Source organism: Streptomyces sp. NPDC031111 (genome assembly GCF_055570675.1).
The window spans coordinates 128122-183656 of record NZ_JBVIGS010000015.1; the positions used below are offsets into that span (position 1 = coordinate 128122).

General features: G+C 73.6%; 52 protein-coding genes, 1 tRNA gene and 2 pseudogenes (1 of these 55 running past the window's edge). 31 read left to right on the forward strand and 24 right to left on the reverse strand.

Annotated elements, in window-relative coordinates:
- Positions 1–1269 (reverse strand): serine/threonine-protein kinase (locus tag ACZ470_RS28150; RefSeq protein ID WP_468431641.1); only part of this gene is annotated, 1269 nt, incomplete at its 3' end.
- A gap of 124 nt (positions 1270–1393) precedes the next feature.
- Entirely contained in the window at positions 1394–1765 is a 372-nt protein-coding gene (locus ACZ470_RS28155) for a four-helix bundle copper-binding protein (RefSeq protein ID WP_468431643.1), read from the reverse strand.
- Positions 1766–1890: 125 nt separating this feature from the next.
- Between ACZ470_RS28155 and ACZ470_RS28160 the strand changes: the two genes are divergently transcribed.
- The 11 genes from ACZ470_RS28160 (at position 1891) to fdh (ending at position 13363) form a co-directional block, all read left to right on the forward strand.
- Positions 1891–2289: a ChaB family protein gene (locus tag ACZ470_RS28160; protein WP_468431645.1), complete on the forward strand. Its 399-nt coding sequence runs from the start codon at positions 1891–1893 to the stop codon at positions 2287–2289.
- Between the two features lie 45 nt (positions 2290–2334).
- On the forward strand, positions 2335–2712 hold the full coding sequence (locus tag ACZ470_RS28165) for a DUF6479 family protein (RefSeq protein WP_468431794.1): 378 nt from the start codon (positions 2335–2337) through the stop codon (positions 2710–2712).
- Between the two features lie 61 nt (positions 2713–2773).
- Positions 2774–3124, forward strand: a complete 351-nt coding sequence (locus ACZ470_RS28170) for a DUF8129 domain-containing protein (protein WP_468431646.1) — start codon at positions 2774–2776, stop codon at positions 3122–3124.
- Positions 3125–3320: 196 nt separating this feature from the next.
- Complete coding sequence (locus ACZ470_RS28175) at positions 3321–3827, forward strand: SigE family RNA polymerase sigma factor (protein WP_468431648.1); 507 nt, start codon at positions 3321–3323, stop codon at positions 3825–3827.
- A gap of 11 nt (positions 3828–3838) precedes the next feature.
- A complete protein-coding gene (locus tag ACZ470_RS28180; RefSeq protein WP_468431650.1) occupies positions 3839–4291 on the forward strand; it encodes a cellulase in 453 nt (150 codons plus the stop codon).
- Between the two features lie 126 nt (positions 4292–4417).
- Positions 4418–5716: a bifunctional glycosyltransferase family 2/GtrA family protein gene (locus ACZ470_RS28185; protein WP_468431652.1), complete on the forward strand. Its 1299-nt coding sequence runs from the start codon at positions 4418–4420 to the stop codon at positions 5714–5716.
- Positions 5713–6987, forward strand: a complete 1275-nt coding sequence (locus ACZ470_RS28190) for a hypothetical protein (protein ID WP_468431653.1) — start codon at positions 5713–5715, stop codon at positions 6985–6987. Before ACZ470_RS28185 ends, ACZ470_RS28190 begins: the two co-directional genes overlap by 4 nt.
- A gap of 15 nt (positions 6988–7002) precedes the next feature.
- The gene (locus ACZ470_RS28195) at positions 7003–8112 is read left to right on the forward strand and encodes a CapA family protein (RefSeq protein ID WP_468431655.1); all 1110 of its coding nucleotides are present in this window, start codon (positions 7003–7005) and stop codon (positions 8110–8112) included.
- Positions 8113–8169: 57 nt separating this feature from the next.
- The gene (locus tag ACZ470_RS28200; RefSeq protein ID WP_468431657.1) at positions 8170–9054 is read left to right on the forward strand and encodes a 4Fe-4S dicluster domain-containing protein; all 885 of its coding nucleotides are present in this window, start codon (positions 8170–8172) and stop codon (positions 9052–9054) included.
- Positions 9055–9104: 50 nt separating this feature from the next.
- Positions 9105–10028: an NrfD/PsrC family molybdoenzyme membrane anchor subunit gene (nrfD, locus tag ACZ470_RS28205; protein ID WP_468431795.1), complete on the forward strand. Its 924-nt coding sequence runs from the start codon at positions 9105–9107 to the stop codon at positions 10026–10028.
- A 74-nt stretch (positions 10029–10102) separates the two neighbouring features.
- Complete coding sequence (fdh, locus tag ACZ470_RS28210) at positions 10103–13363, forward strand: formate dehydrogenase (protein ID WP_468431659.1); 3261 nt, start codon at positions 10103–10105, stop codon at positions 13361–13363.
- A 5-nt stretch (positions 13364–13368) separates the two neighbouring features.
- On the opposite strand, the gene selD is transcribed toward fdh, so the two are convergent.
- Positions 13369–14394 carry a selenide, water dikinase SelD gene (gene selD / locus ACZ470_RS28215; protein ID WP_468431660.1) on the reverse strand — a complete coding sequence of 342 codons (1026 nt, stop codon included), beginning with the start codon at positions 14392–14394 and terminating at the stop codon, positions 13369–13371.
- A gap of 57 nt (positions 14395–14451) precedes the next feature.
- Between selD and ACZ470_RS28220 the strand changes: the two genes are divergently transcribed.
- Positions 14452–14544, forward strand: a tRNA-Sec gene (locus tag ACZ470_RS28220).
- 44 nt (positions 14545–14588) lie between these two features.
- On the opposite strand, the pseudogene ACZ470_RS28225 reads toward ACZ470_RS28220, so the two are convergent.
- The 3 genes and pseudogenes from ACZ470_RS28225 to ACZ470_RS28235 form a co-directional block, all read right to left on the reverse strand.
- Positions 14589–16337 (reverse strand): annotated as a pseudogene (locus tag ACZ470_RS28225) (SelB domain-containing protein); the annotation flags it as partial.
- Complete coding sequence (gene selA / locus ACZ470_RS28230) at positions 16334–17692, reverse strand: L-seryl-tRNA(Sec) selenium transferase (RefSeq protein ID WP_468431662.1); 1359 nt, start codon at positions 17690–17692, stop codon at positions 16334–16336. The pseudogene ACZ470_RS28225 and the gene selA, both read right to left, overlap by 4 nt.
- Positions 17693–17799: 107 nt before the next feature.
- Positions 17800–19629, reverse strand: coding sequence for a thiamine pyrophosphate-requiring protein (locus tag ACZ470_RS28235; RefSeq protein WP_468431664.1), 1830 nt, complete (start codon positions 19627–19629; stop codon positions 17800–17802).
- Positions 19630–19802: 173 nt separating this feature from the next.
- On the opposite strand from ACZ470_RS28235, the gene ACZ470_RS28240 reads away from it, so the two are divergent.
- Positions 19803–20189, forward strand: a complete 387-nt coding sequence (locus ACZ470_RS28240; RefSeq protein WP_468431666.1) for a hypothetical protein — start codon at positions 19803–19805, stop codon at positions 20187–20189.
- A 22-nt stretch (positions 20190–20211) separates the two neighbouring features.
- On the opposite strand, the gene ACZ470_RS28245 is transcribed toward ACZ470_RS28240, so the two are convergent.
- From ACZ470_RS28245 to ACZ470_RS28260, 4 genes are all read right to left on the reverse strand, one after another.
- Positions 20212–21231 carry a hemolysin family protein gene (locus tag ACZ470_RS28245; RefSeq protein ID WP_468431668.1) on the reverse strand — a complete coding sequence of 340 codons (1020 nt, stop codon included), beginning with the start codon at positions 21229–21231 and terminating at the stop codon, positions 20212–20214.
- Positions 21228–22565, reverse strand: a complete 1338-nt coding sequence (locus ACZ470_RS28250; RefSeq protein WP_468431670.1) for a hemolysin family protein — start codon at positions 22563–22565, stop codon at positions 21228–21230. The genes ACZ470_RS28245 and ACZ470_RS28250 overlap by 4 nt, the downstream gene beginning before the upstream one ends.
- Positions 22566–22743: 178 nt before the next feature.
- Positions 22744–23769: a hemolysin family protein gene (locus ACZ470_RS28255; protein WP_468431672.1), complete on the reverse strand. Its 1026-nt coding sequence runs from the start codon at positions 23767–23769 to the stop codon at positions 22744–22746.
- The gene (locus ACZ470_RS28260) at positions 23766–25106 is read right to left on the reverse strand and encodes a hemolysin family protein (protein WP_468431674.1); all 1341 of its coding nucleotides are present in this window, start codon (positions 25104–25106) and stop codon (positions 23766–23768) included. The genes ACZ470_RS28255 and ACZ470_RS28260 overlap by 4 nt, the downstream gene beginning before the upstream one ends.
- 309 nt (positions 25107–25415) lie before the next feature.
- On the opposite strand from ACZ470_RS28260, the gene ACZ470_RS28265 reads away from it, so the two are divergent.
- Positions 25416–25871, forward strand: coding sequence for a tellurite resistance TerB family protein (locus ACZ470_RS28265; protein ID WP_468431675.1), 456 nt, complete (start codon positions 25416–25418; stop codon positions 25869–25871).
- Between the two features lie 48 nt (positions 25872–25919).
- On the opposite strand, the gene ACZ470_RS28270 is transcribed toward ACZ470_RS28265, so the two are convergent.
- A complete protein-coding gene (locus tag ACZ470_RS28270) occupies positions 25920–26852 on the reverse strand; it encodes a M56 family metallopeptidase (RefSeq protein WP_468431676.1) in 933 nt (310 codons plus the stop codon).
- Positions 26853–26857: 5 nt separating this feature from the next.
- Complete coding sequence (locus ACZ470_RS28275; protein WP_468431677.1) at positions 26858–27247, reverse strand: BlaI/MecI/CopY family transcriptional regulator; 390 nt, start codon at positions 27245–27247, stop codon at positions 26858–26860.
- A gap of 142 nt (positions 27248–27389) precedes the next feature.
- On the opposite strand from ACZ470_RS28275, the gene ACZ470_RS28280 reads away from it, so the two are divergent.
- Positions 27390–27659, forward strand: coding sequence for a twin-arginine translocase TatA/TatE family subunit (locus tag ACZ470_RS28280; protein WP_468431679.1), 270 nt, complete (start codon positions 27390–27392; stop codon positions 27657–27659).
- 25 nt (positions 27660–27684) lie between these two features.
- Here ACZ470_RS28280 and ACZ470_RS28285 read toward each other — a convergent pair whose 3' ends face one another.
- Positions 27685–28566, reverse strand: a complete 882-nt coding sequence (locus tag ACZ470_RS28285) for a universal stress protein (protein WP_468431681.1) — start codon at positions 28564–28566, stop codon at positions 27685–27687.
- 410 nt (positions 28567–28976) lie between these two features.
- Here ACZ470_RS28285 and ACZ470_RS28290 point away from each other — a divergent pair, with 410 nt between their 5' ends.
- Positions 28977–29432 carry a Crp/Fnr family transcriptional regulator gene (locus ACZ470_RS28290; protein ID WP_468431682.1) on the forward strand — a complete coding sequence of 152 codons (456 nt, stop codon included), beginning with the start codon at positions 28977–28979 and terminating at the stop codon, positions 29430–29432.
- Positions 29433–30064: 632 nt separating this feature from the next.
- Here ACZ470_RS28290 and ACZ470_RS28295 read toward each other — a convergent pair.
- The 3 genes and pseudogenes from ACZ470_RS28295 to ACZ470_RS28305 all read right to left on the reverse strand — a co-directional run bounded on the left by ACZ470_RS28295 (position 30065) and on the right by ACZ470_RS28305 (position 32029).
- Complete coding sequence (locus ACZ470_RS28295; protein ID WP_468431683.1) at positions 30065–30769, reverse strand: response regulator; 705 nt, start codon at positions 30767–30769, stop codon at positions 30065–30067.
- 141 nt (positions 30770–30910) lie between these two features.
- Positions 30911–31336 (reverse strand): annotated as a pseudogene (locus ACZ470_RS28300) (pyridoxamine 5'-phosphate oxidase family protein); the annotation flags it as partial.
- Positions 31337–31462: 126 nt separating this feature from the next.
- Positions 31463–32029 carry a rhodanese-like domain-containing protein gene (locus ACZ470_RS28305; RefSeq protein WP_468431685.1) on the reverse strand — a complete coding sequence of 189 codons (567 nt, stop codon included), beginning with the start codon at positions 32027–32029 and terminating at the stop codon, positions 31463–31465.
- Between the two features lie 92 nt (positions 32030–32121).
- Here ACZ470_RS28305 and ACZ470_RS28310 point away from each other — a divergent pair, with 92 nt between their 5' ends.
- The gene (locus tag ACZ470_RS28310; RefSeq protein WP_468431687.1) at positions 32122–32400 is read left to right on the forward strand and encodes a metal-sensitive transcriptional regulator; all 279 of its coding nucleotides are present in this window, start codon (positions 32122–32124) and stop codon (positions 32398–32400) included.
- 103 nt (positions 32401–32503) lie between these two features.
- Positions 32504–33706: an MFS transporter gene (locus ACZ470_RS28315; protein ID WP_468431689.1), complete on the forward strand. Its 1203-nt coding sequence runs from the start codon at positions 32504–32506 to the stop codon at positions 33704–33706.
- 70 nt (positions 33707–33776) lie between these two features.
- Here ACZ470_RS28315 and ACZ470_RS28320 read toward each other — a convergent pair whose 3' ends face one another.
- Complete coding sequence (locus ACZ470_RS28320) at positions 33777–35996, reverse strand: MMPL family transporter (protein ID WP_468431691.1); 2220 nt, start codon at positions 35994–35996, stop codon at positions 33777–33779.
- Between the two features lie 487 nt (positions 35997–36483).
- On the opposite strand from ACZ470_RS28320, the gene ACZ470_RS28325 reads away from it, so the two are divergent.
- Complete coding sequence (locus ACZ470_RS28325; protein WP_468431693.1) at positions 36484–36936, forward strand: DUF5707 domain-containing protein; 453 nt, start codon at positions 36484–36486, stop codon at positions 36934–36936.
- 74 nt (positions 36937–37010) lie between these two features.
- On the opposite strand, the gene ACZ470_RS28330 is transcribed toward ACZ470_RS28325, so the two are convergent.
- Positions 37011–37499 carry a GNAT family N-acetyltransferase gene (locus ACZ470_RS28330; RefSeq protein ID WP_468431695.1) on the reverse strand — a complete coding sequence of 163 codons (489 nt, stop codon included), beginning with the start codon at positions 37497–37499 and terminating at the stop codon, positions 37011–37013.
- Positions 37500–37885: 386 nt separating this feature from the next.
- Here ACZ470_RS28330 and dhaK point away from each other — a divergent pair, with 386 nt between their 5' ends.
- From dhaK to ACZ470_RS28345, 3 genes are read left to right on the forward strand one after another with little or no spacing between them, the layout of a single operon-like run.
- A complete protein-coding gene (gene dhaK / locus ACZ470_RS28335) occupies positions 37886–38878 on the forward strand; it encodes a dihydroxyacetone kinase subunit DhaK (RefSeq protein WP_468431696.1) in 993 nt (330 codons plus the stop codon).
- Between the two features lie 49 nt (positions 38879–38927).
- Positions 38928–39545, forward strand: coding sequence for a dihydroxyacetone kinase subunit DhaL (dhaL, locus tag ACZ470_RS28340; RefSeq protein WP_468431698.1), 618 nt, complete (start codon positions 38928–38930; stop codon positions 39543–39545).
- A complete protein-coding gene (locus tag ACZ470_RS28345) occupies positions 39538–39948 on the forward strand; it encodes a PTS-dependent dihydroxyacetone kinase phosphotransferase subunit DhaM (protein WP_468431700.1) in 411 nt (136 codons plus the stop codon). Before dhaL ends, ACZ470_RS28345 begins: the two co-directional genes overlap by 8 nt.
- 50 nt (positions 39949–39998) lie before the next feature.
- On the opposite strand, the gene ACZ470_RS28350 is transcribed toward ACZ470_RS28345, so the two are convergent.
- Positions 39999–40730: a glycoside hydrolase family 75 protein gene (locus ACZ470_RS28350; RefSeq protein WP_468431702.1), complete on the reverse strand. Its 732-nt coding sequence runs from the start codon at positions 40728–40730 to the stop codon at positions 39999–40001.
- A gap of 541 nt (positions 40731–41271) precedes the next feature.
- Here ACZ470_RS28350 and ACZ470_RS28355 point away from each other — a divergent pair.
- Together ACZ470_RS28355 and ACZ470_RS28360 are read left to right on the forward strand one after the other, a co-directional pair.
- On the forward strand, positions 41272–42279 hold the full coding sequence (locus ACZ470_RS28355) for a fibronectin type III domain-containing protein (protein WP_468431704.1): 1008 nt from the start codon (positions 41272–41274) through the stop codon (positions 42277–42279).
- A 167-nt stretch (positions 42280–42446) separates the two neighbouring features.
- The gene (locus tag ACZ470_RS28360; protein ID WP_468431706.1) at positions 42447–42977 is read left to right on the forward strand and encodes a hypothetical protein; all 531 of its coding nucleotides are present in this window, start codon (positions 42447–42449) and stop codon (positions 42975–42977) included.
- 76 nt (positions 42978–43053) lie between these two features.
- Here ACZ470_RS28360 and ACZ470_RS28365 read toward each other — a convergent pair whose 3' ends face one another.
- The 3 genes from ACZ470_RS28365 to ACZ470_RS28375 form a co-directional block, all read right to left on the reverse strand.
- Positions 43054–43629, reverse strand: coding sequence for a PadR family transcriptional regulator (locus ACZ470_RS28365; RefSeq protein WP_468431708.1), 576 nt, complete (start codon positions 43627–43629; stop codon positions 43054–43056).
- Between the two features lie 31 nt (positions 43630–43660).
- On the reverse strand, positions 43661–45676 hold the full coding sequence (locus ACZ470_RS28370; RefSeq protein ID WP_468431710.1) for an FAD-dependent oxidoreductase: 2016 nt from the start codon (positions 45674–45676) through the stop codon (positions 43661–43663).
- Between the two features lie 105 nt (positions 45677–45781).
- Positions 45782–46153, reverse strand: a complete 372-nt coding sequence (locus tag ACZ470_RS28375; protein ID WP_468431712.1) for a hypothetical protein — start codon at positions 46151–46153, stop codon at positions 45782–45784.
- Positions 46154–46393: 240 nt separating this feature from the next.
- Here ACZ470_RS28375 and ACZ470_RS28380 point away from each other — a divergent pair, with 240 nt between their 5' ends.
- Positions 46394–48460 carry a SpoIIE family protein phosphatase gene (locus ACZ470_RS28380; protein ID WP_468431714.1) on the forward strand — a complete coding sequence of 689 codons (2067 nt, stop codon included), beginning with the start codon at positions 46394–46396 and terminating at the stop codon, positions 48458–48460.
- A gap of 693 nt (positions 48461–49153) precedes the next feature.
- Here ACZ470_RS28380 and ACZ470_RS28385 read toward each other — a convergent pair.
- Complete coding sequence (locus ACZ470_RS28385) at positions 49154–49963, reverse strand: putative protein N(5)-glutamine methyltransferase (protein WP_468431716.1); 810 nt, start codon at positions 49961–49963, stop codon at positions 49154–49156.
- Between the two features lie 227 nt (positions 49964–50190).
- On the opposite strand from ACZ470_RS28385, the gene ACZ470_RS28390 reads away from it, so the two are divergent.
- The 6 genes from ACZ470_RS28390 to ACZ470_RS28415 all read left to right on the forward strand — a co-directional run bounded on the left by ACZ470_RS28390 (position 50191) and on the right by ACZ470_RS28415 (position 54873).
- Positions 50191–50640: a MarR family winged helix-turn-helix transcriptional regulator gene (locus tag ACZ470_RS28390; RefSeq protein ID WP_468431718.1), complete on the forward strand. Its 450-nt coding sequence runs from the start codon at positions 50191–50193 to the stop codon at positions 50638–50640.
- A gap of 89 nt (positions 50641–50729) precedes the next feature.
- The gene (locus ACZ470_RS28395) at positions 50730–51335 is read left to right on the forward strand and encodes a sulfite oxidase-like oxidoreductase (RefSeq protein ID WP_468431720.1); all 606 of its coding nucleotides are present in this window, start codon (positions 50730–50732) and stop codon (positions 51333–51335) included.
- Positions 51336–51342: 7 nt separating this feature from the next.
- Positions 51343–52125: a ferredoxin reductase gene (locus ACZ470_RS28400; RefSeq protein ID WP_468431797.1), complete on the forward strand. Its 783-nt coding sequence runs from the start codon at positions 51343–51345 to the stop codon at positions 52123–52125.
- A gap of 181 nt (positions 52126–52306) precedes the next feature.
- A complete protein-coding gene (locus ACZ470_RS28405; protein ID WP_468431722.1) occupies positions 52307–52888 on the forward strand; it encodes an Rv1733c family protein in 582 nt (193 codons plus the stop codon).
- 150 nt (positions 52889–53038) lie between these two features.
- Positions 53039–54007: an acetylxylan esterase gene (locus tag ACZ470_RS28410; protein ID WP_468431724.1), complete on the forward strand. Its 969-nt coding sequence runs from the start codon at positions 53039–53041 to the stop codon at positions 54005–54007.
- A 122-nt stretch (positions 54008–54129) separates the two neighbouring features.
- The gene (locus ACZ470_RS28415; protein ID WP_468431726.1) at positions 54130–54873 is read left to right on the forward strand and encodes a GntR family transcriptional regulator; all 744 of its coding nucleotides are present in this window, start codon (positions 54130–54132) and stop codon (positions 54871–54873) included.
- Here the strand turns inward: ACZ470_RS28415 and ACZ470_RS28420 are convergent.
- Positions 54843–55535, reverse strand: the 3' portion of a protein-coding gene (locus ACZ470_RS28420; RefSeq protein ID WP_468431728.1) for a class I SAM-dependent methyltransferase. It continues 66 nt past the right edge of the window; the window shows 693 of its 759 coding nt (coding positions 67–759); its start codon lies beyond the right edge, outside the window — the gene reads right to left on this strand; the stop codon is at positions 54843–54845. The genes ACZ470_RS28415 and ACZ470_RS28420 overlap by 31 nt on opposite strands.

Sequence of the window (55535 nt, forward strand, 5' to 3'; positions counted from 1 at the left end):
CTCCCCGGCCGACCCCGGCCCCGCACCATCCGCCACCCCGAACGACCCGGCTTCCCCGGACAACTCCGGCCCGACCGCCGACCGCGCACCGCCCGCCACCCCGAACGACTCACGCTCCCCGGCCGACCCCGGCCCCGCACCATCCGCCACCCCGAACGACCCGGCTTCCCCGGACAACTCCGGCCCGACCGCCGACCGCGCACCGCCCGCCACCCCGAACGGCTCGGGTTCCCTGGCGGGTTCCGGACCGACCGCCGACCACCCACGGTCCGCCACCCCGAGCGGCTCGGGTTCCTCGGCCGGCACCGACCACCCACGGGCCGCCACCCCGAAAGGCTCAGGAGCCCCGGGCTCCGAGCCGACCGCGGCCCCGGTCGTGTCGGGTACTCCCACGAGGTGCGCGCGGGCGGGGGCCTGCGTGGACCGCAGGGTGCCGATGCGGTGGGACAGTTCGCGGGCGCTGTCCGGTCGCCCGCCGGGCTCCTTGGCCAGCAGGTCCAGGATGACGCGCTCCAGCGGCTCGGGCAGTTCGGCGCGGTGACGGCGCGGCGGCCGGGGCGGTGTGTCGCGGTGGCCGACGAGGATGGCCCAGGCGTCGTCGAGGTCGAACGGCGGGACGCCGGTGGCGATCTCGTACAGCACGCAGCCGAACGAGTACAGGTCGCTGCGCCGGTCCACCTCCGAGCCGCTGATCTGCTCCGGCGACATGTAGTGCGGGGTGCCCATGGCGACGCCCGTGCCGGTCAGCCGCGAGGTGAAGCCGATGTCGTGGCCGAGCCGGGCGATGCCGAAGTCGCAGATCTTCACCGTGCCGTCGTCCAGCCGCACGATGTTCGCGGGCTTGAGGTCCCGGTGCACGACGCCCTGGTCGTGGGTGTAGGCGAGGGCCGCGGCGACCTGCTCGGCGACCTCCAGCACCTCGTCCACCGGCAGCGGATGCTGCTTGTTGTCCTCCAGCATCTGGCTGAGGTTGCGGCCCCGGAGCAGTTCCATCACCAGGTACAGCACGCCCTCGGACTCCCCGAAGTCGTGCACGACGGTGATCCCCCGGTGCTGGAGCGCCGCGGCCACCCGGGCCTCGCGCCGGAACCGCTCGCGCAGCACGCGGCCGAACTGCTGGTCCTGCTGCGGGCCGACGGGTTTGAGGCACTTCACGGCGACCAGCCGCCCCAGTGACTCGTCCCGTGCCCGCCACACCTCCCCCATGCCGCCGCGCCCGATCCGGTCCAGCAGCCGGTAACGGCCATGGATCAGCCTGGTGTCCCCCATCGCGTCCGCCCGCCCCCGTCGCAGTCCGCCGCCCTCCCCTGGCTCGTCCAGTATGGCGACAACTCGCCCGAGTTTGTACGGTGCCGGACCGGTACGGTCGTGCCGGGCGCGGGACGGCGGCGGGTCAGTTCAGGGTGACGAGGAATTCCGTGCAGGCCCGTGCGCAGGCGCGGCACGCCTGGGCCGTCGCTTCCGCGCCGGTGTGCCCGTCGAAGGCCTGCGCGCTCTCCAGGCACACCTGGCGGCACCACTCCACCTGGATCCGGATGGTCGCCTCGTCCACCTGGTTCTGCTCGGACAGCACCCGGCAGGTCGCGTCACAGACCTCCGCGCACATGATGCCCTTGCGTCGTACGAGTTCCTGGTTGTCGGTGCCGTCCGGGTCCACGAGACTGGCGCGCGTCGCGCAGGCCCGCGCGCATTCGGTGCACGCCTGGGCACAGGCGAAGCGGTCCTCCAGGAACCGGAAGAGCTCCTTCTGCGATGTCGTCGTCACAGGGCGCGGGTAGCCGCCGCGACGGCGGTCAAACCCCGTGCCCCCAAGGGTTCCGCGCGGTTTCCGAGGTGCCGCGCCGGGGACCCGTGCGGCCGGGAACCCGAGCGGTGACGGAGGTGGGGAAGGTGCCCGGACGACAGGAACTCCCCTCGACCCTGGAGCGCTCCTCCGACGAGGCGCGGCGCACCTGGATCAAGGCGCACGACTCGGCCGTGGAGCAGTACGGCGAGGGCGAACGGGCGCACCGGGTGGCCTACGGGGCGCTCAAGCACCAGTACGAGAAGGTCGGCGACCACTGGGAGCGCAAGGAGGGCGGCCGGAAGGGTCCCTCCGACCCGCAGTCCGCCCGGCCCCGCGGGCAGGGCGGCCGCAGCGGCGAGGGCGTGGACGAGCAGGCCTCGAAGGAACATCTCTACGGCGTGGCCAAGCGCCTCGGCGTCGAGGGGCGGTCGCGGATGACGAAGGCGGAACTGCTGGACGCGATCCGCAAGGAGAACCGCGGCCGTACCCGCGCGTCGCGGTGAGGTGAGTCGGTTCGTGAACAGGACCGGGGGTACCCGCGAGCCATGATGAACACCTCATGGATGGAAGCGGCCGACCTCGCGGCGGGCCGCGGCGCCCTCGGTGCCGGACTCGTGGTGGCGGGTCTGGTGGTCCTGGCCCTGCTGATCGGCATGTTCGTCTTCGGCAGCCACCGGGTCAGGCACAGCAGGACGCGCCGGCCCCGCCCCGAGGAGCAGCCGCGCATGCCCGACGGGGGCCCGGTCCAGGAGGTGCGGGAGCGGCGGGAGGCGGACGAGGTGCCCAGAAGCGACGAGCGGCTGACACCGCACGAGCTGAAGGGCCACGGCAACGCCGGCAGCCGCACGAGCGCGTCCCAGGAGCGGCCCCGCTGGGAGGAGGGCGGCAGCGGAGCGTTCGGCAGCGGCGGACCGGGCAGCCACTGACCGCCCGCCCGGCGGTGAACCGCCGGCGCCCCCGCACCGTCGTACACAGGAAGTGAGAACCATGGCAGATCCCGCCCGCAACAGCCTGCCCCTGCCCGACTACGACCATCTGCCCATCGGCGGCCTGGAGAGCCGGATCCGCTCGCTGTCCGCGGGCGAGGTCGAGGAGCTGCTGGCGTACGAGCGCTCGCACGCCGACCGGGTCACGGCGACCGGACTGCTGACGGCCAGGCTGGAGCAGTTGCGCGCGGGCGCCGAGCCGACGTCCGGCGACCCGGACGCGCTGCGCCCCGAGCAGGGCTCCGGGCGGGCCGGGTCCCCGGTCTCGCCCGCCACCTCGCCGCAGCCGTTCGGCCCGCCGCCGCACGGCACCCCGGACCAGCGGGGCAAGCCGAAGGGCGACCGTACGTAGGCAGGGCCGCACACCGCCCGTACGCGACGGGGCGGGTCGTGCGTCCATCGGCCGCCGGAAGGCGGTCATGGACCGCATGACCCGCCCTTTCGCGTACGCGAAGTGAGGTGGATCACACGACTTCGGTGCATCGTTTCGCCGGGTCATGAGTCTTTGTCTCAGGTGCAGGGGGTTGTTCGGACACGGGGCGGTGGGGATGGAGCGGTTTCGGGTGGACGGCTTCGACGAGTTCGTGGCCGCCCGCTGGTCGGCGCTGCTCCATGTCGCGCGGCTGCTCACCGGCGGGGACCGGCAGCGCGCCGAGGACCTCGTGCAGGAGGCCCTGGTGAAGCTGTGGTTCGCCTGGCCGAAGGTCGCCGAGCAGGCCCCGGAGGCGTATGTGCGCCAGATCCTGGTGCGGATGGCGGCCCGTTCGGCCCGGCGGCGCTGGTGGGGGGAGCGTCCGGTGGGGGAACTGCCCGACCGGCCGGGACCCGGTGACGTGTCCTCGGCCGTCGCGGAGCGCTCGCGGCTGGAGGCCGCGCTGGCGCAGCTGACGCCCCGGCAGCGGGCCGCGGTGGTGCTGCGCTACTGCGAGGACCTGCCCGAGGGGCAGGTGGCGGAGGCCCTCGGCTGCCCGGTGGGCACCGCGCGCTCCCACGCGTCGCGCGGTGTGGCACGGCTGCGGCAGATCCTGTCCGAGTCCGTCAGGCCCGTGGGGTGAGGGGAGAAGCGATGGACGACTTCGAGCGTGAACTGACACGCATGATGAGCGACTCCCGGCAGCCGGTCCCGTTCCGGCCCGAGCACCGGCGGCGGCTGTACGAGGGCATCCGGGTGCGCCGCCGGTCCCGGCTGCTGTGGCGGGCCGGCGGCTCGGCCCTCGCGGTGGCCGGGCTGAGTGTCGTTCTCGCCCTGCTGCCCGGCACGGACTCCCGGTCCGCGCCCGCCGACCGGCCGCCCCTGCCCGCGACCGGCCCGACGCCGCCCCCGGTGTCCCCTTCGCCGACGTCCGCCCCGAGCACGTCGGAGCCGCCGACGGGCCCCTCCTTCACCACGAGCGGCGGCACGACGGCACCCGGGTACGGCGGCACGCCGACCGGCACGCCCGGCACCACCCGGCCGGCCACGACGACCCCCCGGGTCTCCGCCCCGCCGCCGACCTCGCCACCGGCCGACAGCGGCTAGCGGCTTGTGCAGTCCCCACCCGTGGACCACCCCGTCCCGGGCCGTTCCCCCGACCATCCCTCGGGCGCGGCGGGCCCGTACCAGGGCCCGAGACGCCGTACGCCGGAAAGAGACCGTGAATCCGTCATGAGAACCGCGAGGCGGTCGGCAGCGACCGACCGCCGCACATCCGCCGCGTCCGCGGCACAGGTGGCGCTGCCGCGCCGGGCGCCGCTGCCGGCCCACCATCCGGAGCCCGTCCTGGACGTGGTCGTGCCCGTGCACAACGAGGAGAACGACCTGGAGCCCTGTGTGCGGCGGCTCCACGCGCACCTCGCGGAGACCTTCCCGTACCCCTTCCGGATCACCGTCGCCGACAACGCCAGCACGGACCGCACCCCGCAGATCGCCGAGCGACTGGCCGGGGAGCTGCCCGGCACGGAGTGGATCCGGCTGGCGGAGAAGGGGCGCGGCCGCGCCCTGCACACCGCCTGGTCCCGGTCCTCCGCCCCGGTGCTCGCCTATCTGGACGTGGACCTGTCCACCGACCTCGCGGCCCTGCTGCCGCTGGTGGCCCCGCTGATCTCCGGACACTCCGACATCGCCATCGGCACCCGGCTGGCCCGGGGCTCCCGGGTGGTGCGCGGACCGAAGCGGGAGATCATCTCCCGCTGCTACAACGGGCTGCTGCGCGGCACCCTCGCCGTGAGGTTCACCGACGCGCAGTGCGGCTTCAAGGCGGTACGGCGGGACGTCGCCGAGCGGCTGCTCCCGCTGGTCGAGGACCAGGAGTGGTTCTTCGACACCGAACTGCTGGTGATAGCCGAACGCGCCGGGCTGCGCATCCACGAGGTGCCCGTGGACTGGGTGGACGACCCCGACAGCCGGGTCGACATCCTCTCCACGGCGCTGGCGGATCTGCGCGGCATGGCCCGGCTGGGGCGGGCGCTGGCCCGCGGCCGGCTGCCCCTGGCGGCGCTGCGCCGGCCCGAGGAACTCGACAAGGCCGCCGGACTGCCGCCCGCCCTGGTGCCCCAGTTGATCCGCTTCGCCGGCGTCGGGGTGGCCAGCACGCTGTTCTACCTGCTGCTCTACAGCCTGCTCCGGTCCGTCGCGGACGCCCAGGCGGCCAACGCGCTCGCCCTGCTGCTGAGCGCCGTGGCCAACACCGCCGCGAACCGGCGGCTCACGTTCGGGGTGCGGGGGCGCGGCGGGGTGCTGCGCCATCAGCTCAAGGGTCTTGCGGCGTTCCTGGTCGGTCTCGCCCTGACCAGCGGTTCGCTGGCCGTCCTGCACCGCACGGCTCCCGGGGCGGCGCCCCGTGTGGAGCTGCTGACGCTGATCGCCGCCAACCTCGCCGCGACACTGCTGCGCTTCCTCCTCCTGCGGGCCTGGGTGTTCCCCGGCCGGCACGCCCGCCGTACGACAGGATCGTCCGCCTCATGACCACCCTTGGGACCAGCGAGACCGGCCCGGCCCCGTCGTCCGTGCCCCGGCCCGACACGGCCCCGCCGGCCTCCCCGGACCCGCGCGAGCGGCTGCGCCGCGCCGCCGTGCACTACGGGCCCGTCCTGGCGGTGTACGGCGCGCTGAAGTTCGCCGGCTTCGCCGTCTTCATGTACCTGCTGGACTCGGCCGGCGACTTCCGGGAGAAGCATCCGCGCTTCGGCGGCGGCGCCCACACCTGGGACGTGCTGGGCACCTGGGACGGCTGGTGGTACCAGCAGATCGCCCTGCACGGCTACGACCCGGCACTGGAGCCGGTACCCGGCGCCACCGGCCTGATCACCCTGAAGGGCAACTCGGCGGCGTTCTTCCCGCTGTACCCGGCGCTGATGCGGATCGTCTCGGAGGTCACGGGACTCGGCCCGTACGGCGCCGGCCTGACCGTGTCGGTCGTCTTCTCGTTCGTCGCGGCGCTCGGCATATACGCCGTGACGGCCCGGCTGGGCGGGCGCCGCGCCGGTCTGATCGCCGTCGGGCTGTGGGCGGTGTGGCCGGGCTCCGGCGCGGAGTGGGCGGTGTACACCGAGTCGGTGTACACGGCGCTGGCCGTCTGGGCCTGTTACGCCGTGATGACCCGTCACTGGCTCACCGCCGGGGTGCTGACCTTCACCGCCGGGCTCGCCCGGCCCACCGCCGTCACCCTGGTCGCCGCCCTCGCCGTCGCCGGCCTGCTCGCGGTGTGGCGCCGCGAGGAGGGCATCCGCCGCCCGCTGATCGCGGTGGCGATCGCCCCGTTGGGCGTGGCCGGCTATCTGGGCTGGGTGGGGTACCGCATGGGCGACTGGGGCGGCTACAACAAGCTCCAGGACGGCGCCTGGGCCCACAAGTTCGACTACGGACGGCACACCCTCGACGTGCTGACCAATGTGCCGGTGGGCCACACGGACTATCTCTTCGCGATGCCGTACCCGGACATCATCGGGGTCGGGGTGGTGCTCCTCGTGCCGGTGCTGACGGTGCTCCTGATGCGGCTGCGCCCGCCGGCCGTGCTCGTCGTCTACACGGTGCTGTCGTATGTGATGGTGATGGCCACCCAGCAGATCTTCGGCAACGTCTCCCGCTATCTGCTCCCGCTGTTCCCGCTGTTCATCCCGCTCGCGCTGGCCATGCGCCGGCTCCGGTGGCCCTCGCTGGCCGCGGTGCTGGGCACGGCGGCCCTGGCCTCCGGGTCGTACGCGGGGTACATCCTGTTCGAACTGGGCGTGCCCTAGACCTACGGTGGAGGCATGGGCGCCGGGACGGTGAGACTGTTCCTGTGCGGTGACGTGATGCTCGGCCGCGGGGTCGACCAGGTCCTTCCGCACCCGGGTGACCCCGCGCTTCGGGAGGAATGGATCCGGGACGCGCGCGGATACGTGGAGCTGGCGGAGGCGGCGAACGGACCGATCCCCCGCCCGGTGCCGTTCCCGTGGCCGTGGGGCCGGGCGCTGGAGGTGCCCGGGGAGGCCGCCCCGGACGTGCGGATCGTCAATCTGGAGACCTCCGTCACGCGGAGCGACGCGTTCGCGCCGGGGAAGGCCGTGCACTACCGGATGAGCCCGGCCAACGTGCCGGCGCTGGCGGTGGCCCGGCCCGACGTGTGCGTCCTGGCCAACAACCATGTACTGGACTTCGGCCGCCCGGGGCTGCGGGAGACGCTGGACACGCTGGCCGCCGCGGGGCTGCGGACGGCGGGCGCGGGACGGCACGCCGACGCGGCGTACGCGCCCGCCGTGGTGCCCGTCGAGGGCGGCGGCCGGGTGCTGGTGTTCGCCCTGGGGATGATGTCGAGCGGCATCCCGCCGAGCTGGGCGGCGACGGCGGAGGGGTCCGGTGTGGCGTTCGTCCCGGAGCCGTCGCCCGCCGCGGCCGAGGCGGTCGTACGGCGGATCGGGCGGACGAAACGCCCGGGGGACATCGTGGTGGTGTCCGTGCACTGGGGCTCGAACTGGGGCTACCACGTCCCGCGGAGCCAGGTCCGCTTCGCCCACGCGCTGGTCGACGGCGGTGCCGACGTCGTCCACGGCCACTCCTCGCACCACCCCCGGCCGGTCGAGACGTACCGCGGCCGGCTGATCCTCCACGGCTGCGGCGACTTCGTCGACGACTACGAGGGCATCACCGGCTACGAGGAGTACCGCGACGACCTGCGGCTCGCCTGGCTCCTGTCGGTCGCCCCCGACACCGGGCGGACGGCCGCGCTGCGCATGGTCCCGCTGAGGGCGCGGCGGATGCGGCTGGAACACGCGGCGCCGGACGAGCGGGCGTGGCTGGGCGAGACGCTCGCCCGGATCAGCGGCGTGGACATCGCCCCGGCCGCCGACGGCACGCTCGCCCTCTCCCCCGTCCCCCGGTGACCGTTTCGGCCGCACCCGCCCGGGGCACCCGTGCCCGGCCGAGGCAGGAGGTCCCGTATGACGGACGACATCGCGCGAGCGGCCGGTCACACCGATCCCCCGCCACGCATGGGCTTCTTCACGGACACCTCGGTGTGCATCGGCTGCAAGGCGTGCGAGGTGGCGTGCAAGGAGTGGAACGCCATCCCCGAGGACGGCCTCGAGCTGACCGGCATGTCGTACGACAACACCCAGGGCCTCGGTGCGAGCACCTGGCGGCACGTGGCGTTCATCGAGCGGAGCACCCCGCCCGCCGGCGCGGAGCCCGGGACCGGCCACGAGGACGTCGACGTCTTCGACGCGGCACGCGGCCTCTCCGCCCCCGACGGGCAGGGGGACATGCGCTGGCTGATGTCGTCCGACGTGTGCAAGCACTGCACGCACGCGGCCTGCCTCGACGTGTGCCCGACCGGCTCGCTGTTCCGCACCGAGTTCGACACGGTCGTCGTGCAGGAGGACATCTGCAACGGCTGCGGCTACTGCGTGCCCGCCTGTCCCTACGGGGTCATCGACCAGCGGCCCGACGACGGGCGCGCCTGGAAGTGCACCCTCTGCTACGACCGGCTCGGCGACGGCATGGAACCGGCCTGCGCCAAGGCCTGCCCGACCGATTCCATCCAGTTCGGCCCCCTGGAGGAGCTGCGGGAACGCGCGGCGGGCCGGGTGGCGCAACTGCACGCGGCCGGCGCCGGGGAGGCACGGCTGTACGGCGAGGACCCGGGGGACGGCGTCGGCGGCGACGGCGCGTTCTTCCTGCTGCTGGACGATCCGGAGGTGTACGGGCTGCCGCCCGACCCGGTCGTCACCACCCGCGATCTGCCCGCCATGTGGCGGCACGCGGCGGCGGCCGCCGCCTCGCTGGCCGCTGTGGCCGTGGTGAGCTTCACCGGGCGGCCCAGGTGAGCGCGAGCGCCGGGCGTCCGCGTCGCCGCCGGGGGCGCGGCGAGCGGGCCATGGTCCCGGACGCCGAGTTCGCCTCGTACTACGGCCGGCCGGTCCTGAAGAGTCCCACCTGGAAGCCGCTGGACGTCGCGGGCTACCTGTTCCTCGGCGGCCTCGCGGGGGCGTCGTCGCTGCTGGCCGCCGGGGCGCAGGCCACCGCACGGCCCGCGCTGGCCCGCACGGCGAAACTGGGCGCGGCGGGGGCGATCTCCCTGTCGCTGGCCGCGCTCGTGCACGACCTGGGCCGCCCGGAGCGGTTCCTCAACATGCTCCGCGTCGTCAAGCCGACGTCCCCGCTGAACCTGGGGTCGTGGCTGCTGGCGGGCTACGCGCCGCTCACGATGGCCGCGGCCGCCGCCGACGTCGCGGGCAGGTACCGGATCGCGGGCACCGCGGCCACGGCGTGCGCCGCCGCCCTCGGCCCGGCCGTGGCGACGTACACCGCCGTGCTGATCTCCGACACGGCCGTGCCGTCGTGGCACGAGGGCCGCCGCGAGATGCCCTTCGTCTTCGCCGGCTCCGGCGCCTGCGCGGCGGCCGGGCTGGCCCTGGCCGCCGCGCCGGTGGACCAGACCGGTCCGGCACGGCGCATGGCCGCCCTGGGCGCGGTGCTCGAACTGGGTGCCTTCCGGCTGATGAAGGAGCGGCTGGGCCTGGTGGCCGAGCCCTACGAGACGGGCGGGCCGCGCACGCTGCTGCGCGCGGCGGAGGTGCTCACGGCCGGCGGCGCCGCGCTCGCGGTCTGCGCGGGCCGGCGCGGGCGGGCGGTCTCCGCCCTCGCCGGTACGGCGCTGCTCGCGGGCTCGGCGGGCCTGCGGCTCGGCGTGTTCCGCGCGGGTGTGGCCTCGGCCGAGGACCCGAAGTACACCGTCGTACCGCAGCGGGAGCGGCTGGAGGCACGGTCGCGGGCCGGTGGGAGCGACGCCGGGCGCTGAGCATCGGGATTGGGCCGGGCACGCGTGGGTACTCCGCCACGGCGATCGGGACTCCGCCGGAAGGGGCAGGCACCATGGGCGTGCGCACATGGATCGATTCCTGGCCGGTCCACCGCCAGCTCACGGGCACCGACCCGCTGGGCCGGGGCGCCGCGGCGAAGAGCGGCGCCACTGGCCGGCTCACGCCCCGCACCGCCACGGCGGACCGGGTGGTGAAGTCGGTCTGCCCCTACTGCGCCGTCGGCTGCGGCCAGAACGTGTACGTCGAGGACGGCCGCGTCACCCAGATCGAGGGTGACCCCGACTCCCCCGTTTCACGCGGCCGGCTGTGCCCCAAGGGCGCGGCCAGCCTCCAGCTGACCACCGGAGGCGCCCGCGAGCACCAGGTGCTGTACCGGCGTCCGCACGGCACCTCGTGGGAACGTCTCGACCTGGACACGGCCATGGACATGATCGCCGACCGGGTGATCGAGGCCCGCAGGGCGGGCTGGCAGTGGGAGGTCGACGAGGCCCGCACCCGGCGCACCCTCGGCATCGCGAGCCTGGGCGGGGCCACGCTGGACAACGAGGAGAACTACCTCATCAAGAAGCTGTTCACCGCGCTGGGCGCCGTCCAGATCGAGAACCAGGCGCGCATTTGACACTCCTCCACCGTTCCCGGTCTGGGAACCTCGTTCGGCCGCGGCGGCGCGACCACCTTCCAGCAGGACCTCCAGAACTCCGACTGCGTCGTCATCCAGGGCTCCAACATGGCCGAGTGCCATCCGGTCGGCTTCCAGTGGGTGATGGAGGCCAAGGCCCGCGGGGCGAAGGTGATCCACATCGACCCGCGGTTCACCCGCACCAGCGCCCTGGCCGACGTGCACGTACCGCTGCGGGCCGGCTCGGACATCGCGTTCCTCGGCGGGATCATCCACCACGTCCTGGAGAACGACGCGTACTTCCGGGACTACGTGGTCGCGTACACCAACGGGCCGGTGATCCTCCGGGACGACTTCCGCGACACCGAGGACCTCGACGGCGTCTTCTCCGGGCTCGACACCGACAGCCGCAGCTACGACCCGAGCACGTGGCAGTACCGGGGCACCCAGGTGCGGGCGGCCTCGGGGCAGCGCGACGAGCGGTTCGAGGAGCCCACCGGGTCCCGTCCGTCCGTCGCGGAGGCCGCACGGGGCGAGACCCACGGCTCCGGCGGGCCCACCCTGCCGAAGGGCGAGCCGGAACGCGACGAAACGATGACCCACCCGCGGTGCGTCCTCCAGGTCCTCAAGCGGCACTACGCCCGCTACACGCCCGAGATGGTCGAGCGGGTCTGTGGTGTCCCCCAGGACCTGTTCCAGCAGGTGTGCGACCTGGTGACCGGGAACTCGGGGAGGGACCGCACCACGGCGTTCGCGTACGCGGTCGGCTGGACCCAGCACACCGTGGGCGTGCAGTACATCCGCGCGGCGTCCGTGCTCCAGAGCCTGCTCGGCAACATCGGCCGGCCCGGCGGCGGCATCCTCGCCCTGCGCGGGCACGCCTCCATCCAGGGGTCGACGGACATCCCCACGCTGTTCAACCTGCTGCCGGGCTACATCCCGATGCCGCACGCCCACCACAAGCAGGACCTGGACGCCTTCGTCCGGGCCGACGCGGCGACCAAGGGCTACTGGAGCAACATGCGCGCGTATCTGGTGAGCCTGCTCAAGGCGTACTGGGGCGACGCGGCGACGGCGGAGAACGACTTCTGCTTCGACCACCTGCCGCGGCTGACCGGCTCCCACTCCACGTACGAGACGGTCATGGCGCAGCTGAACGGCACCTGCAAGGGCTACTTCCTCATGGGCGAGAACCCGGCGGTCGGCTCCGCCAACGCCAAGCTGCAACGGCTGGGCATGGCCAACCTGGACTGGCTCGTCGTCCGGGACTTCTCCCTCATCGAGTCGGCCACCTGGTGGCAGGACGGCCCGGAGATCGAGACGGGCGAGCTGCGCACCGAGGACATCGGTACGGAGGTGTTCTTCCTGCCGGCGGCCGCGCACACCGAGAAGGACGGCAGTTTCACCAACACCCAACGTCTGCTCCAGTGGCACCACCAGGCCGTCGAACCGCCCGGCGAGGCGCGCAGCGACCTCTGGTTCACCTTCCACCTCGGGCGGATCATCCGGGACAAGCTCGCCGCGTCCACCGATCCCATGGACCGGCCGCTGCTCGACCTGACCTGGGACTACCCCACGAAGGGTCCGCTCGCCGAGCCGGACGCCGAAGCGGTCCTGGCCGAGATCAACGGACGCGACGCCGACGGGGTCCCGCTGTCGAGCTACGAGCAGCTCAGGGACGACGGCTCCACCGCGTGCGGCTGCTGGATCTACTGCGGGGTCCACGCCGACGGCGTCAACCAGGCCGACCGCCGCACACCGGGCGACCGGCAGGACTGGGTCGCGAACCAGTGGGGCTGGGCCTGGCCCGCGAACCGGCGGGTGCTGTACAACCGCGCCTCGGCCGACCCGGAGGGCAGGCCGTGGAGCGAGCGCAAGGCACTGGTGTGGTGGGACGCGGAGCGGGGCGAGTGGACCGGGCACGACGTGCCCGACTTCAAGAAGGACAAGGCCCCCGATCACCGGCCCCCGGAGGGCGCGACCGGGCCGGAGGCGCTGTCGGGCACCGACGCGTTCATCATGCAGGACGACGGCAAGGCCTGGCTGTACGCGCCGTCCGGGCTCACCGACGGTCCGCTGCCGGCGCACTACGAGCCGCAGGACTCGCCGTTCCCCAACCTGCTGTACGGCCGTCAGCGCAACCCGGTACGGCATCTGCTGCCGCCGCACCCGGACAACCGCTACCAGCCGAGCGGCGACGACCCGGGCGCCGAGGTGTTCCCGTACGTCGCCACCACCTACCGGCTCACCGAGCACCACACGGCGGGCGGCATGTCCCGCTGGCAGCCCTATCTGGCGGAGCTGCAACCGGAGTTCTTCTGCGAGGTGTCACCGGACCTCGCGGCCGAGCGGGGGCTGGAGCACACCGGCTGGGCGACGATCGTCAGCGCCCGCAACGTGATCGAGGCACGGGTGCTGGTCACCGAGCGCATGGCGTCGCTGACCGTGCACGGCCGCACCCTGCACCAGGTCGGGCTCCCCTACCACTGGGGCCCGAACGGCTACAGCACCGGTGACGCCGCCAACGAGCTGCTGCATCTGTCCCTCGACCCCAACACGCACATCCAGGAGGCGAAGGCGTTCGCCGTCGACATCCGGCCGGGGCGCCGGCCCCGGGGTCCGGCCGCCCGGGAGTTGGTGCGCGGCTACCGGGAGCGGGCGAGCATTGACGAGGACACCGGCAGGGAGGCGTGAGCGGATCACCGCAGGACGACGGAGTGCGTGCCCTTCGGGACGAGTTCGCCGACGACCGGCGCGCCGGGCACCTCGCCCGCGACCAGCAGCCCGCCCGAGGTCTGCGCGTCGGCCAGGAGCAGCAGGGTGTCCTCGTCCGCGGAGCCGCGGTCGGTGAACGGCGTCACCCAGTCCAGGTTCCGCCGGGTGCCGCCGCTGACGTAGCCGTCCCGCACGGCCTCGCGGGCCCCGTCGAGGTAGGGCACGGCGGCGGTGTCGAGCACGGCGGTGACGTCCGAGGCGCGGGCGAGTTTGTGCAGGTGGCCGAGGAGGCCGAAGCCGGTGACGTCGGTGGCGCAGGTCGCCCCGGCGGCCAGGGCGGCGGCCGAGGCGTCCCGGTTGAGCGCCACCATCGTCGCCACCGCCTGTTCGAACCGTTCGCCGGTGGCCTTGTGCCGGTTGTTCAGCACTCCCACGCCGAGGGGTTTGGTCAGCGACAGCGGCATGCCGGGCCGGCCGGTGTCGTTGCGCAGCAGCCGGTCCGGGTCGGCCAGGCCGGTGACGGCCATCCCGTACTTGGGTTCCGGGTCGTCCACGCTGTGTCCGCCGCCCACGTGGCAGCCCGCCGCGGCGGCGATGTCCAGCCCGCCGCGCAGCACCTCGCGCGCCAGCTCGAAGGGCAGCACGTCGCGCGGCCAGGCGAGGAGATTGACGGCGACGACCGGCCGTCCGCCCATCGCGTACACGTCGGACAGGGCGTTGGCGGCGGCGATCCGCCCCCAGTCGTAGGGGTCGTCGACGACGGGGGTGAAGAAGTCCGCGGTGCAGACCACGGCCCCGGACGCGGACCCGCCCGGCGTCGGCAGGGTGACGACGGCAGCGTCGTCCCCGGTGGCCGGTCCGACCAGGAGCGGAGTGTCCCCCGTTACCGGCACCGGTGCGGTGAGGCCGGCGAGCATGTCCTCCAGTTCCCCGGGCGGGATCTTGCAGGCGCAGCCGCCGCCGTGCGCGAACTGTGTGAGGCGTACGGGTGTCCGCGTCGGGGAGTGCATCCGCCTGGCTCCTTGTCGGGGTTCGGGTGGGGTGAGCCGGTAGCCTGGGCGGGCGGTGGAGGCGTGTGGGTGCCTGGTGGCCCTCCCGGTCTTCAAAACCGAGGTGCCCGAGGATCTCGGGCAGGCGGGTTCGATTCCCGTCCGCCTCCGCTCTCCGCGCCGTCGGGCCGGCAGCGCCGGCTTCGGTCGTCCACGCGTTCGGTGAGGCCCCGCTCGTCCAGAAACTCCAGCAGCGGTACGGCCACCCGGCGCGTGGTGTCCAGGGCCCGGCGGGCCTCGCTCAGGGTGAACGGCTGGGGCAGGCCGCGCAGTACGGCGGCGGCGCGGGCGTCGGCTCCGGGCAGCAGGACGATGCCGTCGGTGATCCGCAGCAGCGCGCCCGCCGTGACCGCGGCGGCCAGTTCCCTGCGGCCGAGGCCGAGTTCGGCCAGCCGGCCGGCCTCCGGGGCGTGGAACGGCGACCGCCGGAGCTCCTCCCGGAGGGCGTCGACGGCGGCCCGGACCGGCGGCGGCAGGGCGGGTCCGTCCGCTCCGGGGCCGTGCAGCCGCCCGTGCCTCCTGCGCAGCGGCACCGTGCCCGGCGCGTCGGCGAGCGCGTCGACCAGGGTCCGGTCCGGCAGGTCCAGCAGCCGGCGGGCCGCCTCGGTGGGCAGTCCGGGGTCCAGGGGGTGCCGTGCCGCGTGCCGTGCCACCTCGGCGCCCAACCGGTCCCGCAGCGCCGCCCAGTGCCCCGGGTCGGCCAGCCAGTCCCCGGCGACGGGCGGCGCGGGGGCGTCCGCGCCCATCGCCTCGAGTTCGGTGCGGCGGACGAGCCGGCGCCGTCCCAGTTCCGACGCGCCGTCCGGGCGGCCGGTGAGCCGCGCCAGTTCGGCGGCTCTGGCCCGGGCGGCGCCGCGCCGGGTCAGCCGGGGCGGCCGGACGTCCAGCACGGTCACCCCGCAGGGCGGGTGCCGCCGTCCGCCGGGTTCCCGCAGCACCGCCCGGTCGCCGATGCGCAGCGGCAGTTCCCGCGTGAGCGTCAACCGGGCCGTGTCCGTGCCGAGCGGGCGGACCGTCACCGGCACCGCGGCGGTGCCGATGTGCAGGGTGATCTCGCGGGGCAGCTCGTCGACGGGCGCGCCGCCGACCCGGACGTCGGTCGTCGCGGTGAGCAGCCAGCGCTCCGGCGTCAACAGCACCTGCCCGCGGCCGAGTACGGCGTCGGCGGCTCCGTGCACGTTGACCGCGACGCGGGCCACTCCCCCGACGGCGGACCGGTCCTCGTGCAGGCACTGGAGCCCGCGCACCCGGAGCGCGGTCGTCCCGTCGCCCGTCACCAGCCGGTCGCCGACCCGCAGGGTGCCCGCGCCGAGGGTGCCGGTGACGACGGTGCCGTGGCCGCGCACGGTGAAGGCGCGGTCGAGCCACAGCCGTACGTCCGCGTCGGCGGGCGGGTCGGGCAACGCGCGGGCCAGCGCGGCGAGTTCCTTGCGCAGGTGCTCCAGTCCCTCGCCCGTCACCGCGCTCACGGCGACCGAGGGCACGGCGCCGAGGGAGGTGGCGGCCATGCGGGCGACGGCGTCCGCCCGTACGGGCTCGGGGTCCGCGAGGTCGCTGCGGGTCACGGCGAGCACGGCGTGGCGCACGCCGAGCGCGTCGAGGATCTCCAGGTGTTCCCGCGACTGTTCCTGCCAGCCCTGGTCGGCGGCCACCACGAACAGCACGGCCGGCACGGGTCCCGCACCGGCCAGCATGGTGGCGACGAACCGCTCGTGGCCCGGCACGTCGACGAAGGCCAGGTCCTCGCCGTCCGGCGGGTCGAGCCGGGTCCACACGAACCCGAGGTCCAGGGTGAGGCCCCGGCGCCGCTCCTCCTCGTACCGGTCGGGTTCCATCCCGGTCAGCGCCCGCACCAGCGCGGACTTGCCGTGGTCCACGTGCCCGGCGGTGGCCAGCACCCTCATGTCGTCCGCCGTTCCCCGGCCGACCGCACGGCCTCGGCCAGCCGCTCGTCGTCCGGTTCCGGCACCGCCCGCAGGTCGAGCAGGCACCGCCCGTCCTCCAGGCGCCCCACCACCGGGACCGGTCCGGTGCGCAGGGCCGCCGCGTAGCGCTCGGGCAGGGACAGCGCGGCGCTCGGCAGGGTCACGCCGGGTGCTCCGCCGCCGCCCACCGTCGCTTCGCTCGGCACGGCCCGTACGTCGATGCCGTCGGCCCGCAGCAGCGCGGCGAGCCGCTCGGCGCGCCGTCCCAGTCGTGCCGGGTCGACGCCGAGTGCCTCACCGGTGGGGGTCCGTGGGCCGCCCAGCGTCGCCTCCAGGGCGGCCAGGGTCAGCTTGTCCACGCGCAGCGCGCGGGCGAGCGGATGCCGGGACAGGGTGCCGACGAGGTCCTCCCGGCCCAGGAGCAGTCCGCACTGCGGTCCGCCGAGCAGTTTGTCGCCGCTCGCGGTGACGAGGGCCGCCCCCGCCGTCAACTGGCTGCGGGCGTCGGGTTCCCCGGGCAGCAGCGGATGCGGGGCGAGCAGTCCGGATCCGATGTCGACGACGACGGGGACGCCCAGTTCCGCGAGTTCGCCGACGCCCGCGGCACGGGTGAACCCGGTGATCCGGAAGTTGGAGGGGTGCACCTTCAGCACGAAGGCCGTCTCCGGGCCGAGGGCCTCGGCGTAGTCGGCGGCGGTCGTGCGGTTGGTGGTGCCGACCTCGCGCAGCCGGGCTCCCGTGGAGACCAGCAGGTCGGGGAGGCGGAAGCCGTCGCCGATCTCCACCAGCTCGCCCCGGCTGACGACGATCTCCCGTCCGGCGGCGAGGGCGGTGGCGGCCAGGACCAGCGCCGCGGCCCCGTTGTTGACGACGTGCGCCGCGGCGGCGGCCGGCACGGCCGCGCGCAGGGCGGCCAGGGCGGTGCGGCCCCGGCGCGCCCGCACGCCGGTGCTCAGGTCGAGTTCGACGTCGGTGGGTCCGGCGGCGTCGCACACGGCCTGCCGGGCCGCCGCGGAGAGCGGGGCCCGGCCGAGGTTGGTGTGCAGCAGCACCCCGGTGGCGTTGATCACCGGGCGCAGTCCGGTCGGCGACCGCGGCAGCAGGGCCACCGCCGTGTCGGCCACCGCCTCCGGCGGTACGGCGCCCTCGCGGGCCCTCTGCTGGGCCCGGTGGACCGCCGACTTCACCTGCCCGGCTCCCAGCAGGACCGCCGCCCGGAGCAGCCGGGGATCGCGCAGTACGGCGTCGGTGCGCGGGATCCGCCGCCGTACGTCACCGTCGGCGGCCCGGGGCGTTCTCTCGTCCACCGGCCCAGGTGCGGCCCACTGATCCACCCGACCTCCTCCGTTCAGGCCCGGTTGCCGGCCGGTCCTTCATCGTCCACCAGCGGCCCCGGGCGGGCACCCGACACGCCGGGCGGCCGGGGAGAGGTGCGCACGCCTCAGGTGCCGGCGCTGTCGCCGGGTCCGGCGCCGGGGCGGTCGGAGCGGTGCCGGGTGCCCGGCAGCATCTCCTGCACCTTGGCCTTGAAGCCCTGTTTGACCATGGAGGCGCGGTCGCTGTCGCCCCGGAGCACGGCGGAGGCGGCGGCCTCGATCTGGTCCAGCTCCGCGTGCGGCGGGATCGGCGGCACGGCGGGGTCGGTGCGGAAGTCGATGACGAAGGGCCGGTCGGCGGAGAGCGCGCGGTCCCAGGCCGCCTCGACCTGCTCCGGCTTCTCCACGCGTACGCCCTCCAGCCCGATCCGCTGGGCGATCTCGGCGTACGGCAGGTCGGGGATGTGCTGCGACTCCTCGAACTGCGGTGCCCCGGACATCGCCCGCATCTCCCAGGTGACCTGGTTGAGGTCGCCGTTGTTGAGGACGGCGACGACCAGCCGCGGATCGGCCCAGCCCTGCCAGTACTTGGCGGCCGTGACCATCTCCATCATCCCGTTCATCTGCATGGCGCCGTCCCCGACGAGGGCGATGGCGGGGCGCTCGGGGTGCGCGAACTTCGCCCCGATGGCGTACGGGACACCGGGTCCCATGGTGGCCAGGGTGCCGGACAGGGAGCCGCGCATGCGTCCGCGCAGCCGCAGGTGGCGGGCGTACCAGTTGGCGGCGGAACCGGAGTCGGCGGTGACGATCGCGTCGTCGGGGAGCCTGCCGTCGAGGGCGTGCACCACGTACTCCGGGTTGATCGGGTCGGCGTCCACGGCGGCGCGCCGCTGCATGACCTCCCACCAGCGGGCGACGTCCTTCTCGACCTTCTCGCGCCAGGACCGCTTCTTCTTGCGGCGGAGCCTCGGCAGGAGTCGGCGCAGCGTCTCGGCCGCGTCGCCGACGAGGTTCACCTCGAAGGGGTAGCGCAGGCCGATCATGTGCGGGTCGATGTCGATCTGCACCCCGCGTGCCTGGTCCAGCTCCGGCATGAACTGGGTGTACGGGAAGCTGGAGCCGATCATCAGCAGGGTGTCGCAGTCCCGCATCAGCTCGTAGGACGGCCGGGTGCCGAGCAGGCCGATGGCGCCGGTGACGTAGGGCAGGTCGTCGGGGAGCACGTCCTTGCCGAGCAGGGCCTTGGCGACGCCCGCGCCCAGGACGTCGGCCAGTTCCTCCACCTCGGCGCGGGCGCCGCGGGCGCCCTGACCGATGAGGACGGCGACCTTGTCACCGGCGTTGAGGACCTCGGCGGCCCGTTCGACGTCGGCGTCGGCGGGCACGGGGGCGTAGTGGCCGATCCCCATGCTGGACGGCACCATCTTGAAGGCGTGCTTCGGCGGGCTGTACTCCAGTTGCTGCACGTCGGCGGGGATGATGACCGCGGTGACCGTGCGGCGCGCGTAGGCGGTGCGGAAGGCGCGGTCGATGAGGTTGGGCAGCTGCTCCGGCACCGTCGCCGTCTCGCAGAAGTCGGAGGCGACGTCCTTGTACAGGTTCTGGAGGTCGACCTCCTGCTGGTAGGAGCCGCCCATGGCACTGCGGTCGGTCTGCCCGACCAGCGCGACGACGGGAACGTGGTCGAGCTTGGCGTCGTACAGGCCGTTGAGCAGGTGGATGGCGCCGGGACCCGAGGTGGCCGCGCAGACGCCGGCCCTGCCGGAGAACTTGGCGTAGCCGACGGCCTGGAACGCGGACATCTCCTCGTGCCGGGACTGCACGAACCTCGGGTTGTCGTCGGCTCGCCCCCACGCCGCCAGCAGACCGTTGATGCCGTCGCCCGCGTAGGCGAAGACGTGGTCCACCTCCCACTCGCGCAGGCGCTGGAGGATGTAGTCGGAAACCTGCATGGCGGCCCTCGACCTTCCGTTCCGCCGACGCGTGCCCGCTCGCCGCGGGCACGCGTCACGCTGCCAGAGAAGGGGGACGGGTTCCGTGCGGTGTCCGGCGCAAACGTCATGAGGCCGGCCCGTCCTCGGGGTGCGCGCAGTAGGCTGGCCCCATCCGGCCCCGGGAGCCCGCGATGTGGAAGCGAAGGAAGCACGCACAGCGTTCCGAGCCCCTTCCGTTGGAGCTGTGCGACCTCTGCGCGCGGACGTTCCCGCCGGGCGAGGCGGTGAGCGGCTGGGTCGCGGACTCCTCCTCCGTCCATCCCACCGACGACCGGCACGACGGTCTGCGCCGCGTCACCGCCTGCTGCGAGGCCCACCTCGGCGTGGTCCGCGAGGCGTACACGCGTCGCCCCTTCGTGCAGGAGGAGCTCTGGGCGGGCAAGATCTCCCGGGTGATGGCGTCCGGCCCGCCGGTGCTCGGCATGACCGAGCTGGGCTGCCGGACCGGGCTGCACGAGCCCGACATCCGGCGGGCCATCGCCTGGCACAACGAGCGACGCCGCCGGATGGCCGGCTGACCGCGTCCCGGCCGTGGGGCCGTCAGGCGGCTTCAGGCTGAAGGAAGCGGGCCAGCAGGTCGTCCAGGCTGACCACGCCGGTGAGTGCCCCGGAGCCGTCGCGGACCACGGCGAGCGAGGACCGGCGGCGGCGCAGCAGGTCGATCGCTTCGCCGACCGTCGCGTCCTCGGTGAGTCCGGGCACCGGGCGGGCCAGCGCACGGGCACTGGTGGCCCGGCCCTGGGCGCGGGCCACCAAGGCGTCCCGGGCGTGCACCGAGCCGAGGACCATGTCGTGCTCGCGGACCAGCAGCCGGGTGCGGTCCCCGGCCGCCGCGACGCGCAGGACCTCGTCGAGTCCGGCGCCGCCGTCCACCCAGGCGACCTCGGCGGCGGGCACCTGGAGGTCCCGTACCGGGGTCTCGGGTTCGGTCAGCGAACGCGTCAGCAGCTCCGAGTCCGTCTCACTGATCAGGCCGAGCCGCTCGGACTCCGCGACCAGGTGGGTGAGCTGCTCCCGGTTGTGGACGGAGGCCAGCTCGTCGCGCGGGGTGACCCGGCACAGCCGTACCAGCGCGTTGCTCACCGCGTTCAGCAGCCGGATCAGCGGCCGTACGGCCTTCACCACCGTCCGGAAGGGCGGCGAGAGCAGCATCGCGGACCGCTCGGGGTGGGCGATGGCCCAGGACTTGGGGGCCATCTCGCCGATCACCATGTGCAGGAACACGACCACGATCATGGCGACGGCGAAGGCGACGCCGTAGCTGAGCGCGCTCGGCAGGCCCAACCGGTGCAGCAGCGGGTCGAGTTCGTGCGAGATCGCGGGCTTGGACACGGAGCCCAGGCCCAGGGTGCACACGGTGATGCCGAGCTGCGCGCCGGCCAGCATGAGCGACAGCTCGCGCATACCCGCCAGAGCCGCGCCGGCGCCGCGCCGGCCCTCGGCGGCGGCCTTCTCCATGCGGTGCCGCTTGGCGGCGACCAGCGCGAACTCGGCGGCCACGAAGAATCCACTGCCGATCAGCAGCAGCACGGTGACGAAGAGCGCCATCGGGAAACTCATGCCTGCTCCTCCGTCCCACGGGCGGTCCGCGCGATGCGCACGCGGTCGGGCACGTGCCGGTCGAGGGTGCGTACGTCGATCACGGCGGTGTCCCCGTCGGGCAGCTCGACCGTGAGCCGGTCGCCGATGGCCGGGAAGCGGCCGAGCCGGTCGACGATCAGGCCGGCCACGGTGTCGTAGTCCTCTTCCTCGGGCAGTTCGACGCCGGTGGCCTCGGCCACCTCGTCCAGCCGACGGCCGGCGTCCACCAGCCAGGCGTCGCCGTCCGCGACGGCGACCTCGGTGACGGTGTCGGACTCGTCGGCGATGTCGCCGACCAGTTCCTCGGCGATGTCCTCGTAGGTGACGATGCCGGCGACGCCGCCGTGCTCGTCCAGGACGACCGCGAACTCGTCGCCCCGCTCCCTCATCCGGGTCACGGCGTCGGGCAGCGGCAGGGTGTCCGGCAGCAGCAGCGGCTTCCGGGCGACCGCGCCGGCCGTGGTGCCGGTGAGGCGGTCCGCGGGCAGGCGCATCAGCTCGGCCACGCCGAGGACGCCGCCGATGTCGTCGGGGTGGTCGCCGAGCACGGGGTAGTTGGAGTGGCCGTGCTTGGCGATCAGGTCGACCGCCTCGGCGGCGGTGGCATCCTTGCGGACGAAGACGGCGTCCACGCGGGGCACCATCACCTCGTCCAGCGTCCGGTCGGAGAACTCCAGGGCGTGGTCGAGCAGGGTCGCGGTGTCCTTGGGCAGCGCGCCCCGCTCGTGGGACTCGCCGATCAGGTGACCCAGTTCCTCCAGGGTGGCGCCGTGGTGGAGCTCCTCCACGGGTTCGATGCCGACCCGGCGCAGCAGCCTGTTCGCCGCCGCGTCGAAGACGTGCACGACCGGTCCGACGACCTTCAGATAGGCCAGCGTGGAGCCGGCCAGCGCCTTCGCCAGCCGCTCCGGCACGGCGATGGCGAGGTTCTTGGGGGCCAGCTCGCCCAGCACCATCTGCACGACCGTGGCCAGTACGAAGGCCAGTACGACCGCGATGCCGCTCACGGCGGCGTCGGGGATGCCCATGCCGGACAGTACGGGCCTGAGCAGGGCGGACACGGACGGCTCGGCGATGAAGCCGACCACCAGTCCGGTCACGGTGATGCCGAGCTGGGCGCCGGACAGCATGAACGACAGCCGCTCCAGCACCTTCAGGGCGCGGGCGGCCTTCCGGTCACCGGACTCCGCGTCGCGGGCCAGGGCGAGGCGGTCGGCGGAGACGTAGGCGAATTCCTGGGCGACGAAGTATCCGGTGCCGGCGGTCAGGACGAAGACGGCCAGCAGGCCCAGGAGGGCGTTCGCGGCACTCATCGGCGCGTTGATTGTGAAAGGGCATCCCGCCGTGTGCCGTGCTCAGGGAGATCCTGGCGGGATGGTCCGGGACTGTGCCCCGGGGGGTCCGTCGGTCTGGCGGACAAGGACGTGCTCCTTCTGTGGATGTACGGAATGCCAACGCTTCGGGCCGGAGCCGTGTTCCCGGCCGCGGCGGTCAGGTCGTGGCCGGGGCCGCGGGACCGACCAGCTCGGACAGCACGTCCTCCATGGTCACGAAGCCGATGACGGTGCCACTCTCCCCGACGGCCGCGGCGAGATGGCTGCCTTCGGCCCTCAGCGCGGTGAGCGTGTCGTCGAGCGGCGTGTCGATGCGCACCCGGGTGACCTTGTGCAGCGCGGTGCGCGGGAAGGGCCGGTCGCGGTCGGCGGCGCCGAGGGTGTCCTTGATGTGCAGGTAGCCCAGGAGGGTGCCGTCGGGCCCGGTGACCGGGAAGCGGGAGAAGCCCGCCTCCGCGGCCAGCCGTTCCAGCCCGGCCGGGGTGATCGTGTGGTCGACGGCGCGCATCCGCTGCACGGGGACGAGGATCTCCCCGACCGGCCGGGTGCCCAGCTCCAGCGCGTCGCGGAGCCGCTCCCCGTCGGCGGGGCCGAGCAGTCCGGCCTCGCTGGAGTCGACGACCATGCGGGCGAGCTGGTCGTCGGTGAAGACGGACTCGACCTCGTCCTTCGGCTCGACCCGCAGCAGCCGCAGCAGGACGTTGGCGAAGGCGTTGATCCCGAACACGAACGGCCGCAGCGCCCGGGTCAGCGCCACCAGCGGCGGGCCCAGCAGCAGGGCGCTGGGCACGGGCGCGGCGAGCGCGATGTTCTTGGGCACCATCTCGCCGATCAGCATGTGCAGATAGGTGGCGAGGGCCAGGGCGATGACGAACGCGATCGGGTGCACCAGGCCGTGCGGGATGTGCACCGCCTCGAAGCCGGGTTCGAGCAGATGGGCGATGGCGGGTTCGGCGACGGCGCCGAGCACCAGGGAGGAGGCGGTGATGCCGAGCTGGGCGGTGGCCATCATCGCGGACAGGTGCTCCAGCGCCCACAGCGTCATCCGGGCGCGCTTCTCGCCCGCTCGGGCGCGGGGTTCGATCTGGCTGCGGCGCACCGAGATCAGGGCGAACTCGGCGCCGACGAAGAACGCGTTGGTGAGCAGGGTCAGGGCGCCGATGGTGAGCTGAAGGGCGGTCATCGGGCTCCCTCCACGAGCTGGGCGAGCCGCGTCGCGGGGGCCGGTGCGGTGATGCGTATGCGGTCGGCGCGGTGGTGCTCGACCTCCAGCACGTCGAGCCGCCAGCCGTCGAGGTCGATCGCGTCGCCCGTGACGGGTATGCGGGCCAGACGGGTGGCGATGAGGCCGGCCACGGTCTCGTAGGGGCCCTCGGGCGCGGTGAGGCCCACGTCGGTGAGCCGGTCGAGGCGGACGCTGCCGTCGGACTCCCACACCGCGCGGCCGTCCGCCGTCGCCGGGGCGGGCGCGAGGTCGGGCACCTCGAGGGGATCGTGCTCGTCGCGGACCTCGCCGACGACCTCCTCGACGATGTCCTCCACGGTGGCCACGCCGGCCGTGCCGCCGTACTCGTCGATGATCACGGCCATGGTGCGGTGCGCGCGCATCCGCTCCAGCAGCCGGTCGGCGGGGAGGCTGTCGGGGACCAGCAGGGGCGGGGTGGTGAGGTCGGTGACGGGTGTGTCGGCCCGCTTCTCCGGCTCCAGGGCGAGCACGTCGCGGATGTGGACGGTGCCCACCACGTCGTCGAGGCCGTCGCGGTGGACCGGGAAGCGGGACAGGCCGGTGGCGTGGCTGAGGGCGGCCGCGTCGGCGGCGGTGGCGTGCATCTCCAGGGCCTTGACGTCGACCCGCGGGGTCATCACGTTCTCGGCGGTCAGCTCGCTCAGGTGCAGGGTGCGCACGAAGAGTTCGGCGGAGTCCGCCTCCAGGGCGCCCTCGGCGGCCGAGTGCCGGGCGAGCGCGCCCAGTTCCTCGGGGGTGCGCGCGGAGGCCAGTTCCTCGGCGGGCTCGAGGCCGAAGCGGCGTACGAAACGGTTGGCGGTGCTGTTCAGATGCCCGATGAACGGGCCGAACGCGGCGGTGAACGCGCGCTGCGGGCCCGCGACCACCTTCGCGACCGCCGCCGGCCGGGAGATCGCCCAGTTCTTGGGCACCAGCTCGCCGACCACCATCAGCACCACGGTGGACACCAGCACGCCGAGCACGGTGGCCACCGACGAGGCGGCGCCGCCCAGGCCGATCGCCCGCAGCGGGCCGCGCAGCAGCGCCGCGAGGGACGGCTCGGCGAGCATGCCGATCACCAGCGAGGTGACGGTGATGCCGAGCTGGGCGCCGGAGAGTTGCAGGGTCAGCTGCCGTACGGCCTTCAGCGCGCCGTCCGCGCCGCGCTCGCCGGCCTCGGCCGCGCGCTCCAGTTCACCGCGCTCGACGGTGGTGAGCGAGAACTCGGCCGCGACGAACACCGCGCAGGCCAGTGTCAGCAGCACGGCGAGCAGGAGCAGCAGGACCTCGGTCACCGTGCCACCCCCGCTCCGTCGTTGGCCGCATGGCGCGGACGGCGGGAGGTGGCACGGCTGCTACTGGGAGGATCACCCATCGGGAGACCGTCGCTCCTTTTCGAACACATGGGACGAGAAGTGTGGGAAGCAAGGATGTCCTGGCTCCGCATCAACTGTAAAGGAGACGCAAAGTCCCTCCTAGGCCAACCCTCTGTGTTTCTACGCACTTGTAGAAGTCGTAAGCGAGTAACTTCTACATTACTGTAGAAGTTCCGGGGTCCGGAAGTGCCTCGGTCCGGACGCCCTCCCGACACATACGGAGTACTCATGGCCCTGTGGGACCGCCTCAAGGAGTCCGCGTCGACGATGCAGACGCAGCTCATGGCGAAGAAGAACGACCTGAAGAGCGGTGCCTTCCGCGACGCGAGCATGGCGATGTGCGCCCTGGTCGCCGCCGCGGACGGCACGGTCGACCCGTCCGAGCGGCAGCGCGTGGCCCAGCTCATCGCCACCAACGAGGTGTTGCAGAACTTCCCCGCCGACGACCTGCGCCGCCGCTTCGAGGACAACCTCGGCAAGCTGACGGCCGACTTCGCCTTCGGCAAGGTGAGCGTCATGCAGGAGATCGCCAAGGCGAAGAAGAAGCCCGCCGAGGCACGGGCCGTCATCCAGATCGGCATCGTGATCGGCGGCGCCGACGGCGACTTCGACAAGGACGAGCAGGCCGTGGTCCGCGAGGCGTGCTACGCCCTCGACCTGCCGCCGCACGAGTTCGACCTCTGAGCGGCCCGGAGCCCGCGGCGGGCCGGTCCCCGGCCCGCCGCACCCGTCTCAGAGCGGCGTCGCGGCGTAGAGGATGAGGACCATCGTCACGGCGGAGTTCGCGGACGACATCGCGGAGACCGCCGTCCCCGCGGCGGCGCCCCACACCGCCAGACCCACCAGGGTGAAGAGCGACGGCAGGCGGCGCGCCGCGGGAGCGGGCCCGAGCAGGGCCGCCACCCGGCGCGGCACCGGCCCCGCCGCCGCGAGGCCCGCCAGCGTGGCGACCGGGGTGCCCCGCGACACCAGGGCCGCCTTTCCGATCGCCCGGGCCACGGCGCGGCGGCTGCCGACCGTCTGCGCCGCGTCCTCGTCGGCCCACCGTTCCGCCGTGTACGCCACCGCCGTCCGCAGCGGCCGCAGGAACGGGTTGGCCCGCGCGGCCAGCTGGACGGCGAGCAGGAAGCGGTGGTGCCGGGCGGCGAGATGGGCGCGTTCATGGGCGAACAGCGCCCGCCGCTCGGCCGGTTCCAGACTCTCCAGCAGGGCCGTGGTCACCACGACGCGGTCCCGCCGGCCGCCCGGCAGCGCGTACGCGTAGGGCACGTCGTCCGGGAGGACCGCCGTCTCCGTGTCCCGCAGCCCGGCCAGCGCCCGGTGGGCCCGGCGGCGCACCCGGCCGTGCCGCCAGAGCGTCCGGCCGCACGCCGCCAGCACCGCGCACAGGGCGGGGATCGCCGCCTTGCCGGCCACCTCGTCGTACGGCACCGCCGCGCGCACCTCGGGGTCGGACCAGCCGTCGGGCAGCGGGTTCCCGGGCAGTTGGGCGGTGCCGACCACCATCAGCAGTCCCAGGCACACCGTGCTGCACACCGCCATCACCGCGGCCACGGCGGTCAGCAGCCGGGTCGCCGTGCGCGGGTGCAGATGCTGCTCGGCCAGGCGCGCGATGGGCCAGGCCGTCAGGGGCAGTACGAGCGGCAGCAGGACGAACACCCCCATGGGCTTCAGTCGTCCCCTTCGTCCCCGGACCGGCCCAGCAGTTCCCGCAGCAGGCGTTCGTCGTCCGGTCCGAGGCCGGTGACGAAGCTGGCGAGCACCGCCTCCCGGTCGCTCTCGGCGTCCAGCACCCTGCGCATCCGGTGCGCGGCCAGGCCGGCCTGGTCGGACGCGGGCGTCCAGGCGAAGGACCGGCCCGCGCGCTCGCGGGTGACCACACCCTTGGCCAGCAGCCGGGTCAGGATGGTGATGACGGTCGTATAGGCGAGACCGCCGCCCAGGCGCTCCTGCACCCAGCCGGCCGTCGCCGGGCCGTCCGCCTCCCGCAGCGCCGTCAGGACCAGCGCCTCCAGCTCGCCCTGTCCCCGACGCCGGGAACGCTCCCGCTCGTCCGCCACGCCCCGCCTCCCTTCCGCTGCCGCCAGTTCGCCGGGCAGACATCGTATAGACGCCGACGGATCCCGTGAGCCACCCCAACTTCTCTCTACAGTGATGTAGATTCTGCCCGGGCCCGTGCCACGGAGAAGGAGCATTGCACCCATGTTCGGACTGAGCGAGCTGGCCGTCATCCTCATCGTCGTCATAGCCGTCCTCGCCGCCAAGAAGCTCCCGGACCTCGTCCGTTCGGCGGGCAAGTCGGCCCGCATCCTCAAGGCCGAGGCCCGCGCGATGAAGGAGCAGGACGCCGCGGCGGAGACCGGCTCCACGCCCCGGATCGTCCAGGGGGAGACACTGCGGCCTTCCACCCCCGGAGCCGAGCGGACCGAGCGCGCGGACGACACCCCGCCGGAGGGCCGTCCGGCCCGCTGAGCCCCGCCCGGCGGGGTGCGCGCGGTCAGTGGTGCGGTACGACCGCGACCGGGCAGCCGGCGTAGTGGATCACGGCGTGGGTGACCGGGCCGGTGCGCGGCAGCCTGGGACGGTCGGTGAGCCGGTGTCCGACGACCAGCAGTTCCGCACCGGACGCCGCCCTCGCCAGGGCGCCCGCCGGCTTGCCCTCGACCACCGTCCGCAGGACCTCCACGTCGGGGTACTTGTCCCGCCACACCTGGAGCACGGCGGAGAGGAAGCGCAGCCATTCCCCGGCCCGCTCCTGGTCGCCCACCGGGCCGGTCCCGCCGGGGCCGGGAGTGAAGCGGTCGGGTGCGCGCCAGGCGTACAGGGCTCGCAGCCGCGCGTGGCGCAGTCGCGCCGCCTCGAAGGCGAACGCGAGCACCTCGTCGCACGGTTCCGCCACGTCGACGCCGAGGACCACGTCGCGGCGCCCGGGGCCAGCCTTGTCGGCTGCCTCCCCGGCCTTGTCGGCCCGTACGAGGACGACCGGCCGGGTGGCCCTCGCCACGACGGAGAGCGCCACCGAGCCCACGAGCATCCCGGTGACGCGGCCCGGCCCGCGCGACCCCAGCACCAGCGCCTCGGCGTCGTCCGCCGCCTTCACCAGGGCGGGGGCCGCCGGACCCGCCACCTGCTCGTCGTACAACCGCACCTCGGGTTGGGCGGCGAGGGCGCGTTCCTCCGCCGCCCGCAGGACGCGCCGCGCCAGGTGCCGTTCGGCGGCGCGGGCGGTCTCCGCGTCGCCGCCCTGGCGCGGGGGCCGGCTGCGGGCGTGCAGCAGCCGCAGGGACCGTCCGCGGCGTACGGCCTCCCGCGCCGCCCACTCGGCGGCCGCCAGGCTCTCCGCGGAACCGTCCACACCGACGGTGACGGGCGACGACATGACATGCACCTCCAGCGACAGGGCCTTCTCCCCGTTGACCAGCGTCGCCCTTGCCGACGGCGCCCGCGCAGGGTCTGCCGGGTCCTCCTCGGAGGGCCATCAGGCCCCGGGGCGGCACCCTGCGGGGCGTGCACTCGGCCGGGGGGTGTTCACGCAGCCCGGCGTTGGCGGGGTGCCGTCGCGCCCACCCGTGCCGCCCTGCGGCACGACTGCCCGCGGAAGCGGCCCGGGGGGACTTCCCCGCGCACGCCCGGTGCCCGCGGAAGCGGGGCTCCGAGCCGGTGGGGCCGAAGGGCCCTCGGCGGGGGCCGGCCGGCCCCTGGCCTCTCCCGCCGGGCGGGCACACGCTGACAGCGGAGGACCCGAAGTCGCCGTTCGGCTGGGCGGCGGGCTCGAAAGGAGACGGAGCGATGACTTCCACCACCACTCTGACCGCGGGTCTCCCGGCCGAACACCGCGAGGGACTGATGCGGCACGCCCGCGAGGTCTCCTTCGAGGCCGGGGCCCGCCTGTTCGAGGAGGGGAGGCGCGCCGACCGGTTCTGGATCGTCCGGACCGGGACCGTCGCCCTCGACATGCGGGTGCCGGGTCACCGCGCGGCCGTGATCGAATCGCTGGGCCACGGTGAACTGATCGGCTGGGCCTGGCACTTCGCACCCAACCTGTGGCACCTGGGCGCCGAGACCACCAGTCCCGTTCGGGCCTGGGAGTTCGACGCGGAGGCCGTACGGGCCATGTGCGCCGGTGACCCCGAGTTCGGCCGTGCGGTCGCCGTGTGGGTCGGCCGGGTGGTCGCCCAACGCCTGCACGCGACCCGCGTCCGCCTGCTCGACCTCTACGCCCCGTACGGCAGCGGCAGCGGATGACGCCCGCGAGCGGGCGCCCCGGCGAACTCCGAAGGCCCCTTCTCCCGCTCGCCGACGAGCGGGAGAAGGGGCCTTCGGCGGGTTCCGCTGCTGAGCGGTGCCACTCGCGGGGCGGTGCGGCTGGTGCGTGCTCTGGGGGTCCCCCGGCCGAAAGCTGGAGGGAGTGCCGGGCATCGCGAGGCAGGCGGCGACTTTGCGGACACGCCCTGAGCCGCGCTGGTCGCGGGGCGCCGAAGGCTGCGGGAGTGCCGGGCGGACGTCCGCGTACTGGTCGTACTCGGGTGTTCGCCCGGTGCGGCGAGAGGATGTGCCAGGCGTCGCGGTGCAGGCGGCGACGTTGCGGACACGCCCTTAGCCGTGCTGCTCGCGGGGCGGGTGGCTGGTGAGCGTCGTCCTGTGTGCGGGGGGGCGCGTACGGCGGTGGGCGTGTAGGCCGGTGCGGCGGCCACGACCGCCAGGAGCCGACGGCGTAGGTGCCGAACTCGCCGTACAGGGAACCCATGACCAGCGGGAGCGGGAAGCCGCCGAGGCCGACCGCCCCGGCGACCGAGCCGACCCGACCGGCCGGGGTCAGCCGGGCCACCAGGGCGAAGGCAGCCCCGCTTCCGGCGCCGTGCGGCCGGTGCGGCGCGTCAGCGGCCCTCCCGCTTCATGCGGTCCTGCACCTGCGTGGCGATGACGGCGGCCTGGATACGGCGCTCCACGCCGAGCTTGGCCAGCAGCCGGGAGATGTGGTTCTTCACCGTCTTCTCGGCCAGGTACAGCCGCTGCCCGATCTGCCGGTTGGTCAGTCCCTCGCCGATCAGCGCGAGGATCTCGCGTTCCCGTTCGGTCAGTCCTGGCAGCGCGTCCGGCTGCTCCTCCTCCTTCCGCTGTCCACCGCGCAGCCGGGCCATCAGCCGGGTGGTGGCACTCGGGTCGAGCAGCGACTGGCCGCGGGCCACCGTGCGCACGGCGGTCACCAGGTCGGAGCCACGGATCTGCTTGAGCACGTACCCGGACGCACCGGCCATGATCGAGTCCAGCAGGGCCTCCTCGTCGTCGAAGGAGGTCAGCATCAGACACGCCAGGTCGGGCATGGCGGAGCGCAGCTCGCGGCAGACGCTCACGCCGTCCCCGTCCGGCAGCCGCACGTCCAGGACCGCGACCCGGGGGCGCAGGGCGGGGACGCGGACCAGGGCCTGCTCGGCGGTGGCGGCCTCACCGACCACGGTGATGTCCGGTTCGTCGTTCAGCAGGTCGTGCACCCCCCGCCGGACCACCTCGTGGTCGTCCAGCAGGAACACCCGGATCGGGTCGTCGGGTCCGGGTCCGGGCTGCTGTTCGCCGTCCGCCATCTATGGCTCCTCGTTCCGTGCTGCGGGTACGTCCCTGCCGGCTGATCCCCCCGGCCCACCCATCCTGCGCAATCCCGGGCCGGGCGGCCAGGGCCGATCGGCCCTAGAACCCGGGCGGGCGATGTCGGCGACCGCCGTGCTCACCCCGTAGAGGGAGCGTCCGCCGACGAGTTCGCGCCCGGTGACCAGCTCGGACTCGACGCGGATGAAGACCTCCTGGGCCGACGGCACCCAGGAGACCGGGCCGCCGCGCGCCAGGCGCCGCTGTTCGACGGGGTCGGTCACCACGCTGGCGGGGCCCGTGACGACGACGCTCCAGCCGGCGTGCCGGGCCGCGTCGACGTCGTCGGCCTCGAAGGCGACCACCGCGCCGTCGACCGCGCGGACCAGTTCCGAGTGCGCGGCGGTGCGGAACACGACCGCGCCATCGGCGTCCAGGCGGAAGTTGACCGGCAGCACGGCGGGCATGGCCCTGCGCGTGAAGACGACACGGCCGACGGGCGCCCCGGCCATCAGCCGCAGGCACTCCTGGCGCCCGAGTTCACGGAAACCGTCATTGGGGTGCATCGCCGACCCGTCCTTCGCCTGGTGCGGCCCTACCGCGTCCTTCCACCCTGAGCCGGGCACGCCCGGAAGGTGAGGGCCGACGGTCCCGGCCGTACCGGAGAACGGCCCGCGCTCGCCCGCGCGTCGCTACTGGCCGAGGGCTCGCAGGGTGGCGTCGAGGTCGGTGGGGCGGGGCCGGTTGTGGGGGAGCCTGGCCAGCACGGCGGCCATGCCGCAGGTGTCGGTGACGGCGGAGAAGACCAGGCCGCCTCCGATCGCGGCGGACAGCCAGCGGGCGGCACGGTAGCGGGTGCCGAGCGCGAGGCCGGCCACGACGAGGGAGCCGGCGGCGAGGCGGACCTGGCGCTCCATGGGCCAGACGGCCCTGACGGTCTCGTCCCGGTCGACGGGGTGGCCCTCCTCGGCCCAGGCGGTCGTGCCGCCGGTGAGGGTGGAGGCGGGGATGTCGGCGGCGGCGAGCCGCTCGCAGGCGGTGGCCGAGCGGTTGCCGGACGCGCACACCATCAGCAGTTCGCCGCGGGCGGCCGCCGACTTGAGGGCGGGCAGGGCGGTGCGCAGCCGGTCGAGGGGGATGTTGTGGGCGCCGGGCAGATGACCGGCGGCGTACTCTCCGGGGGTGCGCACATCGATGACGGTGTAGGTGTGCAGGCGGCCGACGGCCTGGGCGGGGTGGATGGCGGCGGGGGTGTTCATACGGGGGGAATGGCCTTTCGTCCTCGGTCCGGAGCGTCCCGAACCGACTAGAATACCCTAGGGGGTATAAACGGGGAGTCGGAGGAGGAAGTGTGGAGCTGGACATGGCGGCCGACGAGCTCAAGAATGTGCTCAACCGGCTGCGGCGGGCCCAGGGGCAGATCGCCGGCATCATCAAGATGCTCGAGGACGGGCGCGACTGCGAGGATGTGATCACGCAGCTCGCGGCGGTGTCCAGGGCCCTGGACCGGGCGGGGTTCGCGATCATCGCGACGGGGTTGCAGCAGTGCATGGCCGACGGCGAGCGGACGGCCGGTGACCGGGAGAGTATGCGCGCGCGGCTGGAGAAGCTCTTCCTGTCGCTGGCCTGACGGGCGGGGGCACCTCGGGATCACGATCCCGGGGTGATTAGGGTCGGCCTTCGGCCCTGGAGCGCAAGGCCGGAGGAGCTCGATCCCGGCCCGGGGGGCATCTGTGAACGTCGGTGTGCAGCGCGGTGCGATCGCCGCCGTGCAGGTGCTCGGCCTCGCCGTGTGGTTCTCCATGTCGGCGGTGGTCCCCAGCCTCCGCGACGACTGGGGGCTCACGGCCGGCGGCGCGGTGTGGCTGACGGCCTCCGTGCAGTTCGGCTTCGTCGCCGGGGCCGTGGCCTCGACCGCCCTGAACCTGGCGGACCGCGTCCCGCCCCAGCGGCTGCTCGCCGCCAGTGCCGCGGCGGCCGCTGCCTGCACCGTGGTGCTGGCCCTGGTCGCCGACCGGCCGGCCGTCGCCGTCCCGCTGCGCTTCCTGACCGGGATGTTCCTGGCCGGGGTCTACCCCACCGGCATGAAGCTCATGGCCTCCTGGGCCGGCCGTGCCGGACGGGGCAGGACCATGGGCGTCCTCATCGCCGCCCTCACCCTCGGCTCCACGCTTCCGCATCTCATCGCCGGGCTTGGATCACTGCCCTGGCGCGGTGTCCTGCTCGCCGCGGCGGCGGCCGGAGTCGTGGGCTCCGTCATCGCGCTGCTCGTCGTCCGGCCCGGCCCCCACGCGGCGTCGGCCGCACCCGCCCGCAATCCCCGGTACGCGCTGACCATGTTCACCGAACGCGGTCCGCGCCTGGCCAATCTCGGCTACTTCGGGCACATGTGGGAGCTGTACGCCCTGTGGACCTGGATTCCGTCCTTCCTGCTGGCGGCCCCCGCCGCGCGAGGACTCCCGGTCTCGGTCGAGGTCACGGTGTTCCTCACCATGGGACTCGGCGGGGCGGCCGGCTGCCTGCTCGGAGGCTGGGGCGCGGACCGTTTCGGCCGCTCCCCCGCCGCCCTGACCGCGCTGCTCCTCAGCGGCCTGTGCTGTCTGCTCTCCCCGCTCCTCTTCCACGCCCCGCCGGTGCTTCTGTTCGCCTTCTGCACGCTGTGGGGCGCCGCCGTGATCGCCGACTCGGGGGTGTTCTCCACATCGCTGAGCGAGGTCGCCGACCACCGCTACATCGGGACGGCGCTCACCGGCCAGACCGCGATCGGCTTCGCCCTCACCGTCGTCACCATCCAGCTCACCCCCCTCCTCGCCGAGGCCGTCGGCTGGGAGAACGCCTTCCTCCTGCTCGCGCCCGGTCCCCTGGCCGGCGCCCTCGCCATGCGCGCCTACGGCAAGGGCACCGCCCTCACCCCCGCCTCGCTGGGCACGGCCTGACGCCCCTGCTCGCGGCGTAGCTCCGGCCGGCTGCTGCGCCGACCGGAGCTCGGGGCCGTACTCGTGGGTGTCAGACCCGGGCCGTCTCCGGCTCGCGTACGGGCTCCGCGGGGGCGGCCATGTCGCCGAGTTCCCGGTGCAGCTTCTCGCCCTCCACGTCGACGTTCGGCAGGAGGCGGTCCAGCCACTTGGGCAGCCACCACGCCTTGGTGCCGAGCAGGGCGAGCACGGCGGGCACGATCGCCATGCGGACCACGAAGGCGTCGAAGAGGACCGCGATCGCGAGGCCGAAGCCCATCATCTTGATCATGTCGTCGTTCTCCATGATGAAGCCGGAGAAGACGCTGATCATGATGATCGCCGCGGCGGCGACGACCCGGCCGCCGTGGGCGAAGCCCGTGGTGACGGAGTCCGCGGCGGACGATCCGTGCACGTACGCCTCACGCATGCGCGTCACGAGGAAGACCTCGTAGTCCATGGCCAGACCGAAGACCACGCCGATCATGAAGATGGGCATCATCGACATGATCGGGCCCGGCTGGTCCACGCCGAAGACGTCCGCGAGCCAGCCCCACTGGAACACCGCGACCACCGCGCCGAGCGCCGCGGCCACCGAGAGCAGGAAGCCCAGGGCCGCCTTGAGCGGTACGAGGACCGAGCGGAAGACGAGCATCAGGAGCAGGAAGGCGAGGCCGACGACCAGGACCAGGTACGGGATCAGGGCGTCGTCCAGGGTCTGGGAGAAGTCGATGGTCATCGCGGTCATACCGGTGACCAGCATGGTCGCGCCCGTGTCGGCCTTGATGTCGCCGGACAGCGCGCGGATGTCCTTCACCAGCGACTCGGTGGCCGCGTCACTCGGACCGGTCTTGGGCACCACGGTGAGAAGGGCGGTGTCGCCCGCGTCGTTGAAGTTCGCGGGGGTGACGGCGGCGGCCTCGCCGAGACCGGTGATCTCCCGGACGACGGCCTCGGCCGCGGCCTCGGGGGCGTCGGCGCCACGGGTGTCGACGGTGACCATCAGCGGGCCGTTGAAGCCGGCGCCGAAGGACTCGGACAGCATGTCGTAGGCCTTGCGCTGCGTGGTGTCGGGCGCCGAGCTGCCCTCGTCGGGCAGGCCCAGCTCCATACTGGCGGCCGGCACGGCGATGACACCGAGACCGAGCACCGCGGTGAGCAGCACGGTCACCGGACGGCGCAGGACGAAGCGGGCCCAGCGGGCACCCAGTTTCGGCTTCGCGGACCCGCCCTGCTGTCCGATGGGCGCCTTGCGGTCCTTGCGGCTGAGGGCCTTCTTGCCGGCGAAGCCGAGCAGCGCCGGGGTGAGGGTGAGCGCGATCAGCACGGCGATGGCGACCGTGGCCGCGGCCGCCAGGCCCATCTTGGTGAGGATCGGGATGTTGACCACGGCGAGGCCCGCCAGGGCCACGATGACGGTGAGTCCGGCGAAGACGACCGCCGAGCCCGCGGTGCCGACCGCGCGTCCGGCGGCCTCCTCGTGGGCGCGGCCCTCGGCGATCTCCGCCCGGTAGCGCGAAACGATGAACAGGGCGTAGTCGATGGCGACCGCGAGGCCGATCATCATGGCGAGGGTGGACGTCGTGGCGGAGAGCTCCAGCGTGCTGCCGAGGGCCGCGATGCCGGAGATGCCGATGCCGACCCCGATGATCGCCGAGAGCAGCGGCATGCCGGCGGCGACGAGTGAGCCGAACGTCAGCAGCAGCACGACCGCCGCGACTCCGATGCCGATCAGCTCGGCGGTGCCGCCCATCTCCTGCTCGGCCATGACCGCGTCGCCGCCGGTCTCGACGGTGAAGCCGTCGCCGCGCGCGTCGTCGGTGGCGGCCGTGAGCGAGTCACGGGCCTGATCGGTCAGCTCCATGGAGTTGACCTTGTAGGTCACGGAGGCGTAGGCGGTCGTGCCGTCCTGGCTGACGGCGTCCGCCTTGAACGGGTCGGCCACCGAGGCGACCTGCGGGCCGTCGCCGAGGGCCGTGACCAGCTCTTCGACCTTGGCCTTGCCGGCCGGGTCGGATATCTTCTCGCCCTCGGGCGCACGGATCACGACCCGCGCCGTGGCGCCCTCGGCGGAGGCCGCCGGGAAGCGCTCGTCGAGCAGGTCGAATGCCTTCTGGGACTCGGTTCCGGGCATGGAGAAGGAGTCTTCGGGCGGGGCGGGCGCGGTGGACGAGGCGACGCCGACGCCCACGAGTACGGCCACCCACAGGAGGGCGACGACACCGCGGCGTCGGAACGCTCGTCGGCCGAGTCGATAGAGGAAAGTAGCCACCTGGGACCAATCCGTCGGATTTCGGGCAGGGCGAGACCCGGCACATGGGAAGGCAGGGGTTCTGACCGGGGTACCCCTCCATGCTCGCCCGGGCTTTCCCGCGTTTGATCCGACCCTGGGTCTGGACTGGCGTACTGCATTGGGTGTATTACGCCGCTCCGCCCATGTGCCCCGGGTGTAGATCCCGACGATGCGTGTACGCCGCATCCGCTCCGGCGGGCTTGTCACCCACGTCAAGGACATCCCGACGACATGGCTGCCCCTGAGCCGAGGCTCGACAAATGGGGCGCGGGATCACCGGTTGGTCAGACCGGCGATCCCGCGCGTCAATTGATGGCCCCGTCTTCACCAGGAGAGCCGGGGCTCAAGTCCCCACTCCGAGATGAGTAGTCGTACTCACGCCCGGGCGGCCCCGCGCGGTGATCATTGATGCAGCGGGCCCGCCAAGGGCGCCGCTCAAGTTGACACAATCACGGGGGATCCTGTCATGTCTCGCCGCATCATCCTGAGCTCGGTCGCCACGCTCGTCGTCCTCGGTGGCGCAGGAGCGTTCGCCCTGGCTCACGCCGGGGAGCAGGGGCCCGCCCTGGACAACAGCACCGCCCGCTACACGGCCCCCGACGGAGACCGCGAGGGCTCCCTCACCTTCACCACCGACGTCACGGCGGACTCCGGCGTCAGGAATCTCAAGGTGCTGGCCTGGCCGGCCAACGGCCCCTTCACGGAGAACGGACTGACCGAGAAGGACCTGGCCGCGGCGGAGACGGCCACGTGCAAGCCCACTGGTGAGGACACCGCCCGCTGCACCTACAAGGTTGCGGTGACCGCTGCCGACGCCGCCGAGTCCGAGGCCGGCCGCTGGCACATCGCCACCCTCAGCACGGCGGAGAACGGCGACACCGCCTTCGACGACAAGACGGCGACTTTCACGATCGGCTGAGCGATACGCGCGGAACAGGGTGTTCGCCGGTGGACCGGCACCGGGCCGAACCCTCTCAGCACCGGCACACCGGGTCATTCCGAAGGAATGCGAAACTCGAATTCGGGACGGTCCCACGGCACGGCGGGCGGGTTCGCGAGCGCGGTCCCGACCCGCACCGCACCGGCGCGGTGGTAGAAGTCCTCGGCGGGAAGGTGCGACACGACCTTGACACGGTCGATCCCGGCGGCACGGGCCTCGGACTGCATGTGCGCGACGAGTTGCCGTCCGATACCCCGTCCTTGCACGTCGTCGGCGACGAACAGCAGGTCGAGCTCCGGTGGAGCGAGGACGAGCGAGTAGAACCCGAGGATCCGGCCTTCGGGCTCGTCGCCGCCGACGGCCACGAAGGCGCGGTGGGCCTCGATGTAATCAGGCCCGACCCGGTAGCCCGCGACTGCGGCCGCGTACTTACCCGCGTAGGCGCCTGAGCCACGCACGAGCCGTGTGAGCCGTTTGGCATCCCGCGCGACGGCCCTCCGTATCGTGATCGGCCGGCAGATCGGGGAAGTGCGTGAACTCATCCGGAGAGTATTTCGCACCGGGGAGTGCCTTCGTGCGGCAGGTCGGCTGCTCGCGCAGGCGCTCCCGCACGCCTTCCGGGAAGGCGTGGCGTCGGCCTCGGCAGGCCAGGTGACCGGCGTCCGCGTAAGTCGACGGGCCACCGGCGGCCACGGCCGGCCCCGCGAAAGCCCCGTCGGGATGGTTCCCGACGGGGCTCCGCTGTATCACCCGCCATCGGACATACTCATCCGCCGTTCCTGACACACCGAGGCGCGCCCATGACGTTCTCGCGCGTGACCTTCGCTGCCGCAAGGCCGATACTGCCGATAGTGGCATCCCAGCCGAGGCCCGCCCGAGCAAAGACGCAGTTCAGTGACTGCCCTGTTGGGCTCCCCAGGAGGCACCCATGAAGATGTTGATCAATGTCCCGGAGACCGTGGTGGCGGACGCGTTGCGCGGGATGGCGGCAGCCCATCCCGAGCTGGCGGTGGACGTGGCGAACCGGGTGATCGTCCGCAAGGACGCACCGGTGGCCGGGAAGGTGGCGCTGGTGTCCGGCGGGGGGTCGGGGCACGAGCCGTTGCACGGCGGGTTCGTGGGGCCGGGAATGCTGTCGGCGGCCTGTCCCGGTGAGGTGTTCACCTCCCCCGTGCCCGACCAGATGCTGCGGGCCGCGGCGGCCGTGGACAGCGGGGCCGGGGTGCTGTTCATCGTGAAGAACTACACCGGTGACGTGCTCAACTTCGACATGGCCGCCGAACTGGCCGAGGACGAGGGCATCCAGGTCGCGAAGGTGCTGGTCAACGATGACGTGGCGGTGACCGACAGCCTGTACACGGCCGGCCGGCGGGGCACGGGCGCGACCCTGTTCGTGGAGAAGATCGCGGGCGCGGCGGCGGACGAGGGGCAGCCGCTGGAGCGGGTGGAGGCGCTCGCCCGGCAGGTGAACGAGAACTCCCGCAGCTTCGGCGTGGCCCTGAGCGCCTGCACCACCCCCTCCAAGGGCACTCCCACCTTCGATCTCCCGGACGGGGAACTGGAGTTGGGCATCGGCATCCACGGCGAGCCGGGCCGGGAGCGGCGGCCGATGATGACGTCCGGCGAGATCGCCGAGGTCGCGCTGGACGCGATCCTGGACGACCTCACCCCGCGCAACCCGGTGCTGGTCCTGGTCAACGGCATGGGCGCGACCCCGCTGCTGGAGCTGTACGGGTTCAACGCCGAGGTGCAGCGGGTGCTCGGGGAACGCGGGGTTCCGGTGGCCCGTGTCCTCGTCGGCAACTACGTGACGTCCCTCGACATGGCGGGCGCCTCGGTCACCCTGTGCCAGGTCGACGAGGAGCTGCTGCGGCTGTGGGACGCGCCGGTGCGCACTCCGGGGCTGCGCTGGGGCATGTGAAGGTCGCTGGTGCCATGGTTCAGGAGTACCTACCACGCGAGGAGTTCCCGTGCTCGACGCCGACTTCTTCCGCCGTTGGATGACGGCCACCGCCGCTTCCGTGGACCGTGAGGCGGAGCGGCTCACCGCCCTCGACTCGCCGATCGGGGACGCCGATCACGGCAGCAACCTCCAGCGCGGGTTCCGGGCGGTGCGGGAGGCGCTGGAGAAGGAGCCGCCCGACACTCCCGGAGCGGTGCTGACCCGGTCCGGGCGCGTGCTGATCTCGACGGTGGGCGGGGCCTCCGGCCCGCTGTACGGAACCCTGCTGCGCCGTACCGGCAAGGCGCTCGGCGACGCCTCGGAGGTGGACGAGGGGCAGCTGGCCGAGGCGCTGCGCGCCGGGGTGGACGCGGTGCGGCAGCTCGGTGGCGCGGCGCCGGGTGACAAGACGATGATCGACGCGCTGGTGCCGGCGGTGGACGCGCTCGGTGACTCGTTCGCCGCGGCGCGCGACGCCGCCGAGGAGGGTGCCGTGGCGACGACGCCGATGCTGGCGCGCAAGGGCAGGGCGAGCTATCTGGGTGAGCGCAGTGTCGGGCACCAGGATCCCGGGGCCACGTCGGCGGCGCTGCTGATCGCCGGGCTCGTCGACGCGGCGGCGGACGGGGAGGCCGGCGGTGAGTGACGAGAAGCTGGTCGGGATCGTGCTGGTGTCGCACAGCGCGGCGGTGGCCGCGTCGGTGGCGGAGCTGGCGAAGGGCCTGGCCGGCGCCGGCGGCGCGGTGCCCGTGGCTCCGGCGGGTGGCACCGAGAGCGGTGGGCTCGGCACGAGCGCCGAGTTGATCGCCGCGGCGGCCGCGTCCGTCGACCGCGGGGCGGGGGTGGCCGTGCTGACCGACCTGGGCAGCGCGGTGCTCACCGTGAAGGCGTTGCTCGCCGAGGGCGACGAACTCCCCGAGGACACGCGGCTGGTGGACGCGCCGTTCGTGGAGGGCGCGGTGGCCGCGGTGGTCACGGCCTCCACGGGGGCGGACCTGGCGGCGGTGGAGGCGGCGGCCGTGGAGGCGTACACGTACCGGAAGGTGTGAGGTGTGCGGGGGCGGACGGGGTGCCGTCCCGTCGGCTCCCGCCGGCCGGTTCAGCGGCCGGCGTCCACGAACGTGCGGGCGAGGCGCTCCCCTTCGGTCACCGCGGCGTCGTGGTCCTCGATGGGGGTCACCCGGCTGTTCTTGAACACGATGTAGGTGACGCCGGAGGAGGTTCCTCCGGAGCGCGGGTCGGGGTCGATGCCGAGGGACTCGGCGGCGGCGTAGGATGCCTCGCCGATGATGTCGGCGGGGCCGGTGTCACCGACGACCGCGTAGCGCACCCGGTCGCGGTACACCACGGCCGCGACCGAGCCGCCGCGCACGCCGTGGGACCGGTGGTTCCACAGGGAGCTCGACGCGGGCACCACCACGTAGGGGGTCTCCTCGGAGCTCAGCGGACGGCCGTCGGACTGGGCGAAGGCGGTCGAGGAGGAGAAGTACGGGTCGGTGCCGGCGTTGCAGCGGGGGCCGGGACGGCCGTCGCAGTCGATGTCCATGTCGGCCTTCCAGAACACGGCGTCGCGGGTACCGCACACCGGGACGGTGGCCTCGGCGCCGTGGTCCTTGCGGTAGAGGCCGCTGGAGACGGGTGTGCAGTCGCGTACCTCGGCCAGGAGGTCGGCGGCGGAGACGGGGTCCGCCCGCCGCGCGACCGGTTCGGTACGGGGCCGCGGGGCGATGGCGGGGGACGCGGTCGTGGGGGGCGCGGTGACGGGGGGAACGCCGGCGGGGGGAACGGTGCCGGGAGGAACCGCGGCGAAAGGCGCGGGTCCGGGAGACACGGTGGAGGAATACGCAAGGCCGGGCGGCGCGGTGGTGGATGGCTCAGTGCCGGGAGACGCGGTGATGGAATGCGCGGGGCCGGGGGGCGGCGACGGGGTCAGCAGGGCGATACCGGCCATGGCCAGGGTGAGCGACTGGACACGGGACACCATCAAGGGGGGCCTCTCGTCGGGGACACGGACGCACGCTCACGGGCACTTTGCCCCATTTCGTCCATGTTTGACGGCGTGACGGCCGCGACAGGGCCGGGAGGGCGCACGATCGCACCAGCGGTGACGACGGGGGCCGGCGCCCGGGCCCGTGTCGACCCGGGCCGTCCGGCCACCCGCGCCGGCGCGGGATCTGCGACGACAGCGGTCCGCGCCATGGACCTGAACTCCCCCGCCCTGACGGTTGGTTCGGCCCGTTCGGACTTCAGCATACGTAACCCGTGCGGGCACTTCCCCCCTGCCGTCCTCTTGATGTGGTCGCGTCAGCCAGCGCATATTGGTACGGACCTTTGTTCGGCGTTCCTTGAGTGGCGCCCCGGGAGGCAGTGTCGTGCGTGGCGTTCCCCCAGCCGTGTCCCCGCGTCGCCTACTGGCGCTCTGCGGGGTCCTCCTGCTGCTCGCCTCCTGCCGATGGGGCGGATCGGAGGACGCCGGTGGGGGCGAACGGCCGCCCGGAGCGCCGACCGGCGTCACGGCCGAGGCCGGCAGCGCCACCAGCGTGCATGTCATGTGGAACGCGGTCGCCGCGGCCGACGCCGAGGTGAGCCGGTACGAGGTGTATCGAGGCACCACAAAGGTCAAAGAAGTACCCGGTTCCGAGCACATGGTGGATGTCACCAGGCTGCGTCCCGGGACCGCCTATGACTTCACGGTGCGGGCCCGGGACGCCGACGGCCGGCTCGGACCGCCCAGCCGGGAGGTACGGGCGACGACACCCGGGGCGGCCACGGCCGACGACACCGCTCCCACCCGTCCGGCGGAGCTCCGTGGCCGGGCGGCCGGGAGCCGGGCGGCCCAGCTGTCGTGGTCCGCCGCGACCGACGACCGGGGCGTGGTGTCGTACGACGTCCACCAGGGCGGAACGAAGATCCACAGTGTCGGCGGGAACCAGACGGCCACCGTGGTCACGGGGCTGCGGCCGGGCACCCGCTACACGTTCACCGTCCGGGCCCGGGACGCGGCCGACAACCTCTCCCCACCCGGCGCCGCGGTCCGCCTCACCACCGCCGGCACCGCGACCGCGGACGCCCGGGCCACCGCCCCCACCGGCTTCCGCGCCACGAGCGAGAAGTCCGACGGCGCGTACCACATCGTCCTCGACTGGGAGCCGCCGCGCGTCGACGGGGTGGTCACCGAGTACGAGGTGCGCCTCGACGGACGTGTCGCCACCTCGCTCGTCTACGGCGGTGAGGCACCCCGCGACCGGGCCACGTACCGCTTCTACGCCGGCCGGGAGGCCGGGGTCACCCACCGGGTGCGGATCCGGGCGAAGCTGCCGGACGGGACCTGGGGCGGTCTCTCGGCGGAGCGCACGGTGACGACCGGCACCGGGCGCTGAAACGGCCCCGGCTCGACCGCCCGGAGGAAGCCGTCACCTGCCCGGATGCGGCCGGAGTGCGCGCCGGTCGGGCTGCCCGTTGGCTTGCCTCGTGGCAGCACGGGCGCTCCCCGACCTCGGCGGCGCAAGGGATGTACCGCCGGCCGTGCCGCCGGAAGGCAGTCCACATGCGCATCTCGAAGCCCCTGCTCCGCTCCGGTCCGACCACGGCAGCCGCCGCCGCGCTCGCCCTGGCACTGACCGGGCCGGCCGCCGCTGCCGGGATCTCCGTCAGCACCACCGGCTCGACGGTCTCGGTCACCACCACCGCGTGCACCCAGATCAACGGTCAGTGGGGCACCGCCTCGCTGCTCGGCAGCGGCCAGGCGAGCTTCTCGCAGGGCCGTCAGGTGGCGCTGTCGGGGACCGCGTCGGGACAGTCCGCCGCCTGGTCCAACGTCAGTCCGGGCACGTACACGGTGATCGTGATGTGCTCGAACGGCAACACGGCGGGCACGCAGTCCGTCGTCGTCTCCACGTCGCCCAGCCCGACGGTCTCCCCCACGGCCTCGCCGACGCGCGGGGTGATGGGCGGCATCGGCGGCGGCTCCACGGACTACGGCACGGTCACGCTGGTGGCGGGCGGCGCGCTGGTCGGCACCGGCGTCGTCGCCACGGCCTGGTACCTGCGCCGCCGCACCAAGCCGCGCCACTACTAGAGCCGGCGCCGGCCGCCATCACGTCCGACGCGCTCCGGTCGGGCGGCCGGCGTCGTCCCGCCGCGGTGTCCCGGGGTCACGCCTCCCGCGTGTCCGGGTGCTCCGGTCCGCCGGTCTCCGGCAGCCGGGCGAACTCCGCGAGCGCGCCGTCGAGCCACTGGGTCCAGAAGGTCTCCAGGTCGATGCCCGCCCGCAGCACCAGATGCCGCAGCCGGTCCTCGGGCCCGTCCCTGCCGGGCGGGAAGTCGCGCTGCTCGATCTCCCGGTACTCCGCCAACTGCCGCTCGTGCAGCTCCCGGTGGCGCCTGAGATCGTCCTCGAGGCCGGCCGTGCCGACCACGGCCGCGGCCCTCAGCCGCAGCAGCATCGCGTCGCGGTGCGGCTTGGGGTCCTGGGACGCGGCGGTCCACCGGGCCAGTTCGTCCCGCCCCGCCGGCAGCACCTCGTACGCCTTCTTCTGGCCCCGGGCGGGCTGGTCGGAGGGGAGGGCCCGGATCAGGCCCTCCGCCTCCAGTTTCCCGAGCTCGCGATAGATCTGCTGGTGCGTCGCGGACCAGAAGTAGCCGATCGACCGGTCGAACCGGCGGGTCAGCTCCAGCCCCGACGACGGCTTCTCGAGCAGGGCGGTGAGGATCGCGTGCGGGAGTGACATGGGCTCATCCTAGGGACGGGCCGCGCCCGGCCTACAGCCCCGCCGCCAGCTCCGTTCCCTGCTTGATGGCGCGCTTGGCGTCCAGTTCGGCGGCCACGTCGGCGCCGCCGATCAGATGGACGGCCCGGCCGGCGGCGACCAGCTCCTCGTACAGGTCGCGGCGCGGCTCCTGCCCGGTGCACAGGACGACCGTGTCGACCTCCAGAACGGTGCTCTCGCCGTCGATGGTGACGTGCAGTCCGGCGTCGTCGATCCGGTCGTAGCGCACGCCCGGGACCATGGTGACGCCGCGGTGCTTGAGCTCGGTGCGGTGGATCCAGCCGGTGGTCTTGCCGAGGCCGGCGCCGACCTTGGACGTCTTGCGCTGGAGCAGGTGCACAGTACGCGGCGGGGCGGGCCGCTCGGGTGCGGCGAGGCCGCCGGGGGCGCGGTAGTCGAGGTCGACGCCCCACTGACGGAAGTACGTCTCCGGGTTCTCGTGCGCCTTGTCGCCGCCGTCGGTGAGGAATTCGGCCACGTCGAAGCCGATGCCGCCCGCGCCGAGGATCGCGACCCGGTCGCCGACGGGGGCGCCGTCGCGGAGCACGTCGAGGTAGCCGAGGACGCTCGGGTGGTCGACACCGGGAATGTCGGGGACGCGGGGGGTGACGCCGGTGGCGACGACGACCTCGTCGTGTCCGGCCACGTCGTCGGCGGTGACGCGGGTGTCCAGGCGTATGTCGACGGCCAGTTCGGCGAGCCGCGTGCGGAAGTAGCGCAGGGTCTCGTCGAACTCCTGCTTGCCGGGGACCCTGCGGGCGACGTTGAGCTGCCCGCCGATCTCGCTCGCGGCGTCGAACAGGGTGACGTCGTGGCCGCGTTCGGCGGCGCTCACCGCGCAGGCGAGGCCGGCCGGGCCTGCGCCCACGACGGCGACGCGCTTGCGGCGGCGGGTCGGGGACAGCACCAGCTCGGTCTCGTGGCAGGCGCGCGGGTTGACCAGGCAGGAGGTGATCTGTCCGCTGAAGGTGTGGTCGAGGCAGGCCTGGTTGCAGCCGATGCAGGTGTTGATCGCCTCGGGCCGGCCGTCGGCGGCCTTGGCCACGAAGTCGGGGTCGGCGAGCATCGGACGGGCCATCGACACCATGTCCGCCGTACCCTCGGCGAGCAACTGCTCCGCGAGTTCAGGGGTGTTGATGCGGTTGGTGGTGACCAGCGGGACCGAGACCTCGCCCATGAGCCGCTTGGTGACCCAGGTGTAGGCGCCGCGCGGGACCGAGGTGGCGATGGTGGGGATGCGGGCCTCGTGCCAGCCGATGCCGGTGTTGATGATCGTGGCGCCGGCGGCCTCGACGGCCTTGGCGAGGGTGATCACCTCGTCCAGCGTGGAGCCGCCGGGCACCAGGTCGAGCATGGAGAGCCGGTAGACGACGATGAAGTCCTCGCCGACCGCCTCGCGCACCCGGCGGACGATCTCGACGGGGAGGCGCATGCGGTTCTCGTAGGAGCCGCCCCAGCGGTCGGTGCGGTGGTTGGTCTGTGCGGCGATGAACTCGTTGATCAAATAGCCCTCGGAGCCCATGATCTCCACGCCGTCGTAGCCGGCCCGCCGGGCGAGGCGGGCGGCGCGGGCGTAGTCGTCGATGGTGCGCTCGACCTCGGCGTCCGTGAGCTCGCGGGGCGGGAAGGGGCTGATCGGCGCCTGCACGGGGCTGGGGGCGACCAGGTCCTTGTGGTAGGCGTACCGGCCGAAGTGCAGGATCTGCATCGCGATGCGCCCGCCCTCGCGGTGCACGGCCGCGGTGATCACCTCGTGCTGCTCGGCCTCCGCCTCGGTGGTCAGCTTGGCACCGCCCTCGTAGGGCCGCCCCTCGTCGTTGGGGGCGATGCCGCCGGTGACGATGAGACCGACTCCGCCGCGGGCACGGGCGGCGTAGAACTCGGCCATGCGGGAGAAGCCGCCCTCGGCCTCCTCCAGGCCGACGTGCATGGAACCCATGAGGACCCGGTTGGGCAGGGTGGTGAAGCCCAGGTCGAGCGGGGTCAGCAGGTGGGGGTAACGGCTCATCGGGCCCTCCGTGCGCGGTGTCGTGCCTGTAGTTGTAAGGCACGCGCACCGCCTTATGCAACTAGTTGCATAAAGGTGACGGAGGGCACAGCGATCCGAACGGCGTCACCGGCTCTCGAGCCGGACGTGCAGTTCCTCCTCCTGGTCGCCCGGGACCGTGCTCAGGTCGTGCACCGTGAACAGGGAGTCCAGGGTCGTGCGGAACCGGTCGATCGCCCAGTAGCCGCCGTGCACGTCGGCGTCGACCGACGAGGACAGCCGCGCCTGCGGCCGGGCGCCCTCGAGCGTGTCGGCGACGTCGAACGTGCCCAGCCACACCGTCGGGCGGGTCTCGGAGAACTCCTCCGGTACGTCGTCGGCGCACCGGTCGGACGTGAAGCACGCGCACAGCGTGTCGAACACGATCCGGGCGTCGTCCTTGCTGCATCCGCTGATCTCGACCGAGACGGATTCCGGGTGCGGTCGCTCGCTGCCCATCGTGATCGCTCCTCTCGTGGCCCACGCCGTCCCCGCCCCCCACTCAGCAAAGCACCACACGCCAATGAGCACTACCCGCGCGCCGCTGCCGCGGTGACGAGTTCGCGGGGCGCCCGCCACGATGGTGGGAGAAGCTGGAATCGAACGGCAGGAGCGGCGGAAATTCGCCCCCGCGCGCGGTAGAACAAGGGGTGTCGGCACGGCGACGTGCCGTGGGAATCGGTGAAGGCGGGGCGTGCGATGAGTGCAGCGGGGTCACTCCCGGCCGACGGCGACGGGCCGGTTCGTCCCAGTGGGCTGCTCGACGTGCTGCGCGTGGCCTCGGTGGTCCTGGACACCGAGGGGCGGATCGTGCTGTGGAGCCCCCAGGCCGAGGAGTTGTTCGGGTACAGCGCCCGGGAGGCGCTCGGCCAGTACGCCGCCCGGATCATGGTGCACGAGCAGCACCTCGACCTGGTGGTGAAGCTGTTCGCCGACGTCATGCGCACCGGCCGGAGCTGGGCCGGGGCCTTCCCGATCCGCCGCAAGGACGGCGCCACCCGGCTGGTGGAGTTCCGCAACATGCGGCTGCTGGACGACCACGGGGAGGTGTACGCCCTAGGCCTGGCGGTGGACCGGTCGACCGTGCGCCGGCTGGAGCAGGACGTGGCCCTGTCCACCCGGATCGTCGCCCAGTCCCCCATCGGTCTCGCCGTGCTGGACACCGGTCTGCGCTACGTCTCGGTGAATCCGGCGCTGGAGCAGATCAACGGTCTGCCGGCCGAGGAGCATCTGGGGCGCACGATCCGGGATGTGCTGCCGATGGTGGACGCCGCGGGGATCGAGGACGCCGCGCGCCAGGTCCTGGCCACCGGCCGGCCCGTCGTCGACCGGTCCCTGACCGGTCGTACACCGGCCGATCCGGATGAGGACCACATCTGGGCCGTCTCGCTGTACCGGCTGGAGAACGCGCTCGGCACGGTACTGGGCGTGGCCGTGTCGGTGGTGGACATCACCGAGCAGTACCGGGCGAACGTGGAGGCGGAGACCGCCCGGCGGCGGCTGGCCGTGATCGCCGACGCCACCGCCCGGATCGGCACCACCCTGGACCTGGACCGTACGGCCGGTGAGCTCGCCGACGTGGCCGTGCCCGAGCTGGCCGACGCGGCGGCGGTGGATCTGCTGGAGGCGGTGGTGCAGGGCCGCCGCAGCACCCTCGGCCCCGCCGAGCCGGCGGTGATCCGGGCGCTGGCGGTGCGCTGGGCGGACGGGTCCGACGTCCTGTCGGCGGCCGACCCGCCGGGCCAGGTCACCCGGTACGCGCCGGACCGGCTGATCACCGAGTGCGTACGCACCGGCCGGCCGGTGATGGTGCCGCAGGCGAAGGACGAGGACCTGGCGCGGATCGCCCGCTCACCGGAGGCGGCCGCGCTGCTGGCGCGGGCGGGTGTCCACTCGTATCTGGCCGTTCCGCTGATCGCGCGCGGGGAGGTGCTGGGGGCGCTCGATCTCACCCGCATGCGCAACCCCCGCCCGTTCGACGAGGACGATCTGCTGCTCGCGCGGGAACTGGCCTCCCGCGCGGCCGTGCAGATCGACAACGCCCGCTGGTACCAGAACGCCCGCGACACCGCCCTCACCCTCCAGCGCAGTCTGCTGCCGAGCCATCCGCCCGTGACGGGCGGGCTCGAGGTCGCCTCCCGCTACCAGCCGGCGGGCGCCACGAGCGAGGTGGGCGGCGACTGGTTCGACGTCATCCCGCTGGAGGACGGCAAGACGGCGCTCGTGGTGGGGGACGTGATGGGCAGCGGCATTCCCGCGGCGGCCACCATGGGCCGGCTGCGCACGGCGACCCACACCCTCGCCTCCCTCGGCCTCGATCCGGCCGTGCTCCTGGAGCACCTCGACCGGATCACCGTCGGCCTGGACCAGGCGATCGCCACCTGTGTGTACGCCGTCCACGATCCCCGTGAGCGACGGTGCACCATCGCCAACGCCGGACATCTGCCGCCGGCCCGGGTGCGGGCGGGCCACGCCCCGGAACTGCTCGATCTGCCGACGGGGGTGCCGCTGGGCGTGGGCGGGGTCGCGTTCTCCACGACCTCCGTCGACCTGGAGCCGGGCGACCGGCTGGTGTTCTACACCGACGGTCTCGTCGAGACGCGCCGCCATACGCTCGACGAGCGCCTGGACCGGCTGCTCGCCCTGCTGGACCATCCCGGCCACTCCCTGGAGGAGGTCTGCGACCTGCTGCTGCGCACCCTCCACGAACCCGACAACGTCGACGACGTGGCCCTCCTCATCGCCCGCGCGACGACCCCACCCTGACGACGAGGCCGACCGGTCCGACTGGTACCAACCGGCCCCACGACGGACCTGTACCGCGACGAGGCCCGGGCCCACGGCCCTGCCCCCCGACGCCACCCGTCGGCGCGCTGCCGTCCGGCGGGCGCACCGTGGGGCCCGGCACGCGGCCGGCACCCGGGCCCCACGACCCGGCCTCCGACACCGCCCACATGGCCGGGCGCACTGTCCCGGGCCGCCCCGCCCGGCGGTAGGCGAAGCAAGGCCCGGCCCCGGCCGGAAGCCGCGACCCGAAAGCTCCCGGGCACGCCCAGGCACACCACCGCCAGGCGCGGCCCAGGACCCGGCACATCACCCGCATACACCGGCACGTCGCCGGCGCCCGGATCCCACGGCCCGGCATCCGACGCGCCCCCCACACCTGGCCGGACGCCACATTCCGGGCCGCCCCCTGGCGGTAGGCGCACCAAGGCCCGCCACGGGGCCGGAAACCACGACCCGAAGACCTTCCAGGCGCACACAGCACACCACCGCCAGGCCGGGGCCCACGGCCCAGCACGCCCCCGGCGCCCGGGGCGCCTTTCCGGACGCAAGGTCCATTGGTCCGCGTGCGGGGCTGCACGGCGAGCGGCTGTGGTGTGAACCCGATCGGCCCGTGGGGCACGGACGAGCGGCCCGGCAGCCGACGAGGGGTGGATTCCGGGCCGGCCCGGGTTCCTAGCGTGCGACGCCGATCACGACGTGGGCGTGGTGGTCCTCGGAGGTGGCCAGGTGGGGGCGCAGGCCGGCCTCGGTGAAGGTGTCGACGGCGGTGGGGGCCTGGTGGCGGCCCGTCTCCACCAGGAGACAGCCGCCCCGCGCGAGCCAGCGGGGCGCCTCCGCGGCGACCCGGCGCAGCACGTCGAGGCCGTCCGTGCCGCCGTCGAGCGCGACGCGCGGCTCGTGGTCGCGGGCCTCCGGGGGCAGCAGGCCGATCTCGTCGCTGGGCACGTACGGCACATTCGCGGCGAGGATGTCGACGCGGCCGCGCAGCTCACCGGGGAGCGCCGCGAACAGGTCGCCCGTGTGGACCTGTCCGCCGAGCCCGGCCACATTGCGGCGGGCGCAGCGCACGGCCGCCGGGTCGATGTCCGCGGCGTGCAGCTCGACCCCGCGGAGGGCCGCGGCCAGGGCGGCGCCGACGGCGCCGGAGCCGCAGCACAGGTCCACGACGACGGACGCGCCGGGCGCCCGGGCGAGGGCCTGTTCGACGAGGAACTCGGTGCGGCGACGGGGCACGAAGACCCCGGGTTCGACGATGACGCGCCGGCCGTGGAACTCGGCCCAGCCGACGACGAGTTCGAGGGGCAGCCCGGCCGCCCGGCGCTCGACCATGGGGGCGACGTCCTGCGGGGTGGGCGCGGCGGCGAGGATCAACTCGGCCTCGTCCTCGGCGAAGACGCAACCGGCGGCGCGCAGCGCGGCCACCACGGCGTCCCGGGACGCGGACGAGGGAAGAGAGGGGGACGGGGACGGCGTGTGCGGCAAGAGCCTGGACCTTTCGGGAGCCGAAGGGCGCTCTCGCGGTCACCTACTGCCGGTGGTCCGCGTCGCATCGAGGGGAGAGCACCCGACCTGACACAGCGGTAATGGGTCTCACCTCCTCGGCATCCCCGGCTGGGCGGTTCCCCGGCCGGACGGCCACAGTACCCGACGATCATCACCCCTGTACGGTGCATGGGAGGACCCGGGATCGCGGAGAGAGGTGTGCACGGGTGGACGCAGCCGAGGCCGTGGAGACCATCCAGCGCGAGATGACGGTCTTCGCCCGCCGTGCCCGCGCGTCGGCCGGGCGCATGCACCCCGAGCTGTCCCTGGTGTCGTACACACTGCTCGGGCATCTGGAGACCGGCGGCGGCTGCCGGGCCACCGACCTCGCCGCCCACTACGCTCTGGACAAGTCCACGGTGAGCCGCCAGGTGACCGCGCTGGAGCGGTCCGGCCTCGTGGAGCGGCGCCCGGATCCCGAGGACCACCGGGTGCAGGTGGTACGGCTCACGTCGGCCGGGCGGCGCATCCTGGGGCAGGTGACCGAGAGCCGCCGCGCGGCCTTCGCGGAACGCCTCGCGGACTGGCCGGAGGAGGACCTGCGCCGGTTCGCCGGCTATCTGGAGCGCTACAACGCGTGGACCCCCTCGCACCCGGCCCGGACCGCACGACCGTGAACGGCCCGGCACCGCGTCGGCCGCGGACACCACGTACCGTTGAACGCGGAAACACTTGAAGCACCAGTCGCAACGGAATCGCCGATCACGTGAACATCACCCGAGGCTTCACCGGCCGCCCGCGCGTGCACAATCCCGGACTGCCACCGGGTCAGTACGACGCCGGCGACGAATGGCCCGTCCTGTCCGCCGAGGTCACCCCCGACATCGCGCCCGCCGACTGGACCTTCCGGATCGACGGGCTGGTGGCGGAGCCCCGCACCTGGGACTGGGAGCAGGCGCACGCGCTGCCGTCCTCGGCGTACGAGGGTGCCATCCACTGTGTGACGAGCTGGTCCAAGTTCGGGGTGCGGTTCGGCGGCGTCTCGCTGGACGCGTTCCTGGACCTGGTCCGGCCCCATGGGACGGCCACCCATGTGGTCGCGTACGCGCACACCGGCTACACCACCAGCCTGCCGCTCGCGGACGTGACCGGCGGCCGGGCGTGGATCGCCTGGGAGTACGACGGCCGGCCGCTGCCCGCCGAGCACGGCGGCCCGGCACGGCTGCTGGTGCCGCATCTGTACTTCTGGAAGAGCGCCAAGTGGATCGCGGGGCTGCGGCTCCTCGACCACGACGAGCCCGGCTTCTGGGAGGGGAACGGCTACCATGCGCGCGGCAACCCCTGGGAGGAGCAGCGGTACACCGGTGACTGAGCAGACGATGCGGGTGGCGCGGGCGCCGCGGTCCGCGCCGGAGCGTTTCGCCCCGCCGACGCGGTTCGCCGTGCCCGGGCGGATCGGCGTGAGCGAGCAGACCGCCTCCGTGTGGCGGACGGCCACACTCACGGAGATCCGCCGCGAGACCCCGCGCGTGTCGACCTTCCGGTTCGCGGTGCCCGGCTGGCCGGGGCATGTGCCGGGGCAACACTTGATGCTGCGGCTGACCGCCGAGGACGGCTATGTGGCCCAGCGCCACTATTCGCTCGCGTCCGCGCCGGACGACTCCGGGCACATCGAGCTGACCCTGGACCATGTCGAGGGCGGCGAGGTCTCGGGCTGGTTCCACACGGTGGCCCGCCCCGGTGACCGGATCGAGGTGCGCGGTCCGCTGAGCGGCTTCTTCGCCTGGCCGGGTGACCGGCCCGCGCTGCTGGTGGGCGCCGGATCGGGCGTGGTTCCGTTGATGTCGATGGTGCGGCACCACCGGAGGCGGGACATGAGACTGCCGCTGCGGCTGCTGGTGTCGGCGCGCGGCCCCGAGGACCTCATCTACGCGCGGGAGTTCGGGGCGGAGACCACTCCGGTGTTCACGCGGAGCGCGCCGGAGGGTGTGGCCGTGGGACGTATGACGGCCGAACATGTGGCGCCGTTCCTGGCCAAGCAGCCACCCGGTGGGTGGGAGGCCTATGTGTGCGGCTCCAACTCCTTCGCCGAGCACGCCTCCAGGCTGCTGGTGGCGGCGGGCCAGCCCGTGGAGCGGATCCGGATCGAGCGCTTCGGCTGACCGGCGTCGCGTCCGTGCGGGCGGTGGGCCGCCCGGGCGGGCGTCCCGTTTCGCTCGGTCGTGGCCGGGCACCCGGCAGCGGCTGTCCGCGTGTGCCGCGCGCCGCGCAGAGGACCGGTGGGGCCGCCGACCCGTACGGCCGTTCACGCCCCTCGGCTGCGGCGACGGCGGGGAGGTCGAGATGCGAATGCGAGTGCTGTGCCGTCGTCGGCGCAGTGCGCTGTGCCGGCGGTCGGACGTCGTCGAGGAGTGGACGACGCTGGCCGTGACGTTGCTGCTGTGTCTGGCGGCACCACTGGTGGGGGCGCTCGTCGCCTGGTGGGCGCACGGCGAGGCACGGGCGACCGCGCTCGAACAACGCGCCGACCGCCACCGCGTGCGCGCCGAGGTGGTGGAGCGCCCCACGGGGGCACGGCCCACCTCCGAGACGGGAGCGCGGCACGCTTTTCGCGCACCCGTGCGCTGGACGGAGCCGGGTGAGGGGTCGCGTTCCGCCGTCGCACGGGTTCCGGCGAACGCGCGCCCCGGTGATGTGGTGAGTGTGTGGTTCGACTCCCGGGGGCGCGATGTGCAGCCCCCGGTCGACGAGGCCTCGGTGTGGCAGTACGGCATCGGCATGGGGACCGGAGCGGCGGGAGGCACGGCGGCCGTGGTGCTGCTCGCGCACAGCGCGGTGCGCGGGGTGTCGATGCGCCGCAGGCTGGCGGAGTGGGACCGGGCATGGGCCCGTACGGAGCCCGCGTGGACGCACCGGGGCGTCTGAGGCGCGCCGGACGGCTCCCGCCAACCCTCGGAGACAACCGCTTTCTACGCCCTCCACCTGGAGCTTTCGCTGGGAGACTCTGGCGGTGTTCCGGGTGGTCCACGTACGGTGTCATCGCTTCGCACTGTCTCTTCACGAAGGCGGTCCCTGATGGCCCTGTTCGACCTTCCGCTCGACGAACTGCGCGAATACCGCAGCGCGTCCACGGCGCCCGAGGACTTCGACGCGTTCTGGTCCAAGACCCTCGAGGAGGCACGCCAGTACGACCTGGACGCCCGTTTCGAGCCGGTCGACACCGGACTGTCCACGGTGCGGGTCTTCGACGTGACGTTCGCGGGGTTCGGCGGTCACCCCGTCAAGGGCTGGCTGACGCTGCCCGCCGGCGCGGACGCCCCGCTGCCGCTGGTGGTGGAGTTCATCGGTTACGGGGGTGGCCGCGGACTGCCCCACGAGCACCTGCTGTGGGCGTCCACGGGCCGGGCCCACTTCGTGATGGACACCCGCGGCCAGGGCAGCGCCTGGGGAGCCGGCGGCGGCACCGCGGATCCGGTGGGCGGCGCGCCGGCGTACCCCGGTTTTATGACGCGCGGCATCGACGCGCCCGAGAACTACTACTACCGCCGGGTGTTCACGGACGCCGTGCGCGCGGTGGAGGCGGCGCGCTCGCACCCGCTGACCGACGCGAGCCGCACGGTCGCCGTGGGCGGCAGTCAGGGCGGAGGCATCACCATCGCCGTGGGCGGGCTGGTCCCGGACCTGGCCGGCATCGCGCCGGACGTGCCGTTCCTCTGCGACTTCCCGCGCGCGACGACGCTCACCGACCGGCAGCCGTACCGGGAGATCGGCTCGTACCTCAAGACACACCGCGGCCGCTTCGAGGACGTCCTGCGCACGCTGTCCTACTTCGACGGCGTCCACTTCGCCGCCCGCGGCACCGCGCCCGCCCTGTTCTCGGCGGCCCTGGAGGACCAGACCTGCCCGCCCTCGACGGTGTTCGGCGCCTTCAACGCCTGGGCGCACGACGACAAGGCGATCGAGGTGTACGACTTCAACGACCACGAGGGCGGCGGCCCGTTCCAGGAGGCGGCCAAGCTGCGCTGGATGCGCCGCCACATCTGAGGGAACCGCACGGTTCCGGCCGAACTGCCGGACCACTCTTCCCTGGTGGTGTAGACCAATGGTAGATGTGGTGGCGCAATGAGCCCGCGCGGCTACGGATCGTCACCAACAGGAGGCGCGGCATGGCCCGCACCGTCCCTCACGACCACTCGCTCACCGAAGGGGAGCCACTCTACCGGCGGATCGCGACGGAACTGCTCGGCGAACTGCGCGACGGGACCGTGCCGCCCGGCGAACGCCTGCCGGGCGAGCGGCAGTTGGCCGAGCACTTCGGGGTCAGCCGGGAGACCGTACGGCAGGCGCTCCAGGTGCTGCGCCGCGACGGGCTGGTCACCACCGACCGGCGGGGCAGCCATGCGACGCTGCCCGGACCGGCGGTGGAGAGCCCGGCCTGGTCCGGCTTCCCGGTGGGCGCGCGGTGCGCCGACCGCGGCGCGGTGGCCAGGGCCACCGTCGCCTGGGAGGCGCCGCCGCCGGGGCACGCCGAGGCCCTGGGAGTGGCGCCGGCGAAGCCGACGCTGGTGCACCGTTACTGGTCCGCGTCGGCCGACGGGCGGGAACTGCGGACGGCGGTGACATCGTTTTCCGCCGTGGCGCTCGCGGAGGTCGAGGAGTTGGGCCGCTACCGCGACCGCGCCGACGGCACCTGCGCGGCGGAGCTGCGGCGGGCCTACGACTGGATGCGCCGGGCGGGGCTGGCGCTGCACCACCGCGACACGATCACACGGGTCGCGGGGACGCCGTCGGTGCGGGTCACCCGGCGGGTGCAGGACCAGTACGCCCGCCCGCTGGAGATCACCGAACTCGTCATGGACGCCCAACAGGACGTCCTTGTCTACGAGTTCACCGTTCCGGCGGTGGTCTGACCGGGTCCGGGGCGTCCGGCGACGACCAGCAGGACCCGCGCGCTGCCGTCCCGGCGCGATCCGAACTCGGGCAGGGGCCGGAACTCCACCCGGAACCCGGCCCGGGTCAGCTCGCGCCACAGGTCGCCGAAGCGGATGGCGCGGTAGTACATGACGAAGGGCGGACGCCGGACGGCGTTGCGCACCCGCATCACGGCGTCGAAGCCCAGCATCACCCCCTGCGTGAGCGAGCCCGGCCGGGGCGGCGCCACCACGGGGAAGACGAAGCGTCCGCCCGGCCGCAGCACCGAGTGGACCTGGGTGAACAGGGCCGGCAGTTCCCGCGGCAGGAAGTGGCCGAACGCGCCGAAGCTGACCACGAGGTCGAAGACCGGACCGAACGGCAGCGCCCGCGCGTCCGCCCGCACCCAGCCGACCGCCGGCCCCGGCGGCCGGACGCGCTCCCGCGCGACGGTCAGCATGCCGGTGCTGAAGTCCACGCCGGTGACGCTCTCCCGGCACACCTGCCGCAGCACGTCGATGCCCGCGCCGGTGCCGCAGCACAGATCGAGTCCGGCGTCGAAGGGCCCGGCCCGCAGCAGTGCCGCCGTGGTGGCGTCGAGCACCGAGTCGGGCGTCCGGAAGGGGGTGTGGTCGAACTTCGGCGCGAGGAGGTCGTAGCC

What these genes read in the sequence shown, in the direction of transcription:
- selD (WP_468431660.1), bottom strand. Translation starts at nt 14,394, where the DNA reads ATGCACTCCCCGACGCGGACACCCGTACGCCTCACACAGTTCGCGCAC.
- dhaK (WP_468431696.1), top strand. Translation starts at nt 37,886, where the DNA reads ATGAAGATGTTGATCAATGTCCCGGAGACCGTGGTGGCGGACGCGTTG.
- ACZ470_RS28410 (WP_468431724.1), top strand. Translation starts at nt 53,039, where the DNA reads ATGGCCCTGTTCGACCTTCCGCTCGACGAACTGCGCGAATACCGCAGC.
- ACZ470_RS28185 (WP_468431652.1), top strand. Translation starts at nt 4,418, where the DNA reads ATGAGAACCGCGAGGCGGTCGGCAGCGACCGACCGCCGCACATCCGCC.
- ACZ470_RS28270 (WP_468431676.1), bottom strand. Translation starts at nt 26,852, where the DNA reads ATGGGGGTGTTCGTCCTGCTGCCGCTCGTACTGCCCCTGACGGCCTGG.
- ACZ470_RS28415 (WP_468431726.1), top strand. Translation starts at nt 54,130, where the DNA reads ATGGCCCGCACCGTCCCTCACGACCACTCGCTCACCGAAGGGGAGCCA.
- ACZ470_RS28285 (WP_468431681.1), bottom strand. Translation starts at nt 28,566, where the DNA reads ATGTCGTCGCCCGTCACCGTCGGTGTGGACGGTTCCGCGGAGAGCCTG.
- ACZ470_RS28365 (WP_468431708.1), bottom strand. Translation starts at nt 43,629, where the DNA reads ATGTCACTCCCGCACGCGATCCTCACCGCCCTGCTCGAGAAGCCGTCG.
- ACZ470_RS28165 (WP_468431794.1), top strand. Translation starts at nt 2,335, where the DNA reads ATGAACACCTCATGGATGGAAGCGGCCGACCTCGCGGCGGGCCGCGGC.
- ACZ470_RS28245 (WP_468431668.1), bottom strand. Translation starts at nt 21,231, where the DNA reads ATGAGTTTCCCGATGGCGCTCTTCGTCACCGTGCTGCTGCTGATCGGC.
- ACZ470_RS28370 (WP_468431710.1), bottom strand. Translation starts at nt 45,676, where the DNA reads ATGAGCCGTTACCCCCACCTGCTGACCCCGCTCGACCTGGGCTTCACC.
- ACZ470_RS28180 (WP_468431650.1), top strand. Translation starts at nt 3,839, where the DNA reads ATGGACGACTTCGAGCGTGAACTGACACGCATGATGAGCGACTCCCGG.
- ACZ470_RS28305 (WP_468431685.1), bottom strand. Translation starts at nt 32,029, where the DNA reads ATGAACACCCCCGCCGCCATCCACCCCGCCCAGGCCGTCGGCCGCCTG.
- ACZ470_RS28280 (WP_468431679.1), top strand. Translation starts at nt 27,390, where the DNA reads ATGTTCGGACTGAGCGAGCTGGCCGTCATCCTCATCGTCGTCATAGCC.
- ACZ470_RS28325 (WP_468431693.1), top strand. Translation starts at nt 36,484, where the DNA reads ATGTCTCGCCGCATCATCCTGAGCTCGGTCGCCACGCTCGTCGTCCTC.
- ACZ470_RS28255 (WP_468431672.1), bottom strand. Translation starts at nt 23,769, where the DNA reads ATGACCGCCCTTCAGCTCACCATCGGCGCCCTGACCCTGCTCACCAAC.
- ACZ470_RS28380 (WP_468431714.1), top strand. Translation starts at nt 46,394, where the DNA reads ATGAGTGCAGCGGGGTCACTCCCGGCCGACGGCGACGGGCCGGTTCGT.
- ACZ470_RS28195 (WP_468431655.1), top strand. Translation starts at nt 7,003, where the DNA reads ATGGGCGCCGGGACGGTGAGACTGTTCCTGTGCGGTGACGTGATGCTC.
- ACZ470_RS28360 (WP_468431706.1), top strand. Translation starts at nt 42,447, where the DNA reads ATGCGCATCTCGAAGCCCCTGCTCCGCTCCGGTCCGACCACGGCAGCC.
- nrfD (WP_468431795.1), top strand. Translation starts at nt 9,105, where the DNA reads ATGGTCCCGGACGCCGAGTTCGCCTCGTACTACGGCCGGCCGGTCCTG.
- ACZ470_RS28330 (WP_468431695.1), bottom strand. Translation starts at nt 37,499, where the DNA reads ATGAGTTCACGCACTTCCCCGATCTGCCGGCCGATCACGATACGGAGG.
- ACZ470_RS28200 (WP_468431657.1), top strand. Translation starts at nt 8,170, where the DNA reads ATGACGGACGACATCGCGCGAGCGGCCGGTCACACCGATCCCCCGCCA.
- ACZ470_RS28190 (WP_468431653.1), top strand. Translation starts at nt 5,713, where the DNA reads ATGACCACCCTTGGGACCAGCGAGACCGGCCCGGCCCCGTCGTCCGTG.
- ACZ470_RS28240 (WP_468431666.1), top strand. Translation starts at nt 19,803, where the DNA reads ATGTGGAAGCGAAGGAAGCACGCACAGCGTTCCGAGCCCCTTCCGTTG.
- ACZ470_RS28265 (WP_468431675.1), top strand. Translation starts at nt 25,416, where the DNA reads ATGGCCCTGTGGGACCGCCTCAAGGAGTCCGCGTCGACGATGCAGACG.
- ACZ470_RS28175 (WP_468431648.1), top strand. Translation starts at nt 3,321, where the DNA reads ATGGAGCGGTTTCGGGTGGACGGCTTCGACGAGTTCGTGGCCGCCCGC.
- ACZ470_RS28170 (WP_468431646.1), top strand. Translation starts at nt 2,774, where the DNA reads ATGGCAGATCCCGCCCGCAACAGCCTGCCCCTGCCCGACTACGACCAT.
- ACZ470_RS28295 (WP_468431683.1), bottom strand. Translation starts at nt 30,769, where the DNA reads ATGGCGGACGGCGAACAGCAGCCCGGACCCGGACCCGACGACCCGATC.
- ACZ470_RS28290 (WP_468431682.1), top strand. Translation starts at nt 28,977, where the DNA reads ATGACTTCCACCACCACTCTGACCGCGGGTCTCCCGGCCGAACACCGC.
- ACZ470_RS28400 (WP_468431797.1), top strand. Translation starts at nt 51,343, where the DNA reads ATGCGGGTGGCGCGGGCGCCGCGGTCCGCGCCGGAGCGTTTCGCCCCG.
- ACZ470_RS28405 (WP_468431722.1), top strand. Translation starts at nt 52,307, where the DNA reads ATGCGAATGCGAGTGCTGTGCCGTCGTCGGCGCAGTGCGCTGTGCCGG.
- ACZ470_RS28375 (WP_468431712.1), bottom strand. Translation starts at nt 46,153, where the DNA reads ATGGGCAGCGAGCGACCGCACCCGGAATCCGTCTCGGTCGAGATCAGC.
- ACZ470_RS28250 (WP_468431670.1), bottom strand. Translation starts at nt 22,565, where the DNA reads ATGAGTGCCGCGAACGCCCTCCTGGGCCTGCTGGCCGTCTTCGTCCTG.
- ACZ470_RS28235 (WP_468431664.1), bottom strand. Translation starts at nt 19,629, where the DNA reads ATGCAGGTTTCCGACTACATCCTCCAGCGCCTGCGCGAGTGGGAGGTG.